At 42.1% G+C, this 41,122-nt stretch carries 39 protein-coding genes, 1 tRNA gene and 2 pseudogenes; 21 read left to right on the forward strand and 21 right to left on the reverse strand.

Annotated elements, in window-relative coordinates:
• Positions 1-29 precede the first annotated feature (29 nt).
• Together HWQ36_RS02715 and HWQ36_RS02720 are read right to left on the reverse strand one after the other, a co-directional pair.
• On the reverse strand, positions 30-1,700 hold the full coding sequence (locus tag HWQ36_RS02715; protein WP_292697841.1) for a hypothetical protein: 1,671 nt from the start codon (positions 1,698-1,700) through the stop codon (positions 30-32).
• Positions 1,642-1,836 (reverse strand): hypothetical protein, encoded by a 195-nt coding sequence (locus HWQ36_RS02720; RefSeq protein WP_292697843.1) that lies wholly within the window; start codon positions 1,834-1,836, stop codon positions 1,642-1,644. The genes HWQ36_RS02715 and HWQ36_RS02720 overlap by 59 nt, the downstream gene beginning before the upstream one ends.
• 781 nt (positions 1,837-2,617) lie before the next feature.
• Here HWQ36_RS02720 and HWQ36_RS02725 point away from each other — a divergent pair.
• The 3 genes from HWQ36_RS02725 to HWQ36_RS02735 all read left to right on the forward strand — a co-directional run bounded on the left by HWQ36_RS02725 (position 2,618) and on the right by HWQ36_RS02735 (position 4,800).
• Positions 2,618-4,207 carry a glycoside hydrolase family 57 protein gene (locus HWQ36_RS02725; RefSeq protein WP_292697845.1) on the forward strand — a complete coding sequence of 530 codons (1,590 nt, stop codon included), beginning with the start codon at positions 2,618-2,620 and terminating at the stop codon, positions 4,205-4,207.
• A 268-nt stretch (positions 4,208-4,475) separates the two neighbouring features.
• Positions 4,476-4,619: a hypothetical protein gene (locus HWQ36_RS02730; RefSeq protein WP_292697847.1), complete on the forward strand. Its 144-nt coding sequence runs from the start codon at positions 4,476-4,478 to the stop codon at positions 4,617-4,619.
• 4 nt (positions 4,620-4,623) lie between these two features.
• A complete protein-coding gene (locus HWQ36_RS02735) occupies positions 4,624-4,800 on the forward strand; it encodes a hypothetical protein (protein WP_292697849.1) in 177 nt (58 codons plus the stop codon).
• 82 nt (positions 4,801-4,882) lie between these two features.
• Here the strand turns inward: HWQ36_RS02735 and HWQ36_RS02740 are convergent, their stop codons facing one another.
• From HWQ36_RS02740 to petC, 4 genes and pseudogenes are all read right to left on the reverse strand, one after another.
• Positions 4,883-5,590 (reverse strand): Uma2 family endonuclease, encoded by a 708-nt coding sequence (locus tag HWQ36_RS02740; RefSeq protein ID WP_292697851.1) that lies wholly within the window; start codon positions 5,588-5,590, stop codon positions 4,883-4,885.
• A 76-nt stretch (positions 5,591-5,666) separates the two neighbouring features.
• Positions 5,667-6,089, reverse strand: a pseudogene (locus HWQ36_RS02745) (type II toxin-antitoxin system YhaV family toxin).
• Positions 6,090-6,427: 338 nt separating this feature from the next.
• Positions 6,428-7,429 (reverse strand): cytochrome f, encoded by a 1,002-nt coding sequence (gene petA, locus HWQ36_RS02750; protein ID WP_292697853.1) that lies wholly within the window; start codon positions 7,427-7,429, stop codon positions 6,428-6,430.
• A 113-nt stretch (positions 7,430-7,542) separates the two neighbouring features.
• Positions 7,543-8,082 carry a cytochrome b6-f complex iron-sulfur subunit gene (gene petC, locus HWQ36_RS02755; RefSeq protein WP_292697855.1) on the reverse strand — a complete coding sequence of 180 codons (540 nt, stop codon included), beginning with the start codon at positions 8,080-8,082 and terminating at the stop codon, positions 7,543-7,545.
• Positions 8,083-8,310: 228 nt separating this feature from the next.
• On the opposite strand from petC, the gene HWQ36_RS02760 reads away from it, so the two are divergent.
• On the forward strand, positions 8,311-8,619 hold the full coding sequence (locus HWQ36_RS02760) for a DUF3067 family protein (protein ID WP_185585129.1): 309 nt from the start codon (positions 8,311-8,313) through the stop codon (positions 8,617-8,619).
• 60 nt (positions 8,620-8,679) lie between these two features.
• Positions 8,680-9,468, forward strand: coding sequence for a DUF4058 family protein (locus tag HWQ36_RS02765; RefSeq protein WP_292697859.1), 789 nt, complete (start codon positions 8,680-8,682; stop codon positions 9,466-9,468).
• Between the two features lie 53 nt (positions 9,469-9,521).
• Here the strand turns inward: HWQ36_RS02765 and tatC are convergent, their stop codons facing one another.
• The gene (gene tatC, locus HWQ36_RS02770) at positions 9,522-10,316 is read right to left on the reverse strand and encodes a twin-arginine translocase subunit TatC (protein WP_292697861.1); all 795 of its coding nucleotides are present in this window, start codon (positions 10,314-10,316) and stop codon (positions 9,522-9,524) included.
• A gap of 481 nt (positions 10,317-10,797) precedes the next feature.
• Between tatC and HWQ36_RS02775 the strand changes: the two genes are divergently transcribed.
• The 9 genes from HWQ36_RS02775 (at position 10,798) to HWQ36_RS02815 (ending at position 22,152) form a co-directional block, all read left to right on the forward strand.
• A complete protein-coding gene (locus HWQ36_RS02775; RefSeq protein ID WP_292697864.1) occupies positions 10,798-11,028 on the forward strand; it encodes a hypothetical protein in 231 nt (76 codons plus the stop codon).
• A gap of 117 nt (positions 11,029-11,145) precedes the next feature.
• Positions 11,146-12,003 (forward strand): SDR family NAD(P)-dependent oxidoreductase, encoded by an 858-nt coding sequence (locus tag HWQ36_RS02780; protein WP_292697866.1) that lies wholly within the window; start codon positions 11,146-11,148, stop codon positions 12,001-12,003.
• 789 nt (positions 12,004-12,792) lie between these two features.
• Entirely contained in the window at positions 12,793-14,130 is a 1,338-nt protein-coding gene (locus HWQ36_RS02785; protein ID WP_292697868.1) for a P-loop NTPase fold protein, read from the forward strand.
• Positions 14,100-19,277, forward strand: a complete 5,178-nt coding sequence (locus tag HWQ36_RS02790) for a hypothetical protein (protein ID WP_292697870.1) — start codon at positions 14,100-14,102, stop codon at positions 19,275-19,277. The genes HWQ36_RS02785 and HWQ36_RS02790 overlap by 31 nt, the downstream gene beginning before the upstream one ends.
• A gap of 344 nt (positions 19,278-19,621) precedes the next feature.
• Positions 19,622-20,410: a Uma2 family endonuclease gene (locus HWQ36_RS02795; RefSeq protein WP_292697872.1), complete on the forward strand. Its 789-nt coding sequence runs from the start codon at positions 19,622-19,624 to the stop codon at positions 20,408-20,410.
• 159 nt (positions 20,411-20,569) lie between these two features.
• Entirely contained in the window at positions 20,570-20,800 is a 231-nt protein-coding gene (locus HWQ36_RS02800) for a DUF433 domain-containing protein (RefSeq protein ID WP_292697875.1), read from the forward strand.
• Entirely contained in the window at positions 20,797-21,150 is a 354-nt protein-coding gene (locus HWQ36_RS02805) for a DUF5615 family PIN-like protein (protein WP_292697877.1), read from the forward strand. Before HWQ36_RS02800 ends, HWQ36_RS02805 begins: the two co-directional genes overlap by 4 nt.
• A gap of 191 nt (positions 21,151-21,341) precedes the next feature.
• Entirely contained in the window at positions 21,342-21,500 is a 159-nt protein-coding gene (locus tag HWQ36_RS02810; RefSeq protein ID WP_292697879.1) for a hypothetical protein, read from the forward strand.
• A gap of 28 nt (positions 21,501-21,528) precedes the next feature.
• Positions 21,529-22,152: a Uma2 family endonuclease gene (locus tag HWQ36_RS02815; protein ID WP_292697881.1), complete on the forward strand. Its 624-nt coding sequence runs from the start codon at positions 21,529-21,531 to the stop codon at positions 22,150-22,152.
• A gap of 352 nt (positions 22,153-22,504) precedes the next feature.
• On the opposite strand, the gene HWQ36_RS02820 is transcribed toward HWQ36_RS02815, so the two are convergent.
• Both HWQ36_RS02820 and HWQ36_RS02825 read right to left on the reverse strand, forming a co-directional pair.
• Entirely contained in the window at positions 22,505-22,831 is a 327-nt protein-coding gene (locus tag HWQ36_RS02820) for an XRE family transcriptional regulator (RefSeq protein WP_292697883.1), read from the reverse strand.
• Complete coding sequence (locus tag HWQ36_RS02825; protein ID WP_292697885.1) at positions 22,828-23,202, reverse strand: type II toxin-antitoxin system RelE/ParE family toxin; 375 nt, start codon at positions 23,200-23,202, stop codon at positions 22,828-22,830. The genes HWQ36_RS02820 and HWQ36_RS02825 overlap by 4 nt, the downstream gene beginning before the upstream one ends.
• Positions 23,203-23,633: 431 nt before the next feature.
• On the opposite strand from HWQ36_RS02825, the gene HWQ36_RS02830 reads away from it, so the two are divergent.
• Together HWQ36_RS02830 and HWQ36_RS02835 are read left to right on the forward strand one after the other, a co-directional pair.
• Complete coding sequence (locus HWQ36_RS02830; protein WP_292697887.1) at positions 23,634-23,903, forward strand: hypothetical protein; 270 nt, start codon at positions 23,634-23,636, stop codon at positions 23,901-23,903.
• Complete coding sequence (locus HWQ36_RS02835; protein ID WP_292697888.1) at positions 23,903-24,271, forward strand: clan AA aspartic protease; 369 nt, start codon at positions 23,903-23,905, stop codon at positions 24,269-24,271. The genes HWQ36_RS02830 and HWQ36_RS02835 overlap by 1 nt, the downstream gene beginning before the upstream one ends.
• Positions 24,272-24,322: 51 nt before the next feature.
• Here the strand turns inward: HWQ36_RS02835 and HWQ36_RS02840 are convergent.
• Positions 24,323-24,396 (reverse strand) — tRNA-Arg (locus HWQ36_RS02840).
• A 33-nt stretch (positions 24,397-24,429) separates the two neighbouring features.
• The gene (locus HWQ36_RS02845) at positions 24,430-25,551 is read right to left on the reverse strand and encodes a tocopherol cyclase family protein (RefSeq protein WP_292697890.1); all 1,122 of its coding nucleotides are present in this window, start codon (positions 25,549-25,551) and stop codon (positions 24,430-24,432) included.
• Between the two features lie 30 nt (positions 25,552-25,581).
• Here HWQ36_RS02845 and HWQ36_RS02850 point away from each other — a divergent pair, with 30 nt between their 5' ends.
• Both HWQ36_RS02850 and HWQ36_RS02855 read left to right on the forward strand, forming a co-directional pair.
• Positions 25,582-26,193 (forward strand): DnaJ domain-containing protein, encoded by a 612-nt coding sequence (locus HWQ36_RS02850; RefSeq protein ID WP_292697892.1) that lies wholly within the window; start codon positions 25,582-25,584, stop codon positions 26,191-26,193.
• 547 nt (positions 26,194-26,740) lie between these two features.
• On the forward strand, positions 26,741-27,487 hold the full coding sequence (locus tag HWQ36_RS02855) for a hypothetical protein (protein ID WP_292697894.1): 747 nt from the start codon (positions 26,741-26,743) through the stop codon (positions 27,485-27,487).
• A gap of 534 nt (positions 27,488-28,021) precedes the next feature.
• Here HWQ36_RS02855 and HWQ36_RS02860 read toward each other — a convergent pair.
• The 6 genes from HWQ36_RS02860 to HWQ36_RS02885 all read right to left on the reverse strand — a co-directional run bounded on the left by HWQ36_RS02860 (position 28,022) and on the right by HWQ36_RS02885 (position 36,058).
• The gene (locus HWQ36_RS02860; protein WP_292697896.1) at positions 28,022-28,855 is read right to left on the reverse strand and encodes a metallophosphoesterase; all 834 of its coding nucleotides are present in this window, start codon (positions 28,853-28,855) and stop codon (positions 28,022-28,024) included.
• A 487-nt stretch (positions 28,856-29,342) separates the two neighbouring features.
• A complete protein-coding gene (locus HWQ36_RS02865) occupies positions 29,343-30,173 on the reverse strand; it encodes a metallophosphoesterase (protein WP_292697897.1) in 831 nt (276 codons plus the stop codon).
• Between the two features lie 254 nt (positions 30,174-30,427).
• Positions 30,428-33,556 (reverse strand): MFS transporter, encoded by a 3,129-nt coding sequence (locus HWQ36_RS02870; protein WP_292697916.1) that lies wholly within the window; start codon positions 33,554-33,556, stop codon positions 30,428-30,430.
• 233 nt (positions 33,557-33,789) lie between these two features.
• Entirely contained in the window at positions 33,790-34,311 is a 522-nt protein-coding gene (locus HWQ36_RS02875) for a hypothetical protein (RefSeq protein ID WP_292697899.1), read from the reverse strand.
• 66 nt (positions 34,312-34,377) lie between these two features.
• The gene (locus HWQ36_RS02880) at positions 34,378-34,815 is read right to left on the reverse strand and encodes a hypothetical protein (RefSeq protein WP_292697901.1); all 438 of its coding nucleotides are present in this window, start codon (positions 34,813-34,815) and stop codon (positions 34,378-34,380) included.
• 376 nt (positions 34,816-35,191) lie between these two features.
• The gene (locus tag HWQ36_RS02885) at positions 35,192-36,058 is read right to left on the reverse strand and encodes a DUF2382 domain-containing protein (protein WP_292697903.1); all 867 of its coding nucleotides are present in this window, start codon (positions 36,056-36,058) and stop codon (positions 35,192-35,194) included.
• 891 nt (positions 36,059-36,949) lie between these two features.
• Here HWQ36_RS02885 and HWQ36_RS02890 point away from each other — a divergent pair.
• Positions 36,950-37,405, forward strand: a complete 456-nt coding sequence (locus HWQ36_RS02890; protein WP_292697905.1) for a CAAD domain-containing protein — start codon at positions 36,950-36,952, stop codon at positions 37,403-37,405.
• Positions 37,404-37,553, forward strand: a pseudogene (locus tag HWQ36_RS02895) (zinc ribbon domain-containing protein); the annotation flags it as partial. The gene HWQ36_RS02890 and the pseudogene HWQ36_RS02895, both read left to right, overlap by 2 nt.
• 1 nt (position 37,554) lies before the next feature.
• Here the strand turns inward: HWQ36_RS02895 and HWQ36_RS02900 are convergent.
• Positions 37,555-37,860 (reverse strand): ATP-binding protein, encoded by a 306-nt coding sequence (locus HWQ36_RS02900; RefSeq protein WP_366828285.1) that lies wholly within the window; start codon positions 37,858-37,860, stop codon positions 37,555-37,557.
• Between the two features lie 114 nt (positions 37,861-37,974).
• Between HWQ36_RS02900 and HWQ36_RS02905 the strand changes: the two genes are divergently transcribed.
• Entirely contained in the window at positions 37,975-38,157 is a 183-nt protein-coding gene (locus HWQ36_RS02905) for a hypothetical protein (protein WP_292697907.1), read from the forward strand.
• 150 nt (positions 38,158-38,307) lie between these two features.
• Here HWQ36_RS02905 and ssuE read toward each other — a convergent pair whose 3' ends face one another.
• Genes ssuE through ssuD form a run of 3 tightly spaced genes read right to left on the reverse strand, consistent with a single transcriptional unit; the run spans position 38,308 to position 40,697 of the window.
• Positions 38,308-38,874 (reverse strand): NADPH-dependent FMN reductase, encoded by a 567-nt coding sequence (gene ssuE, locus HWQ36_RS02910; RefSeq protein WP_292697910.1) that lies wholly within the window; start codon positions 38,872-38,874, stop codon positions 38,308-38,310.
• Complete coding sequence (locus HWQ36_RS02915) at positions 38,871-39,509, reverse strand: carbonic anhydrase (protein WP_292697912.1); 639 nt, start codon at positions 39,507-39,509, stop codon at positions 38,871-38,873. Before HWQ36_RS02915 ends, ssuE begins: the two co-directional genes overlap by 4 nt.
• A 27-nt stretch (positions 39,510-39,536) precedes the next feature.
• A complete protein-coding gene (gene ssuD / locus HWQ36_RS02920; protein ID WP_292697914.1) occupies positions 39,537-40,697 on the reverse strand; it encodes an FMNH2-dependent alkanesulfonate monooxygenase in 1,161 nt (386 codons plus the stop codon).
• Between the last annotated feature and the right edge of the window lie 425 nt (positions 40,698-41,122).

Consider the following 41,122-nt stretch of genomic DNA (forward strand, 5'->3'; position numbering starts at 1 on the left):
TCACCACTCTCTCCGACGACTGATTCCTCTTAAATTTTTGAATTTGGAATTGCTGTCCAAACGTAGGCATGATTCGTACCTGCGGCGATTTGAGAAGCCCCGACTACTTGACCGAATTCGTTGATGCCATTGACGGAACCTGTGTTACCGCCCAAGCTACCGATCGCGGTAAATGTGCCGTCTGTTTGAAGCAAGAATGGCGTACTGGTGGCGGTGGCTCCAGTTCCGTTACTAGTGGAGCCAATGATCTGACCGCTGTTGTTGATGTCTCGCAGAGTGGCTTGTTCGGCACCAAAAGTACCAAGGTTGGTGAGTTGATACGTACCGTTGGTATCTTTTTCCCACAGAATGGCGGTGTTCTTAGCCACACCATCTAAAATTCCGTCGCTGTCCACATAGCCAACGATTTGACCACTTTCGTTGACTCCACGGGCTGTACCGCCATCGCCGCCCAGTTCTGCCAAGCCTGTTACCACACCGTTTTCCAGGTAAAGCGGCTTATCAAACTCTAGTGCATCGATGTTGCGACCGACGATTAGGTTGCTCTCGTTGGTGTCAAAGAAGTAACTTTCTACTTTGCCAAAATCGTTAATTGTCAGGCTGTAAGTGCCGTTGTTGTCCTTTTTCCAGAAGAGGGCACGATCGGTAGGTTTAGGAATCGGTTGCCGCACTTCATCACCCGTTCCGAGGATAATGCCGCGATCGCTGATGGTGTTCAGATTGGGTGTGAGCAAAGTAATGGTTGTGCCGTCTGTTGCACCAAAATCAGACTGACCGTTCTTCACCCCAGTGCTAGTTAGCGCCTTCAAGGTGCCGTTTTCCCAAATGAAGCCTTGACGCACGAGGTTGTTGGGTTGGACTACACCAGTTGTAGCGTTCGTATTGGTGAAGGTTGCGCCTGTATCAAAGCGTCCGGCGATTTGTCCGAAGTCGTTAATCGAAGCCGCGTTGACTGCACCGTTGGGGTTGGTACTCAGAGAACCCAAATCCGTTGCCTGATAGCGGTAAAGCGGGCCATTGTCTATCAAAGCCTGCGATCCAGCTGCCACACCTTTGAGTGTTGCCAGTAGATCCCGACCAGTAAACACTAGGGTGTTGCCGTTCTCGCTGGCAAAGCTGAGAGATTTACCCAGGAGGTTTGCTCCCAACCGCACTTTGTCGGATGTGATGTTAAAGCCAGTCACGGTAACGGAGCCGGCACCGCCTTCTAGGATCAGCTTGTCGTTGCCGATGCTGCCAAGGTACAAAGAGTCTCTGCCTGTACCTGCATTGATGACGTTGTTACCCGCCCCAGCATAAATCGTGTCGTTGCCCTTGCCGGAGTAGATCGTATCGTTCCCTGCACCGGCATAGATGACATCGTTGCCGTCCCTGCTTACGATGCGGTTATTGCCTTCGCCTGCAAAGATGGTGTTGTTCCCACCACCCGCATCAATGAAATCACTGCTACCACCAGAGTAAATGACATCATTACCTAGCCCAGTGGTGATCAGGTTTACCCCTTCCCCTGCAAAGACGGTGCTTCTACCCTTGGCAGTAATCACATCATCATCAGGCGTGCCGTAGATCGGGGCACTGGAGCAGGAGTGAGGGAGGCGGAAATCTAGGGGTGATGATGCGGTGCAAAATATACTTAAATCTTCAATGCCACTGCCAGGAAATGAGGTAGATGAATTGTTGAAGTTGGTATTGAATGTCATTGAGAATATTTCCGAAAATTTGGTGTAGTAAACTTCCAACAGAACCAACCCCAGTCTGCGATCGCTGATTATTCAGCATCAAACAAGTTTCTGAGGTCAAATATATCGATGTAGATAGTGCCGAAGTAATTGACACTATCTATATTCGAGTTCCTGAGAAAAAACTCAATATTTTGCCAAGACAAATTTCACACATCACAAAATTTGACACACTAATGCATTAATCAAAATGTGCTTTGAGCATGATTCGTAGGTGCAAAAGCTTTATTGGTTGAATTAGAACTATTGAGAGTTAATCCTAACTATCACCTTTGAGACAATACAACTCATTGATAACTAATGTCAATAGATCGAATAAAATTTTTAGGTAATATCTATCTATAGTTGTCAAGTTGAGAAAGTAATAAATATATTTTTTAGCTGAAAATTATGAAATAATAATAATTATTATTGCAATAATATCTCATCAGCTTTGGATTTATGATTTGCGATCGCATAGCATAAAGCATACTCTTCTCCTTCTCCTATGGGAGATGCTAACGCGAACGAGAGGTTTATCTGCGACATGCTGCGCGTAGCTTGCTTCTTCGTAGGAGTACACCAACGGCATAGCAACTCTTAGAGATGCTACGTGTAGCTTGCTTCCCCGTAAAGCCAAAGGCGATCAGCAAGAACTGCCTCTGTTGTTGAACCTGAGTAAATATTTTCAGCAGAGGCTTATACAATAAGCAAATAGGCAGGTTTTACAACTAGTTAACAATAACAAGGGGTTGGGGCATAACATTGTTGTGTCCGTACACACACTATATTTAACTCAATTGAAAACTATTCTTACGATCCCCATAAAGTCTTAAAATATTGTTAATTTCAGCTAGACTTCTCGGCCTTCAACTTACAAGTATCACCCCAAAATCACTATGGCTATCGGCTACGTCGCGCTTGTACTCCATGCACATCTACCCTTCGTTCGTCACCCGGAAAGTGACTACGTGCTGGAGGAAGAATGGCTCTATGAAGCCATCACAGAAACCTACATCCCCTTATTGAAAGTATTTGAAGGCTTAAAGCGAGACGGTATCGACTTTAAAATCACGATGAGCATGACACCTCCTCTCGTGTCAATGCTCCGCGATCCTCTGCTTCAAGAACGCTATGAAGCACACTTAGCCCAACTAGAAGAACTTATACAACTAGAAGCAGAACATAATGTCAATAACGGGCATCTTCGTTATTTAGCCGAGCATTACGCTACTGAGTTTAGCGAAGCACGTCAGCTATGGGAACGCTACGACGGTGACTTGGTGACAGCTTTTAAGAAGTTCCAAGATAGTAATAACCTAGAAATCATCACTTGCGGCGCTACTCACGGCTATTTGCCGTTGATGAAAATGTATCCAGAGGCGGTATGGGCGCAAATTCAGGTAGCCTGCGAGCATTATGAGCAAACCTTTGGACAAGCACCCAGAGGCATTTGGTTGCCGGAATGTGCCTACTATGAAGGTTTAGAGCGAATGCTAGCTGATGCTGGGTTACGCTACTTCCTCACAGATGGGCATGGCATCCTTTACGCCCGTCCCCGGCCGCGCTTTGGTACTTATGCCCCAATTTATACAGAAACGGGTGTTGCTGTCTTTGGTCGAGATCATGAATCTTCTCAACAGGTATGGTCTTCTGAGGTGGGCTATCCTGGAGCGGCGGAATATCGAGAATTTTACAAAGATTTGGGCTGGGAAGCAGAATATGAGTATATCAAGCCCTACATCATGCCCAATGGTCAACGGAAAAATACGGGTATTAAGTATCACAAGATTACTGGACGTGGTTTAGGTCTATCAGATAAGGCACTCTACGATCCTTATTGGGCTAGGGAAAAGGCAGCAGAACACGCTGATAACTTTATGTATAACAGAGAGCGGCAATCTGAGCATCTCTATGGTATAATGCAGCGCCCGCCAATTATCGTTTCGCCTTATGACGCAGAGTTATTTGGACATTGGTGGTATGAAGGCCCCTGGTTCATCGATTACCTATTCCGCAAATCGTGGTATGACCAAAAAACATATCAAATGACCCATTTAGCAGACTATTTGCGAGATGAGCCAACACAGCAAGTCTGTCGTCCTTCGCAGTCGAGTTGGGGTTTCAAGGGTTTCCACGAATATTGGTTGAACGAAACAAATGCGTGGGTTTATCCGCATTTGCACAAAGCTGCTGAACGGATGATTGAAATCTCGCATTTGGAACCAGAGGATGAATTGCAGTGGAAAGCGCTTAACCAAGCGGCGCGGGAACTGCTATTAGCACAATCTTCTGACTGGGCGTTTATTATGCGGACGGGAACAATGGTACCATACGCAATTAGACGGACGCGATCGCACCTGATGCGGTTCAATAAGCTCTACGAAGACGTTAAAGTTGGCAAAGTTGACAGTGGTTGGCTAGAAAAAGTCGAGTTAATGGATAATATCTTCCCCGAAATCAACTATCGCGTCTACCGTCCGTTATAGTCTTCACAAAAAGTAATCAACAGCAGTAGGGTGGGCATTGCCCACCTTATATTAACGTCAGTTCGACAAATCTTTTTTGACCTCTCCCCCAGCCCCTCTCCGATGCGGAGAGGGGAGCAAAAAGCCTAATTTTTCATACTCCTCCCTCTCCGAAACGGAAAGGGAGGCTGGGAGGGAGAGGTTCATCGAACTCACCCTATATTAGTAGTGAGGAGCGTTTATTTTACCAACAACAGAGCAAGCCTTAGCGTGTGTACGGGTTTGTCAAATGCTGTCAAATCTTTACAAAGACATCCGCTTATTTCGATTTGACGACAAAATCGGAGAAGTTTACATTCTATCTGCGGATGAACTGCAAATTATTGTTTATCGCAATGGCGAATGGGAGTTTGTCAATGAACCCGAATTATGAACAAATGAGTTTTACAGAATTGAGAGCTTATGTCGTAGAAAACCGTGAAGACATTGAAGCTATACGTTTTCTGATGAGCAAACGCGACCCTAATTCTCCAAAGTATCCTATGCCTGTGACAGAAGCTGATATGCAAGCGCAGATGGAAATCATCAGGCGTAAGATTAACGGAGAACTTTGAGATTATTGTCTAATTCAGTAAGCATAGTTAGGGTGGGTAAATCATACTCACCCTATTATTTTATTAACATTGCCGGATTTAGCTAAAGGCTATCTGGATCAATATTTAGTTCTCGAAGTTTAGCAGCTAATCTTTGCGCTTTTTGCTCCGTTTGCTGTCTAGCCTCTTCTGCGGCTTCTCGTGCAGCTACTTCCTCTTCATGAGTTAGCAGTGTTTGACTTGTAGCTGGATTGTAAAAACGTAGTTTTCCTGCTTCCAGGCGTAACTCTAGCCCCAAAACTTGACTAGCTAGGGACACTGTACCATTTGGCAGGGTATTGGCTGCTACTGGAAAATAATTCCCATCGACCAAGTGTAAACCCTGGAGTTGGGGATTGAGATAATCGCCTGTGGGGTCATATTGGAAATATTCACGCACTCCCAGAAAGGCGTAAATTCCTTTCTTTGCGCCTTGGTCTTTGCTGCGGGTGCTTTTTGAGGTAATCTCTAGGACAAAATCTGGGGTTTGATTATTTTCTTCCCAGGTTTTGTAAGAGCGTCTGTCACGATTTTCCACTCCAAAGACTACAAATACATCTGGTGCGACAACCAATTCTGGATAACCTTTTTCGTAGTAAATAAATAGATTACCAGCGACGTATACATCTGGGTGATTTTGGAAATAAATCCGTAGCGCATTTCTTGCATAAGTCAAGTAACTGCACTGGATATCTCCTTCAGCCATCGGCTTACCGTCCTCATCTGGGTACTCAATCGGGGTAACGGGAATATACTCTATTGAGACTGTCATGGGTAAATCCCTCAACTCAACTAGGGCTAGATTCAATAATATCGCTCAAAATGCGATCGCTGTATCCAATCACTGCTTAATCTTCGTTTGAATTTTCAGGATCTTTTAATTCACATTCTGCAAGCAGATTATCAATACTTTCGGGAAAATCCCCATTTTCAACTTTTTTGCTAAAAACTTGATAACAATCTTTTTTATCACCTTCCTTCCGAGGAAAACCCAACCAAAGAATAATAATGATTTTTGGTTATTTAAATGATCTAAAAAATAATCTATATCGTTCAGTTAGCTCCATTTTTTTGAGCCGACTATACTTTTGCAAAGGTTTTTGCAAAGCAAAGTGACTAGCAAAAGGGTCTTGAGGAATTTTTTCTTTAATGCCAATATTCAATGCTTTTAATAATTTTACATTTGAATGTTTAATAAATTCTTCTTTAGGTAAATCATTTTTTAAAACACGAACCCTATTACGCAATTCTACCCATTGTTCGTTAAACAACGGCTAGAAAAAAATCTGCCAACCATTACAAGTTAATGCAGCCATTAATCTATAACTACATCAGCTAGTAAATCATCCATTTCATCGCTTATTTCTTGGGTATAAGGAACAAGTTTAGAAGGGTTCTGCATAGCAAGCTAATATTTTGAAACGCAAAGGAACGCAAAGTAAAGCGCAAAGGTACGCAGAGATTTGTACCTCAGCAGACTAGGAAATTTTAAAGTATTTACGCTCAAAGTTTACTAAGACTTAAGCTCAAAATTTTCAGGTTTCGTGTAATTAACATTAAAAAAGACAGGCAAGATGCCTGTCCTACAAGAAATGATTTAGCAAAGAATTTAGAAATTCATCTCAGCAGCTTGAACTTTCTCAACCTGCTTCTTCTTCAGCACAAGCATAACTTGAGCCAACATTACAAGAGCGGTGAACGCAATCATCCATTTGACTCTAGATGCGTCTTGCAGTACGATTTCTGCATCTATTTGACCGAATCCACCGACGTTCGGGTTGCTGGTCAAAGCATCACCAGTCTTAACTGTTTGCCCTTCGGAAACAAGCAGTTCTGGCCCTACAGGAACGGTATCAACGACAACATCACCTGATTCAGGTTGGATGTTGACTAGATATTTGACGTTACCATCTCCATCTTCCTCTTTGGCAATCTTGGTAATTGTGCCAGTAGCGGAAGCGTTGTAAACAGTGTTGTTGCTCTTTTCGCCAGTAGGATAAACTTGTCCGCGTCCGCGATTACCACCTACGTGAACTGAATATTTACCGAAGTGGATGTTTTTGTCGGTTGCGGGGTTGGGAGAAAGAACTGGGAAGATAATTTCCTGATACTGTTCACCAGGTAAAGGGCCGACGATGACGACATTTTCTTTGTCTTCGCTGTAGGGTTGGAAGGTAGTGTCGCCAATTTCTTCTTTAAGTTCTTCGGAAATCCGGTCTTCGGGAGCAATCTTAAAGCCTTCAGGTAGCATCAGTACAGCACCGACGTTCAAGCCAACTTTGGAACCATCGGCACCAACTTGCTGGGCGGCCAGATCGTAAGGGATTTTCACCACAGCTTTGAATACAGTGTCAGGTAGTACCGATTGGGGAACTTCCACTTCTGTAACCTTGGCTGCTAGGTGACAGTTGGCACAAACAATCCGCCCGGTTGGTTCGCGGGGGGTTTCGGGATAGGTTTGCTGTGCCCAAAATGGATAGGCGGCAGCTGATTGGGGAAGGGCTAGATCGCTGGTGAAGTAAAATGTCACAGTGGCGATCGCTATGAGCAATGTTTTTACGATCGCTCTAGCACTGCGAGTTAACCTCGCTGTTCGGAAAACATTTCTCATCTCTAATAAGGGCAACGATTGAATTTGTCATTAGTCATTGGTCATTAGTCATTGGTCATTAGTCATTAGGCCCTAAACAAAGGACAAATGACTAAGGACTAAGGACAAAATGATTAACCCCACCAAGGTGCATCACCGGTGCGGAAGTCGGTTTCTGTCCAAGGGGTCAAAACGATTTTGTCGTCGCTGACGTTGGTATGGGCTAAAGCCAAAGATAGCGGTGCTGGGCCCCGAACAACCTTACCAGTTTCGTCATACTGAGAACCATGACAAGGACATTTAAATTTGTTCTCAGCAACGTTCCAGGGGACGACACAACCTAAGTGAGTGCAGATGGCGTTAATGCCATAATCTTTGATCGCCTCTTTGCTGTCTACCACAATATAGGTAGGATCTCCCTTCAGTCCTTGGACTAGGTTGCGATCGCCTGCATTCCGGTTTTCTAGAAATTTAGTGACGCTAACATTGTTACCTAACTCGTCTTTTGCCGTTACACCACCACCAGCACCACCGGTTGCGGGTGGAATAAAGTAGTTGACAACGGGATACAATGCACCCAGAGCTACTCCAGTAACAGTCCCAAAAGTGAGCAGATTCATGAACTGACGACGCCCCATATCGGGCACGTCTGCTGATTCAGAAAATTGAGCCATAATCTACGCGCTCTTTGTGTATTTTGTTAAGCATTTTGACAAAAGTACTGTACTTGAGGAACTCTTGTCTAAGTCGAAATGCTAGCGCTCACAACGATGCCATACTTCTTTGTTCCAAGATATAAAAAGCATCTTTTCTGTTAGCATTACATTTCTTTATATCCTTATCATACTGGAGTCACGGAACTTAACATCATAACTAAATGTAAAATCTGATTGAAAAAAGCTATGACAGGACAGGAATTACGTCAGATGTTGCTTGATAAGTGGGGATATTCTTACGATGTCCAGTTTCGGCGGGCACAGGGAAAGATATTTTTGCAAGTAATGTGGAAATATCTGGAGCAAGCTTCTTTTCCCTTGAGTGAGGCGGAGTACCAAGAGCATCTTGACAGCATTGCTAATTATCTTCATGCCTTGGGTGGGTCAACACAAGTACAAACATTTATTACCCAAACACGCGATCGCCCCCGGCTCGGTAAAGCTGTTAGCATTCCTCTAGATTTAGGTGAACGTTCTTCAGAATGGATATTATGACCAAGTTTTTCTTCCTTAATTTAGAATTATTCTAATCCGTCATTTCAGGATAGTAAAACTATGAATTTTCCATTTCCCGGAATGAATCCTTATTTAGAAAATTCTGTATTTTGGTCAGAATTACATCATCGATTCATTACAGCTATAGCAGATACTATTGAAGAAAATATTCCCCCACAGTATCGAGTTGCAATTGAACAACGTACTTATTTAAGTGATAATTCAGATTCTGTATTAGTTGGTATACCTGATGTTTCTATTTTTTCTCAACACAAATCACCGCAGCAATACTCATCAACTACTACCCAAACAGAAACGTCAGAAGGCATTACGGTGATGATACCGTTACCTGAACATATTACGGAGAATTACTTAGAAATTCGAGAAGTTTCTACAGGTTTTGTGGTAACTTCTATCGAAGTTTTATCTCCTAAAAATAAACGCCCAGGCGAAGGTAGAAAAGCATATCAACTGAAACGCAAACAAGTTTTAGCTAGTCTTTCTCACTTAGTCGAAATTAATTTACTCAGAAGTGGAAAAGCCATGTCAATTTTAGGGGAAGTGCCTGTAACAGATTATCAAATTATTGTTAGCAGAAGTGAAACACGTCCTCAAGCTAAATTATACGGATTTAGCGTCAGAGAAAGGATTCCCGTATTTTCATTACCGTTACAGTCAGAAGATACAGAAGCGATTGTAGATTTGCAATCTTTATTGCATGGTATATACAATCGTGCCAGATATTACTTAGCAATTGATTATAATAAAGAACCAGTACCACCCCTAAAACCAGAAGATGCTTTATGGTCTGATACCCTCTTACGCGAACAAGGGTTAAGGAATAATTAGTAATGAGTTAATAATTTTACTTATTCCCTGTCACCTGTCATCTATTCCCTATATTATTTACCTGTGAGCTTCACCAGTCCAACACCACCGAAATAAAGCCCTAAAACGGCTCCAGCTAAAAGGCTTTGAGTTAGAGGATCAGTCGAAGGTGTCAGCACAGCTCCTAAAACTACTGCTCCCATAATCACGTAACGCCAACCAGAAACCATTCGTTCTGATGAGACAATATTTAAATTACCGAGCAACAATTGGATGATGGGAATTTGAAATGCTAAACCAGTGCTAAATAACAGTAGCAGCACAAATTCAAAATATTTATCTATTGACCAAAGTTGTTCAACTACATCTGCTCCGTAGCTGATGAAAAATTTCAAAGCTGCGGGGATAAGGAGTAAATAGGCAAATACTAACCCCGCGCCGAACAGCACACTCGAACCCAAAACCACAGGCCCAAGTAAACGGCGTTCGCGGCGAGTCAGTCCTGGAAGCACAAATTGGATAATTTGGTAAAGAATGAAAGGACTAGAAAGTACTAAACCAGTGTAGGCTGCAACTTTGAAGGACACAAAGAAATATTCTCCGGGTGCAAGTTGGAGAAATTTTACTCCTTGTGCTGGAACCTCAAGCAGCTGGACAATTGGCTTAACGGCAAAGAAACAGCCAATAATCCCCACCGCTACGGCAATCAGCGAATAAAAAATGCGCTGTCGTAACTCTTCTAGGTGGTCGAAAAGGGACATTTCAACTTCATCTGGCAACTCATTAAGAGGATCTGTATCTGAGTTGCCATATTCTTCTGGGTCGATGTTGGGAACGTTTGCAGTATCTACGTCTTGTAAAGGCGGCATGAGTCAGCTAGTAGGCAACATTTATAACTGAGTGCTAAGTAATAAGCAAGATTTTTTACTTAGAACTTGAAACTCAGCACTCTTCATTATTTTATCTAGGGAATGGAGTCACCAAGATATGTTTTTGGGTGCTGTGGGTTTTTTGTCCTGTTTTTTCGGGTTGCATCTGCATAAGTTAGTAGGAAGCCATCTTGTAGGCAATGCCTAACCTAAAAAAGGGTGGAACTGATAATTTAGAAATCACGTCTCTGCGGCTAGTAGTCTGTCACATTAATTGTGATAGGTGAGGGTGAGCAGATCCCGGACTTCTTTAAGAAGTCCGGGATCTTACAGCCTTGCAAAACTTATGGGACAGACTACTAGTAACGCTGGGTAAATTCACACAACATTAACATATAATACTCAGTTTTAAAAATCCGGTTCATCAAGGTGGCATCTATACATACATAGCGCAATCGGAAATTTTTAGCTGAGGTTGAGTATGAACCGGACAATTTGCATTGTCTTGATGGCATTGCCTGTTTATTTATGCAATGTTGGACTAAGTAACAGTCGTAGTAGTGACGTGACAATTGTCAAAAACCAGCCTCCCGTAATAGCTGCTCTAATTGCTTACAGTACAAATGCCCACTCACGCATATTGCCTTGGCAAATATCAGCTAGAGATGATCAAACCGAAGATTGTCTTCGGTTTGGTACTTGTAAAGACTGATACTAATTCGTAATTCGTAATTCGTAATTCGTAATGGGCTTCTCTACGAGACGCTATCGCGAACGCCCCGTTTCGTTAACGTAATTACCGCAGTCCCATCATAAAAAAAGAAAATTAATGGTTTTAGAACATCAACGTACAGTAGTGGTTACGGGAGCTTCAACAGGAATTGGTCAAGCATCTGCTTTGCTTTTAGACCAGTTGGGTTTCTCTGTTTTTGCTGGTGTGCGTCAAGATATTGATGCTCAAACACTTAAGCAGAAAGGATCGCCAAGACTCATGCCAATTTTTTTAGATGTTACTGATGCTGAATCGATCGCAGCTGCGGTTGATAAGGTAACAAATGAAGTTGGTGGTACTGGAATTTTAGGTTTAGTGAATAATGCCGGAATTGCTATCCCTGGGCCTTTAGAATTATTAGCGATCGCAGAATTTCAACACCAGATGCAGGTTAATGTCACCGGACAATTAGCTGTGACACAAGCATTTCTTGGTCTTTTACGTCAAAGTCGGGGTCGAATTATCAATATGGGTTCCATTGCTGGTAGGAGTCCTACGCCGTTCTTGGGAGCTTACAATGCTTCTAAGTTTGCCTTGGAAGCACTCACGGATGTGATGCGGATGGAATTACGTCCTTGGGGAATCTCGGTTTCAATTATTGAACCTGGTTCTATTGCTACCCCAATCTGGGAAAAGTCCCTAAGTCAATCTGAAGTAGCACAGTACGATTTACCACAATCGGCACAGAATCTCTACGGTCAAGCAATGAATATTGTCCGCAAGAAAATGCAGATTCTCGCATCTAAGGGAATTTCGGCGGATATTGTCGCTCAGACTGTTGTTCATGCGCTCACTGCAAAACAACCCAAGACGCGCTATCTGGTTGGACAAGATGCCAAACTCGGAGCGGTGCTAAAGCATATTCTGCCTGATAAGCTACATGACAAGATAATTTTATACTCAATGGGATTGTAGATTAGCGAGCGTCAATACTTCAGGGGTAGTCATACTATTTCACTTTAAAGTTGATACAAATAGGCAGCAGGGGAGCAGGGGAGCAGGGAGCAGGGGGAAAGAGTTAGAGACAAATCATTTGTATCAGGCATTCCGGGAAATGGTATCACTCTGAATTTAAAAGCTGTCATCAACAAAATCGTTATTTTTGTAACTAGAGGCAAAATCTATTTACAAAAATAGCTCTAAGAGGATGTTTGAAAAGTCCTCGTCTCGGTAGCAATGGGATGGGTGTCAGCACTACGTGCCGCTAGGCGAACACCCGTCCCATATTCACGGCGGGCAGGATGCCCACCCTACAAGATGGATAATTTATTTCTTGTCAGTCCCTAAATTGAAGTTGTAATTAACCAACATTCTTGCTAAAAGTCTTATACTGCAAGGATTGTAGATTATTTTTTCGCCAAAGTGACGGAAGCTCTCAATAACTCAAGCTGATGACGGGTTCAAGACAGCTACAAAACTGTACTTAACAGTACCTTTTTTTGTATTGGATGTTTTTAATATTGATAAGAGTAACTTATTTAATATTAGATATTATTGCTATTTGTACTTATAGTAGTATTTCTGCTTATTTTAACTAAAATCTCAGTATTACTTTGTGCTACATCTAACTTATGTATAAACAATTATCCGAAATGTTGCTAGTTTAGTTAGTAGTTTGATTAAAATAAGGCATAAATTCCCTAAAATCAATATATTTATTCAATAAATTTTGTCATTCCCATTACTGAGTGAACTTGATTAGTTATGCTCCTAGATTTAGAAAGATTTTATCAGGCTTGCAATCCGAGCAGACCTCTAATCATAGGAAACGCCAGCGATCGCAGGTACTATATCGATTTTGCTGCGGTGCGGGGTGGTAAAATCATCGAGGCTTTGCAGCGCACGATCGCTCGGATATCACCGGATACACCAACTTGTCAGTTATTTACAGGACATCTCGGCTGTGGAAAATCAACGGAGTTGTTGCGGCTGAAAGCTGAGTTAGAAGCGCAGCAATTTCATGTCGTTTACTTTGAGTCTACCCATGTCTTAGAAATGGCAGATGTGGATGTGACTGATATTTTATTAGCGATCGCAGGACAAGTAAGTGAAAGCCTAGAAGCCATGAAAATTAGGCTCAAGCCTACTTACTTTACCAAGTTGTTTGGTGAAATTGTGGATTTTCTGCAAACGCCAATTGACCTTGGAGTAGAAGCAGAATTGTCTGTGGGAATTGCCAAAATTACAGCTAAAACTAAAGAAAGTCCCCAATTGCGGCGGCGGTTAAGAGATTATCTAGAACCGCGAACAGCAAATATTTTACAGTCAATTAATCAAGAATTACTAGAACGTGCCAACAAGGAACTGAAAACCAGAGGTAAAAAAGGACTAGTAGTTATTGTTGATAATTTGGATAGAGTCGCAATTCGCCCTTTACCATCGGGGCGATCGCTGCCAGAATACTTATTTATTCAGCGTGGTGAACAGTTACGAAAACTGAATTGTCATGTAGTCTACACTATTCCTTTAGCTCTGACTTTCTCCAACGATAGCGCCGAACTTCAGCATCGTTTAGGGGGAGGAGTCGCACCAAAAGTATTACCGATGATACCTGTACGTCTGCGCTCTGGAGAGATTTTTCCTCAAGGGCTAGCAATGTTACGGCAAATGGTTCTAGCTAGAGCTTTTCCAGACATTTTACCTAGCGATCGGTTAGGCTTAATTACAGAGGTGTTTGATAGTCTAGAAACCTTAGATCGCTTGTGCTTGATTAGTGGTGGTCATGTCCGCGACTTATTAGGGTTACTGTTTGACTGTCTGAGAGAACAAGATCCACCTTTTGAGCGGGAATGTGTCGATTTGGTGATTCGCAGACAGCGAGATTACCGAGCCAACGCCATTGACCCCCATGAGTGGGAACTAATCTTTCAGGTGGTGCAACAGCAGAGAGTGAGAGGTGATATAGAATACCATACTTTATTGCGAAGTTTATTTGTATTTGAATACCGAGATCATCAGGGGGCTTGGTTTGCCGTCAACCCAGTTTTAGCAGAGACGGAAAAATTTAAATCATGGTTGAACGACACCCACAAGCAGATATAAGAGCAGCTAATGAGCGGGCTTTAAGGAGTTTGGGGAGAGCAATTGCCCTTTCTAGCGGTCAATTCTCTCTGGTTTTGGTGTGCTGCAATTATCGAGTTTTGCAAGAGCTTATGTTGCAACGACTCGAAGAACTCTCTTCAGGAGTACACCAGATTCAAAAGGTAATTCTGCCGCATAATGCGAGAAGTCTTTACACAAGTATTCATTTACAACTGGTAACTGAAGATAATCGGCCATCGGCGTTGATGATTTTGGGTTTAGAGTCAGTAGATGAAATCGATGACCTATTAAGGTCTATCAATCATATTCGTGATGAATTTCGCAAACGCCACCCATTCCCGATGATTTTGTGGGTGAATGAAGAAGTGTTGCAAAAGGTAGTCCGTTTAGCACCAGATTTTGCTAGTTGGGCGGCTACACCGATTCGGTTTGAGATGACAACTCAATCATTACGGCAATTTTTGCAACAGGAAACAGACTCTTTATTTGCCACGGTGTTACCAAGCGATGCTGGACAACATCAACCTCCTCAAGTTGCAAAGCATTATTTTACTGTGGAGCAAGTCTGGAAAAATAGCTATGAACTCCACTTTGCCATTGAAGAGTTGCACAATCGTGGTATTACCTTAGAGCCAGAATTATACGCTAGTTTAGAGTTTGTTTTTGGTCTAGATAATTATATTAGCGATCGCATCAATACAGCTTTAAGCCATTTTCAGCAAAGCTTACAAGTTTGGCAAAAGTTAGAGGAAATAGGGGAAGCAAGAGAGCAGGGGAGCAGGGGAGCAGGGGAAGCAGGGGGAGATGAGGGGGTATTTTATTCGTCTACGCCTCCTAATCGGCCATCTCCTCTACTTCTACGACAGGGAGTTTTGCTGTTTTATATTGGGCTGTGTTATTGCCGTTTAGCAGAGCAAAATCAATTAGAAAACCGTCGTCATTGGTACACAGCTAAATTTTATTTTCAGCAATGTTTGCATGTTTTACAGGTGGCTGGGCGTTTAGATGTAGTTGCTGGATTTATCGGTCAACTTGCAGAAGTTTTGCAATATCTGCAAGAGTGGGAAGAGTTGCAGACTGTTGCTCAAAAGTCTTTGGAATTGCATCAAACTTATGGTAATCAAATTCAATTAGCTTGTGACTACGGTTTTCTGGCACAAGTGGCTGTGCAGCAGTCGCGGTGGGTACAGGCGAGTATATTAGCACACGTATCGCTGCTGAAATTAGGTGAAGCCCAAAAGCACAACGATCCTTATAACTGCTTATTTCCATTACTGCTGGGGCAAATTTACTATTTAGTGTTGGCGAAAGCACAGCGAAATTTAGGTGAGCTAGTAATTGCTCATGAATACTTAGAAAAAGCAACAAAAGAACTACCAGCAGCCTTAGAAAGCAGTGCCCATCAATATGATGCCCATCGTTATATTCGCTTGTTGCGGACACTGCGATCGCTATATTTTGAAGAAGGTCGCTATTTAGAAGCCTATTACATTCGGCAGAAACGGCGTTCTGTTGAGCAGCAGTACGGTTTTCGGGCTTTTATTGGTGCAGGACGCTTGCAACCCCAAAGACAAGCGACAAACCCTGCATTAATGGCACCTTCTGGAACTAGTAGCGTTGCTTTAGAAATTGCTGCTTCTGGTCGGGAGCGTGATATTAATAACTTAATTGGCAGAATTAGCCGCGCCGATCAAAAGCTAACGGTGATTCACGGTCAATCAGGGGTAGGTAAGAGTTCTACCGTCACGGCGGGTTTAGTTCCAGCACTGCAAAATCGAGCCATTGGCGACCAAATAGCCGTGCCTGTAGTACTGCAAGTTTATACCGATTGGGCGCGAGAATTAGCGAAATCTTTAAGTGAGGCGATGTCTAGTGACGCATCCCTTGCCATATACGCTGATATTAAGCTAGAAACAGCCATTGAAGCGGCGGAGGTTTTGCCCTACTCTCATACACCTATCACTATTGTCAGAATTTTACAACAACTCCAAGAAAATGCTGACAACCATTTGATCACAGTTTTAATTTTTGACCAGTTTGAAGAATTTTTCTTTGGTTATAGCGATCGCAACCAAAAGCAAGAGTTTGATAAATTTATTAGCGATTGTCTCAATATACCCTTTGTCAAAGTTATCCTTTCCTTGCGAGAAGATTATTTACATCGTCTGTTAGATTTTAAACATCTCTCGGCGCTAGAAGCGATTAATAATAATATTCTCGACAAGCATATTCGCTACCAGTTGAATAACTTTTCGCCAGAATATGCCAAAGCAATTATCCAAAAATTGACCGAGCGATCGCAGTTTAATTTAGAACCTGCATTAATTGATGCCTTAATTGAAGATTTATCTACAGAATTTGGAGAAGTCCGCCCCATTGAATTACAAGTTGTGGGAGCGCAAATTCAAGATGAGCGCATTACTACATTAGAAGAATATCAGCCATATAGACCCAACAAACTTATCGAGAGATATCTTAAAGAACTTATTAAAGACTGCGGTCCAGAAAATGAACGAGCCGCTCTCCTCGTCTTATACTTATTAACAGATGAAAGTAACAACCGACCTTTTAAAACTCGTGCTGAATTAGCAGCACAGCTAGCAGAATTAGAAGATGCTAGCAAATTAGAGTTAGTATTAGAAATTTTAGTTAGCTCCGGTTTGGTAGTATTATTCCCTGATGTACCAGAACGCTATCAACTGATTCACGATTATTTAGTAGACTTAATTCGCTATCTGCAACAACAAGAATCAAGCTTACAAGTACAACTAAATCAGTTGCGCTACAAAGTAGAACAAAGTAAAGCTGAGATTGAGCGACTTAAGAGCGAACTTAGCCAGAAAAAGCAGCGTTCTATCTTAGTAGAACCTCATCCCCAACAGGGATTAGATTTATTAACAGAATTGCGAGAACTACACAAACGAGAAGAATTAAGTCAGTTACAAATTGAGCAATTACGAGCCGAATTAAAAGAAAAAGAGCTAACAGCTCAACTTGCAGAAAGTCAAAAGAAACAAAGACTTAGTGAAGCTCAATTAAATCGTTCATTGAAAATTGCTCTGACTGCTTCTGTTCTCGCCATATTAGGATTAAGTGTTTCCATCGTCACAGTAGTTGATAGCGAAATTAAAACCCTCAGTGCATCTAGTGAAGCCCTCTTTGCATCGCAAAAAGGGATTGATGCTTTAAAAGATGGTTTAAGGGCGGGAAGAAAATTACAACAAACAGTTTGGGTAGATTCTTATACAAGAGAGCAAGTACAGACGGCGCTTTATCAAGCTGTTTCTGGGTTAAGAGAATATAATCGCTTGGAGGGACATCTATCTGGGGTAAATAATGCTACATTCAGTCCTGACCGCTCATTAATTGCCTCAGCCAGTGCGGATACTACAATTAAACTTTGGCTTCCTAATGGTAGCTTGGTCAAAACCTTCTCAGGACATGAAGATGTCGTTAATAGCGTCAGTTTTAGCCCAGATGGTCAAACGATCGCTTCCGCCAGTCAAGATAAGACAGTGAAACTGTGGAGTCGAGAGGGCCAACTGCTTTTTACCTTATTAGGGCATCAAGGTGTAGTAAATAGTGTCAGTTTTAGCCCTGATGGTCAGATTATTGCCTCAGCGAGTACAGACAAGACAGTAAAACTGTGGAGTCGGGATGGTAAACCGCTCAAAACCTTGCAAGGACATGATGGTGCAGTTTTGAGTGTCGCTTGGTCAACCGATGGACAGACCATTGCTTCCGGGAGTGCTGACAAGACAGTGAAATTGTGGAGTCGAGATGGCCAACTGCTAAAAACCTTACAGGGAAATGATGATGCAGTCAAAAGTGTAGCTTGGTCGCCCGATGGGAAAACCATTGCTTCTGCTAGTTTAGACCAGACAATCAAACTGTGGAATCTGGAGGGTAAATTACTGCGAACCTTATCAGGTCATAGTGCTGGAGTTACCAGCGTCAGTTTTAGCCGTGATGGTAATACCATCGCTTCCGCAAGTACCGACGAGACAATCAAACTTTGGAGTTTTGAAGGTGTGCTGCTAGGAACCCTAAAGGGACATAATAATTGGGTTAATAGCGTCAGTTTCAGCCCAGACGGCCGCACCTTAGCTTCTGCAAGTCGGGACAAAACAATCAAACTTTGGCATTGGGATGATGTGTTATTGCGAAAACCCAAAGCCGATAATGATGACTGGGTAACTAGCATCAGTTTCAGCCCAGGCGATCGCACTTTAGCAGCTGGGAGCCGAGACAAAACTGTAAAACTGTTCAGCCGCGATGGTAAACTACTCCGTACTTTCACTGGGCATGAAGGTCAAGTTTGGGGAGTTAGTTTCAGTCCAGATGGTAAAGTAATTGCCTCGGCTAGTAAAGATCAAACAGTGAAGCTTTGGAGTGCTGACGGTAAACTGCTCAACACCTTACAGGGTCATAATAGTACCGTCTTGAGTGTAGCTTGGTCGCCTAATAGTCAAGTAATTGCCTCGGCTAGTAAAGATAAAACGGTAAAGCTTTGGAGTCGAGACGGTAAACTGCTTAACACCTTGCAAGGACATCAAGATGCAGTGAATTGGGTAAGTTTTAGCCCAGATGGTAAATTGCTAGCCTCAGCCAGTGATGACAAAACCGTGAAAATCTGGAGTATACAGGGTAAATTACTATACACCTTAATTGGTCATAGTCGTCGGGTAAATGGGGTTGCTTGGTCGCCTGATAGTCAGGTAATTGCTTCAGTTAGTATTGATAGCACAGTCCAACTTTGGAGCCGGGACGGTGGTTTGCTAAATACTCTCGCAGGGGATGGCGATAGTTTTATTAGTGTGAGTTTTAGCCCAGATGGTAAGACTTTAGCAGCTAGCAGTGATGACAAAATAAGAATTTGGAACCGACAAGGGACATTACTGATTGCTTTGAAAGGCTATGAAGCTGAGTTAACCAGCGTCAGCTTCAGTCCCGACGGTAAGACTCTGGCTGCGGGTAGTGGTAATGGTACAGTGATTTTCCAAAATTTGGCAGATATCGAACTGGAAAAATTGCTGGCACGGGGTTGCAATTTGCTACATGATTATTTGCAGACTAATCAGAAGGTAATGAAAAGCGATAGCTCCGCCAACGCCAAGGGCGATCGCGCCTTGTGTTCTAGTAGGTGATAGCCTATTTGACTATCGAATTTACTTTTTACTTTTGCCTTGTTGTACTAATGTGTTTGCTCGTTCAATTGAATGGCTATTCTGACTTTTCACGTTATGTGGAAAAGTCCACGAAAACCTAACCCCCTAACCCCCTTCCCGTGTCGGGAAGGGGGAAAATTCAAAGTCTCTCTCCTTTTAGGAGAGAGATTTAGAGAGAGGTTTTTCAGATACCGTGAAAAGTCAGAATGGCTATTCAGGTGAAACGAGCCTAACGTTGGCAAAGCGATCGCTATACCCACCGCCAACCCCTTGGTTGGAGCGGTGCTAAGATAAATGAGCCGGTTCACTCGCGCCAAAGTTCAATGACTATTGCCAAACTGTCCGAACTAGGCATTACTCACCTTCCCGACCATACTGAGTTACCAGAGTCGGATGGAAACTTTGTGAAAAATTTTCAAGAGCATCCGCAAAGCATACTTCTAACCGACTCCATTCAAGGTGTACTACAGCAAATTCACCCAGATAAACAGTATTGTATTGGTCAAGATTGTGGCATTTACTGGCGTTTAACCGAACCACCTGAACGCGGTGCCGAAGCACCCGATTGGTTTTACGTCCCGAATGTTGCACCTGTGTTAAATGGTCAGTTTCGACGTTCGTATGTGTTGTGGCAAGAATATGTCGCTCCCCTAATTGTAATGGAATTCGCTTCTGGGGATGGTTCACAAGAAAGAGATAAAACTCCAATTACTGGTAAATTCTGGGTATACGAGCAAGCAATCCGCGTACCTTTTTACGGCATTTACGAGTTTAGCAAAGCTGCGGTTGAGGTTTATCACTTAGTTGATGGTAGGTATAAGCAGATCACCGCTAACGAACGCGGAAACTATGAGATTTCTTTGATGGGTGTCGAATTGGGTATTTGGGAAGGCCAGTATGGAAATACTACAGCGCCTTGGTTGCGTTGGTGGGATGCACAAGGAAATTTATTATTAACTGGTGAGGAAAAATCGCAGTTATTATCACCTCAATTAGAACATGAGCAAGAAAAATCCCAATTATTAACATCCCAATTAGAACAAGAACAGCAAAAAGCCCAGCGTTTAGCAGAACGCTTGAGACAGCTTGGGATAAATCCTGATGAAGTTTAATATCTGATTGGGGATGAATTCAAGAGTGTTATGAGTAGTTCTTAGCTTTATGGAAACAACGCCAATGGCGATCGCGCCTTGTGTTCTGGTAGGTGATTGAGAAGAATTATCAAAGGCGTTATATATTAAATTAATTATCTATCCAAAAAATCCTAATTCATGCAAAAAATCATATCCGATCCAAAAATAATGATGGGTAAACCTGTAATTTCAGGAACTCGTATTACAGTTGAATTAATTCTCGAAAAGCTTGCTGCGGGTGAAACACCTCAGCAAATAATCGAAGCGCATCCGCGACTTAGCGATGAAGGAATTAAAGCAGCTTTGGCATTTGCGGCTCAAGCTTTGCGGTATGATGTGGTTTATCCAACGATTGAGAAAGCTTCTTGAAGTTTTTAGGAGACGAAAATTTAGATTGGCAAATCGTTGAACGTCTGCGGCTGGATGGTCACGAAGTTTTGTATGTTGTGGAAATGGAACCGGGAATTCCTGACGATGAAGTTTTGAACTTGGCTAATAATGAAGGTGCAATTTTATTGACATCAGATAAAGATTTTGGTGAGTTAGTTTTCCGTTTGCGTCGAATTGCGGCAGGTGTGGTGTTAATTCGGTTATTCGGTTTATCTTCAAATGATAGAGCAGAAATTATTGTCAATGCCATTAATGAACACACAGATGAATTATTAGGAGCTTTTACTGTTATTTCATCTAAAAGTATTCGCATTCGTAAAATAATGTGAATTTTAGATGCGATTGGAGATGGAATGAACAGTGTGATCTGTTAAAGGCTTTAAGATAAATCCCAAGGGCGATCGCGCCTTATGTTCTAGTAGGTGATGGAGATTTTGTTCCTATTCAGATCGTTTTGTATCTCCAGCACCTTGGCAAATATACAATTCGCTTCCCATCGCTGTTGATTGAGGGGTGATTTTTGGTTAAGAGCGATGTCTACAGCTGGCTACGCCTACGCACTTACCAAATTTCTGTGCGCCTCTGCATTACCCAACCTCAAGCCGTTGTTTCAAAACTACGGCAGGAAAATCAGCCAGGACTTATAGACAAAGCTGTACATCTTGGTACCATTGAGTGAAGTACCCGTCAGCAAGGGAGCGAGGGCGATGTACGCAACCGTCACACAACCACTGACTTTTGAAGAGTTTCTTGCCTGGGATGATGGTTCAGGCAGAGAGTTTGAGCTATTGGATGGGATTCCCGTGCCATTATCAGAACCAAATGCAAATCATGAGGATTTGATCCAGCGACTGTGTGCTTATTTAGAAAATCACTGCCAAGAAAATGACCTGCCTTACGTGTCGCGCCAGTCCAAGCAGGTTCGGCTCAAGACAGCACCAGGAGTAAAGGAAAAAAGCCGGAAAGCAGATATTGTCATATTTGCAAGAGTTGAATGGCAGAGGATGAAAACTATCTCTAGTTCTGCTGCTGCATATATTCCACCGCCCGGAATCATTGAGGTCGTTAGCAACAACTGGAAGGACGACTATTTGACAAAACTTGCTGAATATGAAGACTTGGGCGTTTTCGAGTACATCATTGTAGACTATGCTGCTTTTGGTGGGATTCGCTTCATTGGCTCTCCTAAGCAGCCAACCATTACAATCTACCAACTTGAAGGTGCAGAGTATTTACCCCCAAAGGTGTTTCGAGGACAGGATCGAATTGATTCTAGATTGTTTCCGAATATTCCCTTAACGGCTGAACAGATTTTTGCAATGAGTCGCTGATTAGCAATGAAGAAATTTATTATAGTCGTCTTCTTGTCACTAGTTTAATGCGCGATCGCCCTTATCATTTAGCCAAGCGATCGCTGGCTTAACTCAATAGACTTTTTGCATAAGTTAAAGTCTCACGCCGTGTGCAACTTTCTCTCAAACCTAACCCCCAACCCCTTCCCTGCAAGGGAAGGGGAGTAAGAATCAAAGCCTCTCAGGAGTGGGGGAGAGGAATGGAAGCGGGGTTTCAATCCTAAGTTGCACATCGCGTGTCTCTGTGTTTGAAATAGAGTTACCTACAAGCTGTTTTTTAATAAATCTTGGTTTGCTCTAAACTCTGATCCAACCTGGCTTCCATCCTCTCCTATAGCGATATAACAGTTTCAACAGATTGGCCCGATGCATGACGAGGGCGAAGATGTAAGGTGATTTCCGTATCAAGCCGCTTGAGGAAAATAAGGAGTTTACCCTCGCCAAAGCGTTGAAACTCTCCTTTCATCAAATGAGATACTTCTGGCTGGGGAATCCCAAGAAGTTCGCTGATTTCGCGCTGTTTCAAGTTGCGTTGAGAAAGGAGGCGCAGTACCTGAATCCCTATCTTGCCCCGCATAAAAAGTTCCGAAGCATCCTCTAAACCAAGATCAGCGAATACGTTGCCACTGCTTTCTTCAAAAACGGCTTCCTGTGTCATTGTTGTTTCTCTCTTGCCACTGCGTCCTTATAGCGTTGTTTAATCAGGTCAACATCAGCCTGTGGGGTTTTAATCCCCTGTTTTGATTTCTTCTGAAAAGCGTGCAGGACATAGATTTTCTCTCCAATCTTTACCGCATAGACTGCCCTGTAACTATCGGTATCGTAGCGTTTGACGATTTCATACACGCCGCTTCCAACCCCTTTAAAAGGTTTGGCATCCATTGGTGTTTCTCCTGCTTGCACCAATTGCAGCGCATAGCCTACTGATGCACGCACATCAACAGGAAATGAGCGGATATTTTTGAGAGAGTCTCCCATCCAAACCAGAGGTCGTAAAGGAATTTCTATAATATCCTCGTCATTGTCCATTTTATATGAAATTTCCTATAAAATAAGTCAGACAATAACATGAAATGTCCCGCGCACAAACGGCGTATCGGGTTATATATTAATCATCTATCCAAATAATCCTAATTCACCAATCACAGGATGCGATGTCTACGACGGGCTATGACGCTCCTGCGTCGCTCATAGCGAAGCTATGCCGTTGGCGCAGCCTCTCGAAGAGAAGGCTTTACGCTACGCTATCGGTGTCGCACTTTTGCATCCGAGTATTCTTTAATGCAGTAGATAATTGGCAAAGCGATCGCTTGCTCCCTATACACAAAGACAAATAAACGCTCTAGAACCTTAGCCTCTCGGCGATGGAGTTTACCTATATTCCCAAATAGAGACTGCTTCGGGCTTTCGATTTTGTTCTAAGATGGAATCAGAAATCGGATACAGAAAAGGTTGCTTCTATGCCTTATCCCAACCTCAGCCGCGAAGAAATTGCTCAACATGGCGAAAAACTTTACCAGCAGAGTATCTGTACCCAAGTCGAAACAACAGAAAATATCGGCAAAATCATTGCAATCAATATCACTACAGGTGATTACGAAATAGATGACGATTTCATTGTGGCTTGTCATCGGCTGCAAGCCAAACAGCCAAACGCAATCATTTGGACAGAGCGAATTGGCTATGATGCTGTTTATGCAGTCGGTGGTACGTTGGTTAGGACAGCATAGTGATACATGGAACAGTTGTTGGGCTTCAGGCAGGTATAAGTATCACTATTTGTCGTTTGGGACGTGCAGAAGTAGAAATTGAATGTGTTGTCGATACAGGATTTGAAGGGTTTTTAACCTTGCCATCTACGGTAGTCACAGACCTGGATTTGCCTTACGTTGCGCCAATCAAAGCGAATCTTGCGGACAATTCTCGTATCATAACCAATGTTCATCAAGCCACTATCTTCTGGAATGGCACAGAATGCGTGATCCCAGTTTTAGCGATGGGTCGTCGTCCCCTAATTGGCACAGCACTGCTTGAAGATTATCATCTCAGCATCGATTTTTGTGAGGGAGGGACAGTGCTGGTAGATGATATCATCTAAAAAAATCCCTATGACCTGCTACTAGCCAAGGTCTTAGGGATTTCTTTTTGACGGGACTGGTGCGGCTCGAACGCACGACCTGACGCTTAGGAGGCGTCCGCTCTATCCAACTGAGCTACAACCCCAACTAGGAAGCATATACGATTATAGCAGTAGTTTTAGCGAGACAGCCAAAAACTATCCCAAGAGCCGCCGCCTACTTCTAAACCACAAAGAAAACTTTCTGCTTTTAGAATTATTTGAGATTTTCTCCCATTGAGTTCTCGTAACTCTAAATTTAACTTTCCTTGCATGGTGTCTCGGCAACAGTATTTTAAACCATCCTCTGTAGGCGCACGCAGAGGTGTACCAGTTAAATCTGTGGTTCCTGTCAATTCAATTTCATAGTTATGGTTAGTAGCTTTCATTTGCCATCTACCCCAAGGCTGAATTTCCCAATCTACTTGGGAATTCCAGGGAACGAATTCATAAAACTTGCCTTGATAGTGCAACCCAATCATCGCTACAGATTCCATCCACCACAGCACACCCCGCCGTCCACCGCCAGCAGTTAAGGCTAAGTCGGGTTCGCCCTCAAAGTAATTACAATTTATCCAAAACCATTTTTGAGGAAAAGCACCACCCCAATTTTTCTCGCCGTAGGCTGGAGCGTTGGTGAATTCGTAGATTTTGCCATTCCAGTCAATTTTTCCACTGGCTAAACCGTGAGCCATTAAAATCTGCCATCCTGGCTCAAAAATCTGCGAGAATGAGAGCCAGCCGGCGGTTGATTGCTGAATGCTATTTTGATTACCCCAACCGTATATCGGTTGAATTTCATACTCCCAACGGCAATAATTATTAGTGGCGCGTTCGCCCTTGGCGTTGGCTTTGCCATCGCTAATAATTCCTTGATTCAAGGTGGCTGTGGCTTGATATCCCTCTTGAACATGATGCTCAAACTCTGCTGGGAGAAGGTACAGAGGAGCAATTTGCAAATCTGTTTTACCCCAATGACCTAGACCTAAAACATCCCGACTACCCCAAAATTTCTTCACATTAGGAAAAGTCCGACATAAATATTCATCATCTGGGCCGAGGACTTGGGCTGCACCACCACTGTGGGGTTTACCGCCGATGGGATCTTCGATGGAGTACATAAAGGCGAATGTTTGCCCCATTTCCGGTAAAGTGACGCGGTAATACCAACCTTCAAAAAAGCGGCGACTACTACCATCCCAGTGATAACCAGAATGTGGCGTTTGGGTTGATTGGAGAAGATTTAGGGGAATAGTTAACATATATCTATAATAGTTGCCGATTTTTTCAGTATGCGCGATGACCTCGATATTAATGATGCTTATGAAATTCTTGGGCTGGAACCCGGTGCATCTCAAGCACAAGTAAAGCGAGCTTACCGTCAACTAGTGAAAATTTGGCATCCCGATCGCTTTTTTGATCAAAAGCAAAAACAGGAAGCTGAGGAAAAAATCAAATTAATTAACGTAGCTTACAATAAGCTCAAATCAGAAAGTCCATCTGAGCCTCCCATTTTTGAAAATCCCTCTTCATCTTCGCCTAAAAATCCTCCAAAAATATCTGTCAATCGTTGGGATGCAGAAACTTTCTATACTTTAGGAGTAGAGAATGCCACGCAAGGAAGATATGAGGATGCGATCGCAGATTTTACCCACGCAATTCGTCTCAATCCTAACTATGTTGACGCATATAAATATCGTGGGCTAGTTTGCTCTCAACTCGGATACGAATATAGAGCCGCTTCCGATTTAAATAAAGCTGCACAAATAGAACAAGGGTTAAAAAATCCTGGTGCTGCACGGAAAATGCGATCGCCTAGATATGTATCAAAGCCTAGACCTCTGGTAGAAAGGTTTTGTGAGCGGATAAAAAGTTTACTGCGGCTAAATCGGCGTTGGAGATGAGAAGCACTATATTTTAAGAAGCTTCAGATAGCGATACCATACCTTGAGTTACTTAATGAGGGACTTTGAAATTCTAGCTCCCCGAATCCCATATATAGGATTCGGGGTTGGGGGATGAGGGCAAATCCTTATTCATTAGAGTTGAACTACAGGTTTCAAGATAGACGTGGTTTATATGGGTAAATTTGCCAGTTTTGCCAAAATTTTTGTAGGCTCTTATTTTGACAAAGGTATTGATAAATATAATCTATTGTTGTTTATGGAAATTTAGATAACTGAAGCAAATTACTAGATTTTTTATCAAGCCATCACCTGACAGTTTAATAACATCCATCTTTGGGATACTCTTTCTGTAGATTAAGTATTAACTTCCTACAGATAGAGCCACTTGCCTAAACTCAGAGGTTATTCTGAGTTTAACCAACAGTTGGGTAGCAAATAAAACTCAATATTTATCAGCAACATAGATTTTTAAGCTCATTAAAACCTCTTGTCATTACAAAATTTTAGTTTTTCAAAATCATATCAAGGAGTGAAATCAACAGCTATGTCTATTCCCAATGAACGCGAAAGTAAAAACACTGAAATTAAGCAAGAATCTTACACTGATACCAATGGTAATATTCACAATGACTTGACGCGAACTACAGAAACAGTCAAGAACAGCACAGCTAATCCCAACTCTTACACTAGCGGTTACGTACAAGGTCGAAATACTGAGCGTAGCTACCAGCAAGCTGATTTAACCGAGCGTGACAATGAGAATGCTAGTCGTGGTTTGCTGTTGGGTATTATTGTTACTTCTCTAGTTAGTTTGATTGTAGCTGGAGTTTGGTACTTCAACCAACGCAATAATGCGGTTGACACTACTGTGCCGGTCTTGGTTCCTGTACCGAGTAATAGTAGTCCAACTCCTCAACCACAAACGAAGATAATCGAAAAAATCAGAGAAGTACCTGTTCCTGTCCCTGTTCCACAACAAGTTACACCTCCATCTGCACCTCGCCAACCGGATATTAACATTACTATTCCACCCCAGCAGCCTGCGGCAGAAAAAGCACCTTCTGTAACTCAGCCAGCCCCGAAAGCAACACAAAGTCCGGCGACGAGTCCAACTAGTAATACTCCTACTTCGCAGAACAAGAGCGGTACTTCTACTAATACCGTCACTCCAGGTACGAAGGGTGATACCTCTAAGACTACTCCACCTCAAGGAGTAGACCAGTCAAATAGTACATCTAATAATGGTTCTTCTACCGCAGATGATGCTACTACTGGCGGTTCTGCTCAATAACGGCTTCTGAACTTCTAGCCCACTTGATAATGCTGGCATTAACACCAACATCTAACAAGTGGGAATATTCTTAAGAAAGATTTCTGAATTGTTGCGAAAAGTTAATGGTACTCAAGTTTGGTAAACGTATCTTGTGGCTAAACAAGCCCAATGTTAGATTAAGAGCAAGGTACAAACAGGTTAAAAGTTAACAAAAACTTTCAAGTTAGAGCCTGTGCCTCCTGCTCTAATATTCTTGCGATCGCTCTTTTGGTTGTGACATCCATTGAATGTGTTTTTCCTTAAGTTTAATAAGTTGTTTTGGAGGTTTAAAAACGCACTGCCAGAAAATGCCTGCCTAGTTGGAATGTTAGGATGTGCAATTCTGAGTATAGCGATCGCGAATACTGTCCACCTTAGTTTGAGTTAGTTACTTCTGAATTCTCTAATCTTCAATAAACCGCCTCAAGCTGCTGATATTTTTATCCATCGTAGCTTCCGGCGGTTTATGCTTTGAGTGTCATTTAATTTAGACTAATTACCAATGACCAATGACTAATGACTAACTAAGGTAATTACAGTCACTTCTGGCGGACAAAATAAACGTCCTGGTTTATAAGTTCCTAAACCTCGATTGACATATAGTTGATTTTCTTGCACCTTGTGAAACCCTTGGGCCCACTCCCAATATCGCACGACTTTAGAACAGTCTCCTAGTAAAAATGTTACCCAACACCGTAATTTTTTGGGAATTCGTTTGAGTAGCTTTTTATAATGGAATACTAGAGGCCCAATGCCCGGAATTACGATGTGACCACCGTGAGTATGACCAGATAATTGCAAATCTACACGCCATTGTTGCAGTATCTTGGCTGTATCTGGGTTATGGGATAAAACGATGCGGGGTGTAACGGAATCTAGTTGATTCATAACTGGTGCAGGGTAAAATTCCCGTGACCAATAATCAGCTAGTCCTACCAATGGTAATTCTTTTCCTAGTGGATAGGCGATTTCATTCCAAAGTACATGCACCCCAATGCTAGTTAAAGCCTGTGTAACTTCTGCTTTTGAATGACTGTAATAGATATCGTGATTACCCAGTACAGCGTAGATACCACAGCGACTTTGTAGATGTTTGAGTCGATGCACCAATTGGTGAATCGGTGTCGGATCATCAGTTACGTAGTCACCAGTTAATAGAATTAAATCCGGTTCAGCTTCGTTAGTAAGTGCGATCGCTTTTTCTAGCATATCTTCCGACAGCCGTAAACCATCGTAGTGAAAATCTGACAACTGCACTAGCGTTGTACCTTGTAAAGATGCTGGAAGTTCCGCAATCTTAACCGTGATTTTATCTACTCTTAAATGTCCCGTAAACAACCAATGCATAAGGCAACCGATACTCCTCATACCAGCGCTTACAGCTTACCAAAATAAAAATGTAACTTGAGAAACTGCAATAATTTATGTCATCAGCTCCAAATATAGCGATCCGCTTTGATTATTGTTCGCGCAGCGTGGCGTAGCCATACTGACTTGCGTAGGCTGGGAATAGGGAATAGGGAATAGGGAGTAGGAAATAAGCCTTTTTGATTGGTACTTAATTTGTTCAAAAATCAAATAGGAGTCCTATATAATGCAATACAGTTCAGTTAAGCCTCTCTTTCTTCTCTCTGCGTTCTCTGCGTCTTGGCGGTTCGTTAAAAAATTGACTTTGGAACCAGAGTTTTAGCCTTAACCCAAGCGTATTGCTATATAATGAGCTAGTTAACTTAAATTCTCAAGATAAACCGAGAATACCTTGTCGTAATTTGCAGTGTTTATTCACCCTAATACTTACTGTGATTGCATTCTTCAATTTTGAAATTTGAATTACTTACCCACCTTCTAGGGTGATTATAGTAACTTCTGGGCGGCAAAATAAGCGTCCTGGGAGGTAAGTTCCTAAACCACGATTGACATATAGCTGATTTTTTCCTATTCGATGGAAACCCTGTGCCCATTCCCAATGGTTGACTACAGAAACATTTGCTTCTAAAAATGGCACTCGACGGCGCACTTTTAGGGGTATTTTTTTTGCAATCTTGCTGTAAACCAACGCCGCCGGGCCAAGTCCGGGAATCACGATTTGACCACCGTGAGTATGACCAGATAATTGTAAATCAACTCGCCATGCTTGCAGTATCTCCGCAGTATCTGGGTTATGGGATAATACGATGCAGGGTGTGTCGGGGCTTAGTTGATTCATAACTGGTACAGGATTGAATTCCCGTGACCAACTATCCGCCAGTCCAACAAGTGGCAATTCTTTTCCTAGCGGATAGGCAATTTCGTTCCAAAGGACGTGAATTCCAATGCTAGTAAGGGCATCTGTAACTTCTGATTTTGCCTGTTTGTAATGTATATCATGATTGCCAAGAGACGCATATATACCACTGCGACTTTGCAAATGTTTGAGTCGAAGTATCAGTTGGTGAATCGGTGTTGGATCGTCAGTTACGTAGTCACCAGTTAATAAAATTAAATCTGGTTTAGCTTCATTAGTAACTGCGATCGCTTTTTCTAGCATTTCTTCCGACAGCCGCAAACCATCGTAGTGAAAATCTGACAACTGCACCAGCTTCTTACCTTGTAACGATGCAGGCAACCCTACAATCTTAACCGTCAATTCTTCTGTACTCAACGGCCCAGATAATAACCAATGCATAAGACGTTCAATAAACTCTAATCATAGCGCTTACAGCTTAACGAAACATCATCGTTTTGTGTGTAGCGACCAGTGCAACTTATTGAAAATTTCATGAAATCTGTAGATTTTAACGTATAATTCTCCAAAGGTAGTGATACCAAATAGGTAAATGATAAATTATTCGATACAGGCGAAAAGTTTAGGTAATTAAACCAAGTATTAAATAAAAAAGCCTCTCTATTGAGAGGCTAAACTATGAAATCCTAGCACATTTAACCAAATAAGTCAAAACCTGATACAGCCAATGCGCCAGCTATAGCTGAAGCCGCCAAAGAAACAAAAGCTGTGTTAAATAACCACCAAGCTGCACCTGAGACGGCTTTTTTGGTTTCAACTGCTTGTTTTTGTGCTTGTTCTTTGATTGCATTGAGGCGTTTTTGAGTTTCTTGCTGGATGCGTTCGGCTCTTTGCAGTACAGTATCCCGTGTGTCTTCGATTTGGTCGATAATCTTATTAGCTTGCGCTTCGGAAATATCTTCACGCGAACTGAGGACAGCAACTAGAGTATCACGGTCGAATTGACCAAGGCGATCGCGTAAAGCCTCAAAACCAGCTTGCGGATCGTCAAATACTTTAGCAAAATCCTGCTGGATACTTTCATAATTGAGTTCAGGACGCTCTAGTGAGTTGAGGTAGTTGCGAATATTCCCCAAAACCCCATCAAGTGCCGATTGCACCTTTTGCTGAATCTGCTGATATTGTTCAACAATCGAGTTCCGCACAGAATCGATTTGATCTACAATGCGGTTAGCTTCTTCTTCTGAAATATCCTCACGTTGAGACAACAAAGCCACAACTGTAGAACGGTCAAATTTAGAAACACGCTCACCTAAAGAAGACACTCCAGCGCGGGGAGAAGACAGCAATAATTGCAAATCGCGTTTGATACTATCCGGGTTAAGTTCGTCCTTATTGGTGTTACGCAGATAGTTTTCCAGATTCGCTTCAAACTCTTGCGCTTTTTGAGTAGCACGGTTTGCCAAGCGTTGCGGTGCTTTGACAATGTTATTGATGGCTTGTTGTGTTGAGTCAATAGTCCGATTGACTTGCTCCTCGCTCAAGTCTCCTCGTTGCGTCAGCAGCTTGACTAAAGTTTCCCTATCCACCTGTGAAAGGCGCTCTCTGAATGCATCAGCACCCTCTTTTGGATCAGCCAGTAACTTTTGCAAGTCTTGTTGAATACCTTCTGGGTTAAGTTCTTCCAGGTTGGTACTCCGCAGATATTCACTAATCGTAGTCGTAGTTTTTTCGTACTGCTGTTTTGCTGTCTCTGCGACTTTTTGCGGTGCTTGCAAAATATTATCCCGGACTGTTAGCAACTGGTCGATAGTTTGGTTTACCTGTTCCTCGCTCAAATCTTGCCGTTGACTAAGTAATTTAACTAAAGTATCACGGTCGAATTGTGATAATCTTCCTGTTAAAGCAGAAAGTCCTGCTTGCGGGTCTTCTAAGAGTGTTCCAAAATCACGCTTAATACCTTCAGGATTAAGTTCTTCTTTGTTGGTATTCCGCAGATATTCTTCTACTCTTTGCCGCAACTCATCAGCTTTTGCTGTGGCTTGCTCTTGCAGTTCTTTTGCCTGATTTAAAACATTATCACGAGTCCGCTCAAATTGACCAACAATATTATTAGCTTCATCATCGCTAATATCTTCACGGTCAGCCAATAGCTTAACTAAAGTATCGCGGTCAATTTCCGAAAATCGCTGACTCAAATCTTCAATACCAGCTTGGGGATCTTCCAGCAATTTGGTCAAGTCCCGCTCAATACCTTCTGGGTTAAGTTCTTCCTTCCCAGATGAACGCAGATAATCTTCTAGGCGGGTGCGAAGATTTTGCGATTTTTCTGTTGTATCTGCCTGCTTGACAGTTTCTAAAACTTCCGTGCGAATGCTTTCCATCTGCTCGGAAATCTCTTTGACTTTTGCTTCACTAATATCTCCCCGTTGCTTCAGCAAGTTAGCGAAATATTCTAAGTTTAATTCCTCCAATTGCCGTCTGACAGTTCCTGGGTTAGCATTCGGGTCAAAGATAACTTCTTTAAATTCATCTTTGATTGTGATGCGGTTAAAGTGCCAAGGGAAAGAACTTAGGATGTATTCTTCTATATCTGCCTTGACAGTATTATTCGGAAGTGCAGGTACTTTTTGAGCCACAGAACTACCAAGCTTACTTGCTTGCTGAGTTGCTTGGTCTTTAAGTTGTTGTAACTGTTGTGTAATTTTCTCGACATCTACTTCCTGAACTTTCCCCGACAACTGTTGTAGTTGTTGAGTAACTTTTTCTACATCTATTCCCGCAAAGTCTATCCGCTTCAACACCGCAGGTAAAGCCACACCTAAGCCGACTTCAATAGCTTGCTTAACTATTCCATTGCCTTGCTTACCATTTCCACCCCCAACTGTCGCCAATTGCTGAATTTTTTCAGCTAATTTTTCAGGTTGCAACTCTTCTGGAGAGGCTTGTTTCAGTAAATTAATTACTTGGTCGGTGGGATTTGATCCTTTAACAACTTGGTTCCAAGCACCTTGCAACTGGTCGGCGATACCATTGATATCTCCTTTAGAAAAGTCTGTGCGAGAGCTAATTAAATCGATAAATGTTTGGCGATTGACATTTTTTAGGAGGTCGCTATCAGCAATAGATTGTAAGTCTCCTTCTTTGAGTAGCTTCTCAAATTGAGAGCGAATTTGTTTAGTATCGAGTTGGGGTAACTGTACAGCAGATAAAGAACTTTGTAATGTATTTTTGATACTATCAGAGTCAAAACCTGATGTAAGTTCTCGACGAACGGCGGCGGTGATTTCTTCAGCTGTAGAAACTATTTGATTTTTAGCAGCATTAGCACCCAAAGCGGCGCTTGCTGTACCCATGATTCCTTGCATACCACTAGTAACAGTACTAGCAACAGAACCAATTAAGGAGCCGACTGCACTTGAACCTAGCCATGCAATGACTGTGAAAAAAGTAGACCAGATGACTACACCGATAATTGCTCCTAAAAGCGTACTCTCAATTAAACTGAGTTTCACTGCTAAAAAGGAAGCACCAAATAAGGCGATGGTTGCAGTAACAAGTATCCAAAGACCAGCAGCTGTTTCAACTTTGCGAATTGTACCACCCAAGCTTTCAGATTCATCAGAATTTGAGCTACCGCCTAAAGCTGAAATTCCTACAGCTACCGAGAAGTTTGTTAATAGTAATTGAAAGGCAAATGCCATCAATACACCAGCAAACAATGCAACGAAAAATTTCGGCCCAGAAAAAACAAGTGATGCTTGTTCTGGGGTTAAAATTTCACTATTTACTGGAATTTGTGCTATTCCTTGAAAACTACACATTTTCAATGCAGTTATTACAAAATCAGACATAGTATTTTCCTCGCTTTGAGCTTTGTTTCCACTCTTTTTTCACAAGCTCTGGCATTCCTAATAAAAGTCGCTTTGGTGTTAAGTTTCTCTTAAAACTGGAATACAAAGAGACGATCGGGACAATTCCCAAAAAGTCCTGCTTTAGGGAATTGTCCTTAATCTTTTGAGCATCCATCTCAGTAATGCATACTTAAAACGATCGCTTATTTATGACCACCAAACCATTTAGCTGCGATCGCTCCTAAAGCTGCTCCTACCATTGGATTACTGAGAAACTTCAGAATAGCTGGCTGTTCAGCCATCACTTCTTGGAAGATATCAGGATGATTGTGATAAGCGAAGGATGCAATTTTGCTCAGATCATCTGCATTCACGTGGTTGGGGTTGTGGGTAGAAAGTCCCAAATCCCGCTCCAGATGGCGCTCGTCTAGATTTCTTTGCTTGAAGTGCTTAAAAAATGAGCGTGCAACATCATCACGTTCATTAGGCTTAATCTGAGCGATCGCTTTCTGCAATTCTGGCTCCATCTGGCTGGGAGGAATGCGATCGTGGTTTAAAGACCGACCAAATAATTGACGACGTTCTTCATGTGATGAGCGTTGAGCAAAATCATCAAAGCTTTGGTAATCCTTGCTTGGGTCAGATGAAACATCATCTAAAGATTCTGTATTACCATGAGCTAAATCATTCATGATTTCGCGTTTATATTTGTCACTGCTACTCATTTGAATTGTCTCCTTTGCTATTTAAATCAACTGAATAAGCCATTGAATTTATGAGAATTGAGTAATTTATTTATACTCAATCTCTTTTGATTGCACATCATACTGACCCGTCAAAATCAGCTTTTTATCTGGTGCGTATACCAAAACTGTCAAGTCTTGATTGGGGAAATTTTTGTGAAAACCTTGGACTAAGGATTTTGTTAACGATCGCACTTCTGTAGGGCGAACTTGAGGTGTAATCACGACACCTAACTTGTTGTTGTCACGGACATAAGCATCCTGGACAATGCCTTTTGCTGTACTAACAACCCAATTGCCAAAATCTTGACCTTGTACGCTGTTACCGCGTTCTAACAAGGCATAGTCTCCACTCCGGCTGATTCCAGGCGGTAATTGAGTTGGTTGTTTAGCTTGAACAGTACCACTACAGGCAGCTGTTGTTGTTAGTACTAATACCAAGACTAAAGCTGTTAAAAACTGACGAAACTGTTGAATCATTTTCAATTGAACCTCCTTATCTAAACTTAATAACGGAATAATTACTAATTAGTAATTAATGAAAAAATCAACTCAATTTATTGATGGAAATAAAAAATATCAGTATCCGCTCAATAAATCGGGGCGAACTACCAGTTCAGGAACGAGTTTACGTCATTTGAGCCTTGTCACTGAGCGGTTACAAATATCATTGCTTTTTCAAAGCAAGCGACTTCTGCGAAGACTATCAATGACTTTTTTGCAACATCAATCTACTTAAAGTATTTTGAGTAGAAGCAGGTAAAAAACCCGCTCCTACTAGCTCAAATTAATTAAAGAGAAAACTCTTAAGAGTTCCTTATTTCCTTTTCCCTTCTTTGATGAGCTTTGTAGTTTAAGTAGGTTAAGCGCGGTCAGTTTTCTTGACTATTGGAGTTCCATCAGTATCAACGTCCAATTCTTCGCGTCGAATGGTTTCTTGAACTTCAACGGTTTCTTTGTCTACAACTTTTTGCACTCTGATTTCTTCCCGTACAAAAGCTTCCTTCTGAACATCTGCAACTTCTTCATAAAGTTCCATGTGTGCTACTTCACCCTCACGGAAGTTAGCTGTCTCAGCAGACACAACTTTACCTGCATCTTTAGGAGTAACTCGCTCAATCACGATTCGCTCTTTTTCTACTGGAACACTAACTCTTGCAGTTTCAGTTTCAACGTGCTTACCAATCGCTACTTCTCCGGTTTTCCGACGCTGTTTGCTAGCAACCAGTCTTTCTCCGTAGAGTTTGAAGGTTTGGTCGTCGTGAGCACTGACATCATATAGATCCGGCTCTTGTGCGTATGTGTAGTTGTTGCGATCGTAAACGGGAGCAGTAAGCGCAGATGTTGCATCCAGCGATGCTGAACTTTCTACAGACGGTGTGCGATATTCTCCGCGCACCCGTTCTTCATAGTCGTAGTCAAGCGCTGTATGCTCATGATATTCAGGTAACTTTTCCGCTTGCTCTCTTGTCATACCAACAACATATACACGGTCTGCTGTAGAGTCAATACGCGATTTACCTATTGGTAGTAACACTTTCTTGCCAAAAATCCAAAAGCCTAAGTCAACAATTAAATAGCGGAATTCTCCTTGCTCGTCTACTACAGCATCACTTACTGTACCAATTTTTTCATCAGTTCCCTGGACATAGATACCCATTCCTTTGATGTCTTTACCAATAGTATTATGATAGTCGGTATCAAACTCACTTATTTTTTGGAGTGGCATTCTTCTATTTCCTAAAACTTTTATTGTTTACTTTATAAAATATACGCAACTCAGTTTTATAAATCTTCTCTCCAAAGATTGAATGTAACATTTTGATGTTTAATCAAAAGTAGTAATTAAATATAGTTGAATAACGAAGAAGTATTGTCTCCAGATGTTCTAGTACTAGAGTACTGCTAATCTGAAAGCGGATTGCAACTAAAAACTTTTATTATTTTTGTGACTATTTTCTAGCCTTTTTGTGACTATTTTCTAGCAATAAATGTAAGGTTTTAAATCAGCCAAATTGATATATATAAGAAACTAAAGCTAATTATATATGTTCATTAATACCTTACATATTAATAAAATTATCCTAGCATTTGTTAATATGGATTGCTTTAGTTGAAACACTTGTCCTATCACTCTTGAGAAAGAGAAACTTATTCCAAGAGATTGATGAAAAGTTAATCTAAAAATGCCTTAATGTTATTAACGCCCTAATAAATCTGTAAATAACTATTTACCCCTGCTGCTAAGGATAAATAATGGTCTTGGGTGTACATCGGTGCGCTGCTAGCGTATTTACTCATTATCACGATGCAGAAGATGCGTTGCAGCTTCTTGGGCGATCGCATCAATCAAGGGGATTATGTAGTTATCATCAATGGCACAGATGATCAGCTCCGTCACGCTGGCTCAATTGTTAGCCGATATAGAATTCAAGAGTGGCAAATTTACGATCAACTTTAATTAGTTCTACAAGTCCTAATTATGCTGATAATATAGCGGTTCCCAGTTGAGTGAGGTACAAAAACCCCACCCCTAACCCCTCCCCGCTCTTTGATAGCAGGGTGGTTTCATAAGTCAAACGATAAAACTGTTCTCATTGCAAAAAATTAGGAGCGAGTTATGGAAACTGAATTACAGCAACAGCAGTATGTAGATGCTGCCTCACAAAACCACATAGAAGCACTTAAAGCTTCAGAGTCTAGAAACCTGCCAATGTTACCACCTGCTTCGCAAAATGAAGAACAATGGCAAAGAATTGGTAGACAAATTTCTATATTTTTGGCAAAACTACCTGAATACATAGGTAGATTCTACCAAGAATACAAACTACCGATTATCGGCTTTGCTTTGCTTGTGATAACGGTTATGGCGCTGAGAATTTTTCTCGCTGTACTGAACGCAATCAATGATATTCCACTAGTTTCTCCAATTCTAGAGTTAATTGGACTTGGTTACACAATTTGGTTTACTTTCCGCTATTTGCTCAAAGATTCCACACGGCAAGAATTAGTAGCAGAAATTCGCTTGCTTCAAAAACAAATTCTAGGCAGACAAGAATCGGAGCCTTTGAGCTAACCACAGGATAGTGGCGAAATCAATATCTGATGTAGGGTGGGGAACATTCACTAACTTTTTAGCCTACAAGTTAGCTCACATTGGTGCAAAGTTAGTTGAGATTGATAGATGGTTCCCCAGTTCTAAGCTCTGTTCTAATTGTTTCTACACTAATGAAAATCTGTTGCTATAACCTCTACATTGGTTGTTACTTCTAATGGCAAAATCACTGTAAATGTGGAACCAACTCCAAGTTGAGAAACAAGGCTGATTTTGCCTTGTAACAGGTTTACCAGTCGCGCAACGATCGCCAATCCCAATCCTGTGCTATCAGAAGGATGCAGTTTGTTGGAGTGATCGGCGCGAGCAAAAGGGTTAAAGATGTGTTTTTGGTCTTCAGAAGCGATGCCAATTCCTGTATCAGTAACTGCGATCGCCCTTTGATTTGTTGATCTTGGGTTACTGCTTCTACCCATTGTTGGGCGATCGCATCAACTTTTTTCGCCAGCGACTCACTAAAATCTTGCATGAATTTAAAAAATTTACTCGATCTGCCAGTTAATTTTTTAAAATCGCTTATAGAATAGGCAATGGGCAACTCTCTAGAAGTAGATATTTACTCTATAAATCGGATTTTTGGCGTTGCTGAATTAAGGGATGATTCAGCAACGCCAAAAAAGGGTTATTCTTCAGGCGATCGCTACTCAATTACCATAAAATTTTTACCGCAGTCTGTAACTTTAACGCTTATAACGAATGATTTCCCAACCTAATAAATTATTAAAAGCAGAGACAGGGTTTGTACCCGTTCCATACTTTGCCTCTTACGAATCGAAAGAAATTTGATTAACTTTTAAAAAAGGTAGCAGATGGGTAGAAATTACCCCTCTGCTACAAGCAAACGGAGGTATAAACTTGATTATTTAATTTGCATGAAGCAATTCTTGAGGCGCGGCGGCATCATAAGCTACAGCTTTAACAAATTCCTTGAGGACATCTTTGAGCCTTTGCTCAATTTCCTCATCTAACAGGACGCTGTTATCAGCTTGTCGTTGAATTTGTTTGTCTACTGCATAAATAGTAGCTAAAATATGCCGCGCTCCTAACTCAGATAATACAGGTTTCAGAGCATATTCAATTGCCAATAAATGAGCAATTGTCCCACCAAGGGCAATTGGCAACACAGGTTTACCTGTAAATGATTTTTGTGGCAGCAAATCTAGAAATGTTTTTAGCACTCCTGTGTAAGCAGCTTTGTAGATTGGGGTGGCAATAATAACACCATCTGCCTTTGCTAATAAAGCTTTTGGCTGTTCTAAAGCAGGACTGTCGTATCGTCCAAAAACTAAATCTTCAGCAGGCAAATCCCGAACTGAAATAATGTCTACATGCAAGCCTTCTTGTTGTAAAAGCTTGGCAGTATATTCAACCAAGCCATAAGTTCTAGATGGATGGGTTGGACTACCTGCGATCGCTAAAATATTTGTCATTCAATTAAACTCCCAATTTCTAAAACAGGTTGAGTATGTTTCGTGGTTGTAGCCTTCATCGCTTCTGCGGTGTTCACCTTCTCACTAAGACGTTTGTAGGGACGGCGTAAACTCATACTCTCCACTTCCCAGATGTAGCCATGAATAACTACATCCTGGGGGATTAAAGCAGAATTACGCAGCAATTCTACCTGCTGTGTGCAGATTTCATCCACATCGGTAAAGGTTTTGATCCATTTGGAAAAAACGCCTTTTGGTAGCTTCAACTCTGGCAAAGCAGGATCGACATTAACTCGATCTACGTCAATACCTTGATTTCGCAATACCTCACTGAGAAAATCTCCTGATGCTGTCATCATGCCACATTCGGTATGATTAATAACGATGATTTCTTTTGTGCCAAAAAACTGTGTAGTTAACATCGCTGACCGAATAGCATCATCCGTAACTAATCCCCCGGCATTACGGAAAATATGAGCATCTCCTTCACCAATTCCTAATGCTTTTTCTATCGGTAATCGCTCATCCATGCACGCTAGCACCCACAAGCGTTTATTGTTAGGTATGCCTAACTGACGACGTAATGCCCACGCTTCTTTTTCTGAGATTTTTTGGTCAATTTGTTGGTGCAACATGGCTGATAATCTTCTAGTTCTTAATTACTAGGATATGGACGTTGCTCTTTGTTGATGCTGTTGCTTAGGGAAATCTTCATTTGCCACAATTTCGCCAAATGGACTTAAGACATGTTGCTTTTCCACTGTTGGCAGATTCTCTAAGGGCAAATGGGGAAATAGAAGTTCCGCAACTCGATAAGCTTCCTCTAAGTGGGGATAGCCGGAGAGAATAAAGGACTCAATACCCAAAGAAGCATATTCCAACATTCTGGCCGCTACGGTTTGGGGATCGCCGACTAAGGCCGTTCCTGCGCCACCCCGCACCAAACCAACTCCTGCCCACAGGTTCGGGCTAATCTCTAATGCCTCACGATTACCGTGGTGTAATTGAGTCATCCGTTGTTGCCCAACTGAGTCCATCCGGGCATAAGCTTTTTGAGCTTTAGCGATCGCTTCGTCATCTACATATTTAATCAAATCATTTGCTGCATCCCAAGCTGCACTTTCGGTTTCGCGCACAATCACATGTAAACGAATCCCAAACCGCAAAGTCCGGCCTTCTGATAAAGCAAGTCTGCGAACTAATGCAATCTTCTCGGCTACTTGCGCCGGTGGTTCACCCCAAGTCAGATAGACATCTACGTGCTTGGCAGCAATTTTTTGAGCAACTGGAGAGGAACCGCCAAACCACAAAGGTGGATATGGCTTTTGAACAGGTGGAAACAGCAATTTCCCATCTTGAATATTAAGATAATCGCCCTGAAGATTGGCTTGTTCTCCACTAGCGATCGCTCGCCATACTGTCAAAAATTCATCTGTTAATTCATAGCGCTGATCGTGATCTAAATGCAAGCCATCTCCCGCCAACTCTACGGGATCGCCTCCGGTCACGACATTAATTAGCAAGCGTCCTCCAGAGAGGCGATCAAAAGTTGCCGCCATCCGCGCCGCTACTCCAGGCGATACCAAGCCGGGACGAATCGCCACCAAAAAACGCATCTGTCGTGTCAGCGATACCAGCGTTGACGCTACAATCCAAGCATCTTCGCAAGAACGTCCCGTGGGCAGTAATGCCCCTGTATAACCAAGGTCATCCACCGCTTGGGCAATCTGCCGCAGATAGGCAAAGCTTACTGCCCGTCCACCTATAGCAGTTGCAAGGTAACGTCCGTCGCCGTGGGTTGGGATGAACCATAGTAGCTGCATGAATCCTGTCCTTTTAAACTACGGTAAAACGATAAAACTACCGTGCTTTATTTATAGATGTAGAGTATCACATATTCTACAAAAGCCCGCAAGAAGTTTTTTCAGAAACTCCGGTATTCCTATCAAACCAATGTATATTAAGTCGGTTGGCGCAATTAAAGCTAACTGGCAAGGGCTGTCATTTGTCCTTGGTCACTTGTACTGAGCGACTTGTGCCGAGCGAAGCCGAGGTAAGCCGAAGTATTGGTCATTAGTAAGGATTTTAAGTTTTTTACGTTTCATAACATAATTTGGTTTATTCCTACCAACTTATTTAAGCGGTGTTCGCTAAGATAGCGATCGCAAAGATTGGGAATTGGGCACTTGTACTGAGCGACTTGTGCCGAGCGAAGTCGAGGTAAGTCGAAGTATTGGGCATGGGGCAT

It is taken from the genome of Nostoc sp. NMS2 (assembly GCF_017115105.1).
Lineage (GTDB): Bacteria > Cyanobacteriota > Cyanobacteriia > Cyanobacteriales > Nostocaceae > Nostoc.

What these genes read in the sequence shown, in the direction of transcription:
- HWQ36_RS02715 (WP_292697841.1), bottom strand. Translation starts at nt 1,700, where the DNA reads ATGACATTCAATACCAACTTCAACAATTCATCTACCTCATTTCCTGGC.
- HWQ36_RS02725 (WP_292697845.1), top strand. Translation starts at nt 2,618, where the DNA reads ATGGCTATCGGCTACGTCGCGCTTGTACTCCATGCACATCTACCCTTC.
- HWQ36_RS02730 (WP_292697847.1), top strand. Translation starts at nt 4,476, where the DNA reads ATGCTGTCAAATCTTTACAAAGACATCCGCTTATTTCGATTTGACGAC.
- HWQ36_RS02735 (WP_292697849.1), top strand. Translation starts at nt 4,624, where the DNA reads ATGAGTTTTACAGAATTGAGAGCTTATGTCGTAGAAAACCGTGAAGAC.
- HWQ36_RS02740 (WP_292697851.1), bottom strand. Translation starts at nt 5,590, where the DNA reads ATGACAGTCTCAATAGAGTATATTCCCGTTACCCCGATTGAGTACCCA.
- petA (WP_292697853.1), bottom strand. Translation starts at nt 7,429, where the DNA reads ATGAGAAATGTTTTCCGAACAGCGAGGTTAACTCGCAGTGCTAGAGCG.
- petC (WP_292697855.1), bottom strand. Translation starts at nt 8,082, where the DNA reads ATGGCTCAATTTTCTGAATCAGCAGACGTGCCCGATATGGGGCGTCGT.
- HWQ36_RS02760 (WP_185585129.1), top strand. Translation starts at nt 8,311, where the DNA reads ATGACAGGACAGGAATTACGTCAGATGTTGCTTGATAAGTGGGGATAT.
- HWQ36_RS02765 (WP_292697859.1), top strand. Translation starts at nt 8,680, where the DNA reads ATGAATTTTCCATTTCCCGGAATGAATCCTTATTTAGAAAATTCTGTA.
- tatC (WP_292697861.1), bottom strand. Translation starts at nt 10,316, where the DNA reads ATGCCGCCTTTACAAGACGTAGATACTGCAAACGTTCCCAACATCGAC.
- HWQ36_RS02775 (WP_292697864.1), top strand. Translation starts at nt 10,798, where the DNA reads ATGAACCGGACAATTTGCATTGTCTTGATGGCATTGCCTGTTTATTTA.
- HWQ36_RS02780 (WP_292697866.1), top strand. Translation starts at nt 11,146, where the DNA reads ATGGTTTTAGAACATCAACGTACAGTAGTGGTTACGGGAGCTTCAACA.
- HWQ36_RS02785 (WP_292697868.1), top strand. Translation starts at nt 12,793, where the DNA reads ATGCTCCTAGATTTAGAAAGATTTTATCAGGCTTGCAATCCGAGCAGA.
- HWQ36_RS02790 (WP_292697870.1), top strand. Translation starts at nt 14,100, where the DNA reads ATGGTTGAACGACACCCACAAGCAGATATAAGAGCAGCTAATGAGCGG.
- HWQ36_RS02795 (WP_292697872.1), top strand. Translation starts at nt 19,622, where the DNA reads ATGACTATTGCCAAACTGTCCGAACTAGGCATTACTCACCTTCCCGAC.
- HWQ36_RS02800 (WP_292697875.1), top strand. Translation starts at nt 20,570, where the DNA reads ATGCAAAAAATCATATCCGATCCAAAAATAATGATGGGTAAACCTGTA.
- HWQ36_RS02815 (WP_292697881.1), top strand. Translation starts at nt 21,529, where the DNA reads ATGTACGCAACCGTCACACAACCACTGACTTTTGAAGAGTTTCTTGCC.
- HWQ36_RS02820 (WP_292697883.1), bottom strand. Translation starts at nt 22,831, where the DNA reads ATGACACAGGAAGCCGTTTTTGAAGAAAGCAGTGGCAACGTATTCGCT.
- HWQ36_RS02825 (WP_292697885.1), bottom strand. Translation starts at nt 23,202, where the DNA reads ATGGACAATGACGAGGATATTATAGAAATTCCTTTACGACCTCTGGTT.
- HWQ36_RS02830 (WP_292697887.1), top strand. Translation starts at nt 23,634, where the DNA reads ATGCCTTATCCCAACCTCAGCCGCGAAGAAATTGCTCAACATGGCGAA.
- HWQ36_RS02845 (WP_292697890.1), bottom strand. Translation starts at nt 25,551, where the DNA reads ATGTTAACTATTCCCCTAAATCTTCTCCAATCAACCCAAACGCCACAT.
- HWQ36_RS02850 (WP_292697892.1), top strand. Translation starts at nt 25,582, where the DNA reads ATGCGCGATGACCTCGATATTAATGATGCTTATGAAATTCTTGGGCTG.
- HWQ36_RS02855 (WP_292697894.1), top strand. Translation starts at nt 26,741, where the DNA reads ATGTCTATTCCCAATGAACGCGAAAGTAAAAACACTGAAATTAAGCAA.
- HWQ36_RS02860 (WP_292697896.1), bottom strand. Translation starts at nt 28,855, where the DNA reads ATGCATTGGTTGTTTACGGGACATTTAAGAGTAGATAAAATCACGGTT.
- HWQ36_RS02865 (WP_292697897.1), bottom strand. Translation starts at nt 30,173, where the DNA reads ATGCATTGGTTATTATCTGGGCCGTTGAGTACAGAAGAATTGACGGTT.
- HWQ36_RS02870 (WP_292697916.1), bottom strand. Translation starts at nt 33,556, where the DNA reads ATGTGTAGTTTTCAAGGAATAGCACAAATTCCAGTAAATAGTGAAATT.
- HWQ36_RS02875 (WP_292697899.1), bottom strand. Translation starts at nt 34,311, where the DNA reads ATGAGTAGCAGTGACAAATATAAACGCGAAATCATGAATGATTTAGCT.
- HWQ36_RS02885 (WP_292697903.1), bottom strand. Translation starts at nt 36,058, where the DNA reads ATGCCACTCCAAAAAATAAGTGAGTTTGATACCGACTATCATAATACT.
- HWQ36_RS02890 (WP_292697905.1), top strand. Translation starts at nt 36,950, where the DNA reads ATGGAAACTGAATTACAGCAACAGCAGTATGTAGATGCTGCCTCACAA.
- HWQ36_RS02900 (WP_366828285.1), bottom strand. Translation starts at nt 37,860, where the DNA reads ATGGGTAGAAGCAGTAACCCAAGATCAACAAATCAAAGGGCGATCGCA.
- HWQ36_RS02905 (WP_292697907.1), top strand. Translation starts at nt 37,975, where the DNA reads ATGGGCAACTCTCTAGAAGTAGATATTTACTCTATAAATCGGATTTTT.
- ssuE (WP_292697910.1), bottom strand. Translation starts at nt 38,874, where the DNA reads ATGACAAATATTTTAGCGATCGCAGGTAGTCCAACCCATCCATCTAGA.
- HWQ36_RS02915 (WP_292697912.1), bottom strand. Translation starts at nt 39,509, where the DNA reads ATGTTGCACCAACAAATTGACCAAAAAATCTCAGAAAAAGAAGCGTGG.
- ssuD (WP_292697914.1), bottom strand. Translation starts at nt 40,697, where the DNA reads ATGCAGCTACTATGGTTCATCCCAACCCACGGCGACGGACGTTACCTT.